This is a genomic window from Kiloniella sp. EL199, assembly GCF_900313065.1.
In the GTDB taxonomy this organism is placed as follows: Bacteria; Pseudomonadota; Alphaproteobacteria; order Kiloniellales; family Kiloniellaceae; genus Kiloniella.
The window spans coordinates 1-57,671 of sequence record NZ_OMPU01000011.1; the positions used below are offsets into that span (position 1 = coordinate 1).

The 57,671-nt window shown below is 45.5% G+C and carries 52 protein-coding genes, 1 tRNA gene and 1 riboswitch (1 of these 54 running past the window's edge); of the genes, 28 read left to right on the top strand and 25 right to left on the bottom strand.

What is annotated here, in order from left to right:
* Window positions 1–478 (top strand): IS3 family transposase (locus tag D9A03_RS13235; RefSeq protein WP_120497708.1); only part of this gene is annotated, 478 nt, incomplete at its 5' end.
* 16 nt (window positions 479–494) lie between these two features.
* On the opposite strand, the gene D9A03_RS13240 is transcribed toward D9A03_RS13235, so the two are convergent.
* Window positions 495–1,016: a LysR family transcriptional regulator gene (locus tag D9A03_RS13240; protein WP_120497709.1), complete on the bottom strand. Its 522-nt coding sequence runs from the start codon at window positions 1,014–1,016 to the stop codon at window positions 495–497.
* 125 nt (window positions 1,017–1,141) lie between these two features.
* Here D9A03_RS13240 and D9A03_RS13245 point away from each other — a divergent pair, with 125 nt between their 5' ends.
* Together D9A03_RS13245 and D9A03_RS13250 are read left to right on the top strand one after the other, a co-directional pair.
* Entirely contained in the window at window positions 1,142–1,852 is a 711-nt protein-coding gene (locus D9A03_RS13245; protein WP_120497710.1) for a pirin family protein, read from the top strand.
* A 44-nt stretch (window positions 1,853–1,896) separates the two neighbouring features.
* Window positions 1,897–2,871, top strand: a complete 975-nt coding sequence (locus tag D9A03_RS13250) for a glutathione S-transferase family protein (RefSeq protein ID WP_120497711.1) — start codon at window positions 1,897–1,899, stop codon at window positions 2,869–2,871.
* A 76-nt stretch (window positions 2,872–2,947) separates the two neighbouring features.
* Here D9A03_RS13250 and D9A03_RS13255 read toward each other — a convergent pair whose 3' ends face one another.
* Both D9A03_RS13255 and D9A03_RS13260 read right to left on the bottom strand, forming a co-directional pair.
* Complete coding sequence (locus D9A03_RS13255; protein WP_254055047.1) at window positions 2,948–3,487, bottom strand: DUF924 family protein; 540 nt, start codon at window positions 3,485–3,487, stop codon at window positions 2,948–2,950.
* Between the two features lie 105 nt (window positions 3,488–3,592).
* Entirely contained in the window at window positions 3,593–6,580 is a 2,988-nt protein-coding gene (locus D9A03_RS13260) for a phosphoenolpyruvate carboxylase (RefSeq protein ID WP_162938146.1), read from the bottom strand.
* 402 nt (window positions 6,581–6,982) lie between these two features.
* On the opposite strand from D9A03_RS13260, the gene D9A03_RS13265 reads away from it, so the two are divergent.
* The 3 genes from D9A03_RS13265 (at window position 6,983) to D9A03_RS13275 (ending at window position 8,479) form a co-directional block, all read left to right on the top strand.
* Window positions 6,983–7,252, top strand: a complete 270-nt coding sequence (locus tag D9A03_RS13265; protein WP_046503653.1) for a hypothetical protein — start codon at window positions 6,983–6,985, stop codon at window positions 7,250–7,252.
* Window positions 7,253–7,491: 239 nt separating this feature from the next.
* A complete protein-coding gene (locus D9A03_RS13270) occupies window positions 7,492–7,920 on the top strand; it encodes a hypothetical protein (RefSeq protein ID WP_120497713.1) in 429 nt (142 codons plus the stop codon).
* Window positions 7,921–7,999: 79 nt separating this feature from the next.
* Complete coding sequence (locus D9A03_RS13275) at window positions 8,000–8,479, top strand: copper chaperone PCu(A)C (protein WP_120497714.1); 480 nt, start codon at window positions 8,000–8,002, stop codon at window positions 8,477–8,479.
* A 73-nt stretch (window positions 8,480–8,552) separates the two neighbouring features.
* Here D9A03_RS13275 and D9A03_RS13280 read toward each other — a convergent pair whose 3' ends face one another.
* Window positions 8,553–9,692, bottom strand: a complete 1,140-nt coding sequence (locus D9A03_RS13280; protein WP_216825482.1) for a DNA alkylation repair protein — start codon at window positions 9,690–9,692, stop codon at window positions 8,553–8,555.
* A 177-nt stretch (window positions 9,693–9,869) separates the two neighbouring features.
* Between D9A03_RS13280 and D9A03_RS13285 the strand changes: the two genes are divergently transcribed.
* Window positions 9,870–10,526 carry a hypothetical protein gene (locus D9A03_RS13285; RefSeq protein ID WP_216825483.1) on the top strand — a complete coding sequence of 219 codons (657 nt, stop codon included), beginning with the start codon at window positions 9,870–9,872 and terminating at the stop codon, window positions 10,524–10,526.
* A gap of 96 nt (window positions 10,527–10,622) precedes the next feature.
* Here D9A03_RS13285 and D9A03_RS13290 read toward each other — a convergent pair whose 3' ends face one another.
* The 5 genes from D9A03_RS13290 to D9A03_RS13310 all read right to left on the bottom strand — a co-directional run bounded on the left by D9A03_RS13290 (window position 10,623) and on the right by D9A03_RS13310 (window position 17,385).
* Window positions 10,623–12,734, bottom strand: a complete 2,112-nt coding sequence (locus tag D9A03_RS13290; RefSeq protein WP_120497717.1) for a TRAP transporter permease — start codon at window positions 12,732–12,734, stop codon at window positions 10,623–10,625.
* Between the two features lie 90 nt (window positions 12,735–12,824).
* Window positions 12,825–13,850 carry a TAXI family TRAP transporter solute-binding subunit gene (locus D9A03_RS13295; RefSeq protein WP_120497718.1) on the bottom strand — a complete coding sequence of 342 codons (1,026 nt, stop codon included), beginning with the start codon at window positions 13,848–13,850 and terminating at the stop codon, window positions 12,825–12,827.
* Between the two features lie 248 nt (window positions 13,851–14,098).
* Window positions 14,099–15,916, bottom strand: a complete 1,818-nt coding sequence (locus D9A03_RS13300) for an ATP-binding protein (protein WP_120497719.1) — start codon at window positions 15,914–15,916, stop codon at window positions 14,099–14,101.
* 47 nt (window positions 15,917–15,963) lie between these two features.
* Window positions 15,964–16,404 carry a YaiI/YqxD family protein gene (locus D9A03_RS13305; RefSeq protein WP_216825484.1) on the bottom strand — a complete coding sequence of 147 codons (441 nt, stop codon included), beginning with the start codon at window positions 16,402–16,404 and terminating at the stop codon, window positions 15,964–15,966.
* 84 nt (window positions 16,405–16,488) lie between these two features.
* A complete protein-coding gene (locus D9A03_RS13310) occupies window positions 16,489–17,385 on the bottom strand; it encodes a fused MFS/spermidine synthase (RefSeq protein ID WP_120497720.1) in 897 nt (298 codons plus the stop codon).
* A 190-nt stretch (window positions 17,386–17,575) separates the two neighbouring features.
* On the opposite strand from D9A03_RS13310, the gene D9A03_RS13315 reads away from it, so the two are divergent.
* Window positions 17,576–18,301, top strand: coding sequence for a GNAT family N-acetyltransferase (locus D9A03_RS13315; RefSeq protein WP_120497721.1), 726 nt, complete (start codon window positions 17,576–17,578; stop codon window positions 18,299–18,301).
* Between the two features lie 15 nt (window positions 18,302–18,316).
* Here D9A03_RS13315 and D9A03_RS13320 read toward each other — a convergent pair whose 3' ends face one another.
* Complete coding sequence (locus D9A03_RS13320) at window positions 18,317–19,000, bottom strand: nitroreductase family protein (protein ID WP_120497722.1); 684 nt, start codon at window positions 18,998–19,000, stop codon at window positions 18,317–18,319.
* A gap of 282 nt (window positions 19,001–19,282) precedes the next feature.
* Window positions 19,283–19,357, bottom strand: a tRNA-Gln gene (locus D9A03_RS13325).
* A gap of 266 nt (window positions 19,358–19,623) precedes the next feature.
* Between D9A03_RS13325 and D9A03_RS13330 the strand changes: the two genes are divergently transcribed.
* Window positions 19,624–20,505: a peptidoglycan-binding protein gene (locus tag D9A03_RS13330; RefSeq protein WP_120497723.1), complete on the top strand. Its 882-nt coding sequence runs from the start codon at window positions 19,624–19,626 to the stop codon at window positions 20,503–20,505.
* A 61-nt stretch (window positions 20,506–20,566) separates the two neighbouring features.
* Here D9A03_RS13330 and D9A03_RS13335 read toward each other — a convergent pair whose 3' ends face one another.
* The 3 genes from D9A03_RS13335 to D9A03_RS13345 form a co-directional block, all read right to left on the bottom strand.
* The gene (locus D9A03_RS13335; RefSeq protein WP_120497724.1) at window positions 20,567–21,475 is read right to left on the bottom strand and encodes a 4-(cytidine 5'-diphospho)-2-C-methyl-D-erythritol kinase; all 909 of its coding nucleotides are present in this window, start codon (window positions 21,473–21,475) and stop codon (window positions 20,567–20,569) included.
* 18 nt (window positions 21,476–21,493) lie between these two features.
* A complete protein-coding gene (locus D9A03_RS13340; protein WP_162938147.1) occupies window positions 21,494–23,257 on the bottom strand; it encodes a tetratricopeptide repeat protein in 1,764 nt (587 codons plus the stop codon).
* 193 nt (window positions 23,258–23,450) lie between these two features.
* Window positions 23,451–25,103: an electron transfer flavoprotein-ubiquinone oxidoreductase gene (locus tag D9A03_RS13345; RefSeq protein ID WP_120497726.1), complete on the bottom strand. Its 1,653-nt coding sequence runs from the start codon at window positions 25,101–25,103 to the stop codon at window positions 23,451–23,453.
* Window positions 25,104–25,518: 415 nt separating this feature from the next.
* Here D9A03_RS13345 and D9A03_RS13350 point away from each other — a divergent pair, with 415 nt between their 5' ends.
* The 6 genes from D9A03_RS13350 (at window position 25,519) to D9A03_RS13375 (ending at window position 32,405) form a co-directional block, all read left to right on the top strand.
* Entirely contained in the window at window positions 25,519–26,364 is an 846-nt protein-coding gene (locus D9A03_RS13350; protein ID WP_120497727.1) for a uracil-DNA glycosylase, read from the top strand.
* Between the two features lie 265 nt (window positions 26,365–26,629).
* A complete protein-coding gene (locus D9A03_RS13355; RefSeq protein WP_120497728.1) occupies window positions 26,630–28,510 on the top strand; it encodes a lytic transglycosylase domain-containing protein in 1,881 nt (626 codons plus the stop codon).
* Window positions 28,494–29,039, top strand: coding sequence for a molybdenum cofactor biosynthesis protein B (moaB, locus tag D9A03_RS13360; protein WP_120497729.1), 546 nt, complete (start codon window positions 28,494–28,496; stop codon window positions 29,037–29,039). The genes D9A03_RS13355 and moaB overlap by 17 nt, the downstream gene beginning before the upstream one ends.
* Before the next feature lie 86 nt (window positions 29,040–29,125).
* On the top strand, window positions 29,126–30,574 hold the full coding sequence (locus D9A03_RS13365; RefSeq protein ID WP_254055048.1) for a cation:proton antiporter: 1,449 nt from the start codon (window positions 29,126–29,128) through the stop codon (window positions 30,572–30,574).
* Between the two features lie 12 nt (window positions 30,575–30,586).
* Complete coding sequence (locus D9A03_RS13370; RefSeq protein ID WP_120497730.1) at window positions 30,587–31,234, top strand: ribonuclease HII; 648 nt, start codon at window positions 30,587–30,589, stop codon at window positions 31,232–31,234.
* A 142-nt stretch (window positions 31,235–31,376) separates the two neighbouring features.
* Window positions 31,377–32,405 carry a site-specific DNA-methyltransferase gene (locus D9A03_RS13375; RefSeq protein ID WP_120497947.1) on the top strand — a complete coding sequence of 343 codons (1,029 nt, stop codon included), beginning with the start codon at window positions 31,377–31,379 and terminating at the stop codon, window positions 32,403–32,405.
* 120 nt (window positions 32,406–32,525) lie between these two features.
* On the opposite strand, the gene mutY is transcribed toward D9A03_RS13375, so the two are convergent.
* Entirely contained in the window at window positions 32,526–33,593 is a 1,068-nt protein-coding gene (mutY, locus tag D9A03_RS13380) for an A/G-specific adenine glycosylase (protein WP_120497731.1), read from the bottom strand.
* A gap of 207 nt (window positions 33,594–33,800) precedes the next feature.
* Between mutY and D9A03_RS13385 the strand changes: the two genes are divergently transcribed.
* The 8 genes from D9A03_RS13385 to D9A03_RS13420 all read left to right on the top strand — a co-directional run bounded on the left by D9A03_RS13385 (window position 33,801) and on the right by D9A03_RS13420 (window position 41,582).
* Window positions 33,801–34,358 (top strand): DUF721 domain-containing protein, encoded by a 558-nt coding sequence (locus D9A03_RS13385; protein ID WP_120497732.1) that lies wholly within the window; start codon window positions 33,801–33,803, stop codon window positions 34,356–34,358.
* Between the two features lie 112 nt (window positions 34,359–34,470).
* Complete coding sequence (locus D9A03_RS13390) at window positions 34,471–35,088, top strand: DsbA family protein (protein WP_120497733.1); 618 nt, start codon at window positions 34,471–34,473, stop codon at window positions 35,086–35,088.
* Window positions 35,089–35,309: 221 nt separating this feature from the next.
* On the top strand, window positions 35,310–38,783 hold the full coding sequence (gene smc, locus D9A03_RS13395) for a chromosome segregation protein SMC (protein ID WP_162938148.1): 3,474 nt from the start codon (window positions 35,310–35,312) through the stop codon (window positions 38,781–38,783).
* Between the two features lie 304 nt (window positions 38,784–39,087).
* Window positions 39,088–39,432, top strand: coding sequence for an AtpZ/AtpI family protein (locus D9A03_RS13400; protein WP_120497735.1), 345 nt, complete (start codon window positions 39,088–39,090; stop codon window positions 39,430–39,432).
* Window positions 39,433–39,474: 42 nt separating this feature from the next.
* Complete coding sequence (locus D9A03_RS13405) at window positions 39,475–40,185, top strand: F0F1 ATP synthase subunit A (protein WP_120497948.1); 711 nt, start codon at window positions 39,475–39,477, stop codon at window positions 40,183–40,185.
* A gap of 67 nt (window positions 40,186–40,252) precedes the next feature.
* Window positions 40,253–40,480, top strand: a complete 228-nt coding sequence (locus D9A03_RS13410; RefSeq protein WP_046503712.1) for a F0F1 ATP synthase subunit C — start codon at window positions 40,253–40,255, stop codon at window positions 40,478–40,480.
* 116 nt (window positions 40,481–40,596) lie between these two features.
* Window positions 40,597–41,091, top strand: a complete 495-nt coding sequence (locus D9A03_RS13415) for a F0F1 ATP synthase subunit B' (RefSeq protein ID WP_120497736.1) — start codon at window positions 40,597–40,599, stop codon at window positions 41,089–41,091.
* Window positions 41,092–41,093: 2 nt separating this feature from the next.
* The gene (locus tag D9A03_RS13420) at window positions 41,094–41,582 is read left to right on the top strand and encodes a F0F1 ATP synthase subunit B (protein WP_120497737.1); all 489 of its coding nucleotides are present in this window, start codon (window positions 41,094–41,096) and stop codon (window positions 41,580–41,582) included.
* A gap of 186 nt (window positions 41,583–41,768) precedes the next feature.
* Here the strand turns inward: D9A03_RS13420 and D9A03_RS13425 are convergent, their stop codons facing one another.
* The 5 genes from D9A03_RS13425 to D9A03_RS13445 all read right to left on the bottom strand — a co-directional run bounded on the left by D9A03_RS13425 (window position 41,769) and on the right by D9A03_RS13445 (window position 48,561).
* Complete coding sequence (locus tag D9A03_RS13425) at window positions 41,769–42,638, bottom strand: class II glutamine amidotransferase (RefSeq protein WP_254055049.1); 870 nt, start codon at window positions 42,636–42,638, stop codon at window positions 41,769–41,771.
* Between the two features lie 221 nt (window positions 42,639–42,859).
* Window positions 42,860–45,748 (bottom strand): aminomethyl-transferring glycine dehydrogenase, encoded by a 2,889-nt coding sequence (gene gcvP / locus D9A03_RS13430; RefSeq protein ID WP_120497738.1) that lies wholly within the window; start codon window positions 45,746–45,748, stop codon window positions 42,860–42,862.
* A gap of 102 nt (window positions 45,749–45,850) precedes the next feature.
* Window positions 45,851–46,228, bottom strand: coding sequence for a glycine cleavage system protein GcvH (gcvH, locus tag D9A03_RS13435; RefSeq protein ID WP_120497739.1), 378 nt, complete (start codon window positions 46,226–46,228; stop codon window positions 45,851–45,853).
* Window positions 46,229–46,341: 113 nt separating this feature from the next.
* Complete coding sequence (gcvT, locus tag D9A03_RS13440) at window positions 46,342–47,445, bottom strand: glycine cleavage system aminomethyltransferase GcvT (protein ID WP_120497740.1); 1,104 nt, start codon at window positions 47,443–47,445, stop codon at window positions 46,342–46,344.
* Between the two features lie 152 nt (window positions 47,446–47,597).
* A riboswitch (glycine riboswitch) is annotated at window positions 47,598–47,708 on the bottom strand.
* Between the two features lie 286 nt (window positions 47,709–47,994).
* Window positions 47,995–48,561 (bottom strand): hypothetical protein, encoded by a 567-nt coding sequence (locus tag D9A03_RS13445; protein WP_120497741.1) that lies wholly within the window; start codon window positions 48,559–48,561, stop codon window positions 47,995–47,997.
* A gap of 249 nt (window positions 48,562–48,810) precedes the next feature.
* On the opposite strand from D9A03_RS13445, the gene ispH reads away from it, so the two are divergent.
* Genes ispH through rnhA form a run of 3 tightly spaced genes read left to right on the top strand, consistent with a single transcriptional unit; the run spans window position 48,811 to window position 51,224 of the window.
* A complete protein-coding gene (ispH, locus tag D9A03_RS13450; RefSeq protein ID WP_120497742.1) occupies window positions 48,811–49,779 on the top strand; it encodes a 4-hydroxy-3-methylbut-2-enyl diphosphate reductase in 969 nt (322 codons plus the stop codon).
* Between the two features lie 39 nt (window positions 49,780–49,818).
* On the top strand, window positions 49,819–50,784 hold the full coding sequence (locus D9A03_RS13455) for a homoserine kinase (RefSeq protein WP_120497743.1): 966 nt from the start codon (window positions 49,819–49,821) through the stop codon (window positions 50,782–50,784).
* Window positions 50,781–51,224: a ribonuclease HI gene (rnhA, locus tag D9A03_RS13460; protein ID WP_120497744.1), complete on the top strand. Its 444-nt coding sequence runs from the start codon at window positions 50,781–50,783 to the stop codon at window positions 51,222–51,224. Before D9A03_RS13455 ends, rnhA begins: the two co-directional genes overlap by 4 nt.
* 39 nt (window positions 51,225–51,263) lie before the next feature.
* On the opposite strand, the gene D9A03_RS13465 is transcribed toward rnhA, so the two are convergent.
* Complete coding sequence (locus tag D9A03_RS13465) at window positions 51,264–52,067, bottom strand: flagellin (RefSeq protein ID WP_120497745.1); 804 nt, start codon at window positions 52,065–52,067, stop codon at window positions 51,264–51,266.
* 393 nt (window positions 52,068–52,460) lie between these two features.
* On the opposite strand from D9A03_RS13465, the gene D9A03_RS13470 reads away from it, so the two are divergent.
* On the top strand, window positions 52,461–53,141 hold the full coding sequence (locus D9A03_RS13470) for a DUF1194 domain-containing protein (protein ID WP_162938149.1): 681 nt from the start codon (window positions 52,461–52,463) through the stop codon (window positions 53,139–53,141).
* Here the strand turns inward: D9A03_RS13470 and D9A03_RS13475 are convergent.
* Window positions 53,138–53,620, bottom strand: coding sequence for a peroxiredoxin (locus tag D9A03_RS13475; protein WP_120497747.1), 483 nt, complete (start codon window positions 53,618–53,620; stop codon window positions 53,138–53,140). The genes D9A03_RS13470 and D9A03_RS13475 overlap by 4 nt on opposite strands.
* A 25-nt stretch (window positions 53,621–53,645) precedes the next feature.
* On the bottom strand, window positions 53,646–55,757 hold the full coding sequence (locus D9A03_RS13480; RefSeq protein WP_120497748.1) for a protein-disulfide reductase DsbD: 2,112 nt from the start codon (window positions 55,755–55,757) through the stop codon (window positions 53,646–53,648).
* A 213-nt stretch (window positions 55,758–55,970) separates the two neighbouring features.
* On the opposite strand from D9A03_RS13480, the gene D9A03_RS13485 reads away from it, so the two are divergent.
* A complete protein-coding gene (locus tag D9A03_RS13485; RefSeq protein ID WP_120497749.1) occupies window positions 55,971–56,543 on the top strand; it encodes a YqgE/AlgH family protein in 573 nt (190 codons plus the stop codon).
* 9 nt (window positions 56,544–56,552) lie between these two features.
* Here D9A03_RS13485 and D9A03_RS13490 read toward each other — a convergent pair whose 3' ends face one another.
* Window positions 56,553–57,188 (bottom strand): GNAT family N-acetyltransferase, encoded by a 636-nt coding sequence (locus D9A03_RS13490; protein ID WP_120497750.1) that lies wholly within the window; start codon window positions 57,186–57,188, stop codon window positions 56,553–56,555.
* Window positions 57,188–57,671, bottom strand: the final stretch of a protein-coding gene (locus D9A03_RS13495; RefSeq protein ID WP_120497751.1) for a pitrilysin family protein. 776 nt of this gene lie beyond the right edge of the window; 484 of the gene's 1,260 nt are visible here — the last part of the coding sequence; its start codon lies off the right edge, out of view — the gene reads right to left on this strand; it ends in the stop codon at window positions 57,188–57,190. Before D9A03_RS13495 ends, D9A03_RS13490 begins: the two co-directional genes overlap by 1 nt.

Here is a 57,671-nt window from a genome sequence, read left to right on the forward strand (position 1 = left end):
CATCACCTATCTCCAGAGTGATGAGGGAACACATTATCTGTCTCTGGTCACCGATGCCTATTCTCGAAAGATCATGGGCTATGAAGTCAGTAATGAAATGAAGACAAGCGATGTGATCAAGGCGTTGAAGATGGCAATGACACAGAGAAGAACAGATAAACCTGCTATTCATCATTCTGATCGCGGACTGCAATATTGTTCTGGTGAGTATCAAAAACTCCTAGCCCAACAAAAGATATCACCCTCTATGACAGATGGATATGATTGCTATCAGAATGCAATGGCTGAGAGAGTGAACGGGATCCTCAAACAAGAGTTCCTGCTCTATAAATGCAAAACCTTGGCTGAACTGAAGAAGCTGGTTGCTCAGTCCATTACAATATACAATCAACTCAGACCGCACTTGAGCCTGGGTATGAAAACACCTGAACAGGTGCACAAAAAAGCCAGCTGCAATACACAGCTGGCTATAACTTAAAAACCGTCAACATATTTCAGGACGGGTCATAGGACGGGGCGGCGACTATACTCATGCCACAATCAGATATTTTTTTCGCAATAAGTCTTGAGTCTATCAAGCGCCCAATACGAATACCAACATCAAAACCATCTTCAACCAGATCAACCATTTGATCATTAAGAACCAGATCTATTTCGATTTCCGGGAATTCTGCTCTAAAGGCCGCAAGCATTGGGGACATGCATTTAATTCCAAATGACATCGGCGCATTTATTTTCAGTAACCCGCGGGGCGTCGAAGATAATCGTGAAACCGCATGTTCGGCCTGATCTGCAACATCCATTACAGCTTGGCATTTCTCAAAAAACAAACGCCCCGCCTCTGTCAACGAAAGTCTGCGTGTTGTTCTGTTAAGCAAACGTATTCCCAAACGATCCTCAAGACGGCTTACCTGCTTTGACACAGCGGATTTACTTATACCCAAGACCTTGGCTGCAGCAGTAAAGCTTTCGTGTTCAACCACTGAAGCAAAAACAGCCATTTCATTCAAATTCATTTGCCGCACTTACGCTCATTGTTTCCCCAAAGAAACAATCTTGTTCTAAAATCACATATTATAATCTTAATGTGACATAACTATCTTAAGCTGAACAGCCACTTCTAAGAGTACAGGAAATCCTGATGATTGATATCAGACCTTTTGACAGCTTGGGCAGATTTCAAAATGAATGGTTAAATGCCCGTTATCATTTCAGCTTTGCAAACTATATGAATCCGGATCGAACAGGCATTGGTCCTTTGCTGGTTTGGAATGATGATGAAATCCAGCCTGGTGGTGGCTTTCCCATGCATGGCCATCGAAATATGGAGATCATCACCTATGTAAGGTACGGCGCAATTTCTCATGAAGACCACCTATCCAACAAAGGGAAAACACCTGCAGGTGATATACAGGTCATGACAGCCGGTAAAGGCATCCTTCATAGTGAATACAACCACGAAGCAGAGATAACTGGCCTTTACCAAATCTGGATTCAGCCATCCGAAACCTATCTCAATCCTCATTGGGATCAGAAAACCTTTTCCCAAGCCGATTACGCGGGCAGATTTTTACCACTGGCTTCCGGAGAGAAAAAGCATCCCGACGCACTGCCTATAAATCAAAATGCCACTCTTTACGGCACCCACTTGCAGGAAAATAAAGAGATCAATCAGGCAATAGAAAAAGATCGATTAGGTTATCTTGTGGTTTCAAAAGGATCGATCGAACTCAATGGTCACCGATTGAATGAGCGGGATGGTGTGATGATCGCGAATGAAGAAAACTTGAACATCAAAGCCCTCGGTAACGCAGAGCTCATTTTTGCAGACCTGCCAGATACAATTCAATAAGCCAGATACAACGCAATAAATTGCAGCCAAAAAAGGAACAGATAATGGGAAAGCTCGTCGATGGTCAATGGCATGATGTCTGGTACGATACCAAAAGCAGCAATGGCAAATTTCAACGCAAAGACGCGCAGTTCAGAAACTGGGTAACTACGGATGGATCACAAGGCCCCAATGGAGAAAAAGGCTACCCTGCTGAAAGCGGACGCTACCATCTCTATGTAAACCTCGCCTGCCCTTGGGCACACAGAGCCCTGATTTTCAGAACCCTAAAAGGGTTGGAAGAGATTATCTCCGTCTCTGTGGTTCATTGGGAAATGAAAGAAAACGGCTGGGAATTCAACCCCGGAGATCTCGGCTCAACCGAAGATCATCTCTATGGATCTGATTATCTCTATCAAATCTATACAAAAGCTGATCCCAATTATACTGGCCGCGTTACCGTTCCTGTACTGTGGGATAAAAAAGAAGGGACAATTATTTCAAATGAATCCTCTGAAATCATCAGGATGTTCAATAGTTCCTTTGATGGTTTTGCAACAAAGGACGTTCCTGATCTTTACCCGGAAGATATGCGAGAAGCCATCGATAGTGTTAACGAGCTGGTTTATCACAATATTAATAACGGCGTTTACAAAAGTGGCTTTGCAACAACCCAACAAGCCTATGAAGAAGCATACCACGCGCTTTTCAATGTTATGGATAGTCTGGAAGAACGACTGAATTCACAAAAATACTTGGCCGGGGATCGCTTGTCAGAAGCTGACTGGCGGCTTTTCACCACCCTGTTACGCTTTGATTCCGTTTATTACGGTCATTTCAAATGTAACAAAAAACGGCTTGTTGACTATCCCAACCTGTGGGCCTTAACACGCGAGCTTTACCAGTACGAAGGGGTAGCAGAAACCGTCAATATTCCCCACATAAAAGCCCACTATTACGGCAGCCACGGCACAATCAATCCAACCGGAATTATTCCTGTCGGACCTGATATTGATTTTAATCAGCCCCATAATCGCTAAAAATCTCATGGCCACACGCTATCGGCTTAATCCAGAGCCGATAGCGATCCTAATTTTTGGTTTTTAACTCTTTGGATTAAAAAGAAGATCCCGGTTGTTTCAGAAACTCGGTTTCTTCTGGTGTACTTTCCCGCCCCAACACTTCATTGCGATGAGGAAAACGGCCAAACCGACGAATGATCACTTCATGCTTTTGCGCATAACTCAACCAATCAGGATTTTCGTCCATATCCTGATAAAGCTCCAGAGATTTTTCCTGCACTGCAAGGTCTTCGCTATGCTCAAAAGGCAAAAGGATAAAATTCCGCTCTCGTTGCGGAAGCTCTGTGTGCCATTCTTTATCGACAACCATTTGAGCAATACCCAATGCCTTTTCATCCGTTGCAAAGGTTTTGGGATCATTCCGGAACAAATTACGCGGTGCTTGGTCGAGCAAAATACAAAGTGCCAAGCAGCCTTTTACTGTCTCAGCCCAGTGATCTAGCTCACCTGCACTTGCTTGCTCATAGAGAGAACCAAGTTTTTCAGCAACTTCACGATCAAATTTCGGATCTTTAAAAAACCACTTCCGGTCCATACCGTCAGCTAACCAAAAATCCAAAACATCACTAATCACGGTGTATTCTCCTCAAAGATCGGCACTCATTATCAAGGTTCAGAGCCTGTAGTTTACATCAAAACCATAGATGATCACAGGTTCTGAACCTTTTATATCAATGCTTTACCCGTGTGCGCCAATACTATTTGAAATACCGACAGAGATTCTGCGACAAAGGTCATACAGCTCTTCAATCGGTTCAAAGATATTGGTATGTTCATCAGAGTAATCGCGAGTTTCATCATCGCTATAATCGCTAGGCTCCCCATACTCTTTAGCGGTAAAAATCGTTTTCCCTTCATGAACAGGGAAAGTTGCTTTCAGTTCCTCCAGAGCCGCCGGAATTTCCATCGCGATAATATCCTGAATCAAATCCTCAAGTGTTAAATCATCACGATTGGCAAAGGCAGGAATACGCATTGCCAACAGGAAGATTTCCTGAATGAGACACAATCGAACCACATGCAGAATAATCAGATTGATTCGCCGACGGGTATCAAAAGGAAAGACCTTCTCTTGCCCATCCGCAGCCAGCGCATCCAACCCGCGATGGAGATGAATTGCATCCTGACGAAAAATCTGCAACATCCTGTTCATACCGTCATAACGCTGGGTATCACCAACCAGATTGGAAAGACGAAGCTGATCACGGGCCCGCTCAGTATGCTTAACCGCATAGGCCTTCGCCAACCAGTATCTGGGATTGAAAAGCGCTGCATAAGCTTCCGGCGTATTTAAACTACTCAGGCCTTTTGCATAGGACACCATATCCATAAAACGTCGAACTCGGTCTGATTCTCCATGCAATTTCACAAAAGCATCCAGATCTCTCGATATAGCAGTCCCAAAACCACCCGCAGTATTGGCCAGATAACCCAGTTGCTGAAGGATCGCATTATGCGGGATTGCCCTGATCTGTGACGGATGCCCCCGATCAATCCCGTGATGTTTATCGTGTTGACGCTTACTCTTTCTGGATCCTGTCTGATACAACAGATTTGTGCTGAAAGAGCCTAAAAGGGCTGCATAATCTTTATTCTCCAACGTGTTTTCATGAAAATCTTTCAGGGTCAAAAAGAAATCCAGTGAGTAGTCTGTGTTGGTATAAAATGCATCCTTGCCATCTACAGTCGGTTTACCCAAAGCATGCTCAAGCAGGCGAGTGACTGTAGTCAAGGCAAGCTTGGGGGTCCCGAAATAAAGGTAGCCGTCACCGCCCTGAAAGCTGACTTCCTGTTTCAGAGGAATATTATTCGCGGCAAACAATGAGCGAGTCATAGGAGAAGACACATATTTAAGACGATCATTGAAACTCAGTGGATGCGCCCCGCGGCCCATTGATTCGCCATGAGTATCAAAAATAACAACCTCGACACCTTTGACATTATAATCAGCAAGTAATCTTGCTAACTTCATATGCAGACGTTCGATCGCAAGCGATGCAGAAACCTGGCCCAAATAACGCCCGGCATCAGAGAAACCGGTTTGAATGCACAAACGTCCACGCTTTTCAACATAGGCGCGATAGTGCTCGTTCTCCAGAAGTTCAGCAATGACTTCACTTCCGCGTTCCAGTGCCGTTCCCGTTTCAAACAGTGGAGAGATATCCAGTAAATCATCAACACCGAACAGCTTTGCATAATAAAGCGCTGTCAGAATGGTAAAAGGCGTGTCGCATTCGGCAATCAAAAAGCGGATCGGACGCGACGCATCAACATACTTGATCATCTGGGCAATCAGCATGAACATGCGTTTTGCGGTTGTATGTTCAGCAGATAGCGAGCCAAAATTGATGCGAATTGGCTGTACTTCATCCAACAGTCCAGAAAGAGCCCTGAAATTCCCTCTGCGGCGCCCGGGATCATCCGGCTCCCCTTCCATAGCAATATTCTTGCGAATAGCATTATGGAGTTGCGCAGAATTGAGCCTGACGTGCATATGAGATGTTGCCAAACCATAGTTTGCGATTTCAGACCTCAGAATAATGAGAGAACGTTTCAGATCGGCTTTATCGGTTAAGCTCAGCGCGCGATTAATCGCTTCAATTAATTCCGCTGTGTGCACCAAACGTGCACCATCATCAGCAACGATAGAGCGGGATACCTCCTTTAATGCCTCTTCTGATGCACTGTTATCACTGAAAAATTCTGTTTCCTTTTCAGCCACGTGCAAGGCAAGTGTCACCCGGCTCTTAATCAAGGCAAGCGTGGTTTCCAATTCATCCTTCTGGCCCTTATGAGCCGCAATGATCTCGTTCAATTTGGAGATATAGTAACCAAGTTGAACGACCTGAACCTTCATACGGGTGTGAAGCGTATTTGCCCATGTAATGTCCGTCCGGCCATCCAGATCATATCCAACCCAACTCGCCACCGACAGGACACGCGGAGAAAGTTCGGTCCATTTTTCAGGATACAGTTCTTCCGCAACGGCCAGAGCAACGTCGTACACCTCGCGTAAGGCTTGCTGTATAGAGGCGATTGCTTCCATCGCCTGACCATGTTCGGCCAAGAGATCAATCGCCTGATCTGGCTCATGAGAATTACCAATGACAAGCTGATTTAGTGCCTCAATCGCCTTGGTATCAAGTGCCTGCCCATCAGCGTTTTCATTGGCTGTAAATTGGGCCAAAGCCTGATACAGTTCTTTTGATAAACCAAAGGTCGGATGCGCGGTGATAACAATTCCGAATGCTTCACGTTCCAGCTTGTCTTTAAAAGCTTCGAACGATAACTGGGTGTTGGCATCATCAAAAGCCAGCGCCTTGAAAAGCTCTGACAGTCTGGATTTGTTATCTGCAATGCTTTCGACACCAACATAATCAGAAACGCGCTTGGCTCTGTCCCCAAAAGCTTCAACAGAAAGGTATTGCACCAGTTGAGAAAGCAAATCTACAGACAGATTACCCGCCGCCAGTCGTTCAGAAAGATCATGTGCAAGCTCCAGAACCGGATTCCCCAACGGATGGCTGGTTGTCTGTTGCCTCATTGTAATCAGACGAGTTTCCAGTTCATCACGTAATGCGCAAGCTTCCGTAAAACGCTTCTCACCTTTGACTTGAGAAAACAATACGTCCAAAGCGAGCCCTTTAGAGGTTTTAGATTTTGCCATTAATTTTGACCTTCCCATTCACGACACAATTGCAGGTACCCAGACGCAAATATGTCTTCCATACCTTCTAGTTCATAGTCACTTTTATATGTTTATTTCCCGATTTTTCGGGTCTGTCGTGCTGGAGGCTTTTATGTGACCAATTTTAATTTTCTGTGCTTATAAGAGAAAGTTACAAAACTGGCAAAGAGAATTATTCGATCAACTCATAATCAAAACCTGCATATTCTATTTTTTTCAAATAATTAAGCCCCAATTTATCCATCAAAATAAAAAGACTTTTGAATAATTGTCTTCAATTCGCTGATTATTATGGTTAATTTTCAGTAGGTCACAGAAAAGCCACTGGAATCACTAGAAAAAATCGTTGCATCAAGATTCATAAAGGAATAAAACTAAGTTATGAGCGATTTTTTTGAAAATGACGATGAACTCGTCTTGCAACTAGGCGACCTTCTTCCTGATGACGCAGGGGAAGTGGTTTTGTTCGCGCGCGATGAACCGCTCAAAATTGAAGCCGATACACCTTTGATTGAAACAGGCGTTGTGGAAGATTCACACATCACAGCTTCCGGAACAGATGTTGGCGGGCTGACATATAGTCAGTTTGCAAACGGAATGACCCTGTATCACGACAATGATCATATCCTGATTATTGCACCAGACGTATAAAATCCCCACTAAAAGATATTAAATATCTCTCCTGCTCGTTTATGCAAACGATTAGATACTTACCTCTACGATATCTAGATCAACTGTCCCCAGATAGCTGCGACAAATACGCACGAAATGCCTATTCCTTATAGTTTCTCTGGGCTCTGATCTTGCCAAGTCCGTTCCAAGGAGGTAAGGATCAAGTATGAAAGCCCTACCGATATAAGGGCCGCATTTGGAACATACTTGAGCATCCTATGCCCCGGCACAACAGACAGATCGCACGACAGGATAAGCAAAGCATCGCTGCGCTTTCTATCTTTGCGCTTTGTCTCAAAATGCTACTGCCGATTGCTGCAAGTTTTTTTATTTCCCATCAGGCAACGGCCTCGGTTAGCAACACCGCCTTCGACAAGCAAACAAGTCTGGAAAAATCTCTGAGCTTTATTTGCACACCCGGCGGCATTTTTGTGGATCAGGACAGTAAATCAAGTTCGATGGATCTCGCTGATCACTGCGACTTTTGCCTGACAAGTGCATTTGTCACGATTCACAGAGATACCAATAATTTAGAGACATACACGTTGCTCGAAAGTTCTCTGTCCTGGCAAATTATTGGCTCAAAACAGACAAGATTGCTTTTCGACGGACACCGTCATTCTTCAAGAGCACCACCTCGCGCTTGATAAGCGTAATAATTATCCCGATTTTCACACATATTTCTTTTTTCAGACTCTCTGTAGCTGAAAACAACATGAGGTTATCATGAAAAAACTTCTCGTCACACTAACCGCTCTCCTTGCCCTTACCTTTTCTGGCTTGGCCGTAGCAAAAGATTACAAAGCCGGCGATGTCATGGTTAAGCAACCTTGGGCACGCGCAACTCTCGGTCAGGTTAAAAATGGAGCTTCCTTCCTGACACTTCACAACATGGGTGCCGAAGATGACAAACTTGTGGCTGCCGCAGGTACTGCTGCCAAACGCATAGAACTACACTCTCACACAATGGTCGATGGTGTTATGAAAATGCGTGAAGTCGAGGGCGGCATTCCTGTTGCTGCCGGCTCAATGGTCGAGCTGAAACCCGGTGGATTTCATATCATGCTAATGGGCCTTGAAGCTCCATTGAAAGAAGGGGAGATGTTCCCGCTGACCCTGACTTTTGAAAAAGCCGGCAATGTTGATGTGATGGTTCACGTAGCAAAAGGTGGCGCCATGAAAATGGAAGACCACAGCAATCATTAGGCCATATCTGGTTTAGCTACTCAAAAAGCCGAGCTTTCATAGCTCGGCTTTTTCTTTGTCCGCAGGCTAGACCCTATGCACAGATTTTCTCCATAACCAACTCAAAGTCTTTGATCCCCAATGATTTCCCATTTGCGATGATCTCTACCTGATGAAGACCTGGATAATACTTGCGGGTGGTGATCGGTTTAATGTTATGCCTCTTGCGTGCATTGTGTCGCTCTCTAGCAGCAAGATTAAACGTTTTCCATTTAAAGACTTTAGGAGATGTTTCGCCATTCGCTTTTCGATGATGAACAACAAAATCAAGAATTAACGCCTGATCTTCATCGCTTTCAGATGCCATTGTGACCTCAAACTCTAGCTCCTTGCCGAAGATTACAGATGGCGTCAACACATTAAAATCAACAAGCTCCACTTGAGCATCTTTATAACCCAGAGCTTCCAAACACTTCTTATGTCCTGACTTGATGAGAGTACGACAAGCATGACGTACAAGTTTCTGCCGCTCTCTGGATGCTCCCTTCATCCATTTTCTGGCAATCTCAGCTACAAGATCTGGATGATCTTTTGCAATATCATTTAAATTATTGGCAACCGAGCGTCGTACATACTCTTCAGGATCATCGCGAAGCTTTTCCAACAGCGGGAGTAGAGGGCTTGGATCTTTGACAAAATCAGGCAGTTGCATTGCCCAAGGCAGCCGGGGGCGAGACCCTTCCGAGGCCAATCGACGAACATGATAGTTCTCATCATCAGCCCAGGTCAGGATCTCAGCCATCGTTTCCTCTGGTGCGGAAAGTAAAAAATATCGAATGGCAAATTCAGAGCTTGATCGCTTTGTCATTTCTTTGAGCAATTCCATCGACAAATGAAAATGATCTTTACCATAGAGCGCAACATAGTGGCACATTGGCATGACAAGCCAACCAGACACACCTTTATCAGACATCCCCTGATCACTGATTGATATATTCTCTTCCGGATTTAAAATTGCCAGCAAGATTTCAGCAGCCCGGCAAAAATCATCTGGCAAATATTCATACAGAGCCTCTGTAATCCTGTCTGATCGTTGTTTCAGCTCCAATTCACTCAAGTCTCTTGTTGCAAAGACAATAAACCCCTTTTGGTCAAAATCACATTGCCGTACATTCAAATGTTCAGCCATTTTAGAAATGGATTTCAAATTAAAAACTTCTTTAAACGGCTCCATAATAATCCTGCTTAATTAAGAAAATTTATTCGTTGTTTTCTTTTTAAAGCCCCCCTACTGACAGCATTGTGTCAGTAGGAATTACCAGAACCAATTCACAACAAGTTGAGTATTGTTTTCTCGCCATCTCCCGCCTTCCCTATAAGCTGTTTTGCAGACATGAATATCTGGAAAACAATGATGTTTAAAACCTCACAATTACGTTCAACTATGTTTATGGCCACCCTTATTCTGACTGGATCGATCAGCTTGCCTGCGACAGCAAACGAAGCCCTGGAGCATGTTGGACATGTTATGACTCACTGGACAGATACACCTCAAGAACAAGGGCTATTACCAGTTGCCACAGCAGAAGCGGAAGTCGCCAAAACACATGCTGGCTTTGCCGCATCAGATCTGAGCGATCTGGATTCCATGCAACTTCATACGCGTCACGTTTTGCACGCGCTTGATCCTGCACAAGAAACAAAGGGTCCAGGACTTGGGTATGGTCTGATAAAAGCAGCTGAAGGTGTTGCAACGCATGCAGAGTTAGCTTCAGATTCAGAAGACGCAAGTGATATTGTCCGCGTTTCCGGTGTCATGGTTGCATCGGTTGGGCGAAACACAACACGCCGGGCAGAAGAAGCACTAAAACTTACACAATTGATACTCACCAGCAAAACCAGCGAAACCGCAGCTCCTCATGTATTGCAGTTACAGGAACTAACCAAAGCATTCTTTATCGGACAGGACCTGGATAAAGACGGACGCATTGTCTGGTATCATCATGAAGGAGGTCTTGAAATCGCTACTGAGCAGATGGATGTAATCATGAACAGTACAAAACAGTAAAAAATACTTTTTTCAGAAAGTACTTGATACAAGAAAAGCCGGCATTGATACCGGCCTTTCTCATCTCTGCATTATGATAGTTTGCCTATCCCCAGACTATACTCGAGCAACACCGCCGCTTTTCTTGTTCCAAAAGAAAAAGAGAACAAAGACAGCTAAAACCGCGAGATGTATCTCCCACCCCAAAGGCCAGAGCAGACCGGCACCAAGCGCGAATACCACAACCCGTTCAAGCCAACTTAGCTTCTCTTCCAGATATCCTTGCAATGCCCCTGTAAAGGCATAAAGACCAACCAAAGAGAACCCAAAGATCGTAAGGACTTCGTGCCACTCGCCACCCAAGAATGGTGTGTAGGCAAAAAGCAGCGGAACGATATAAAGACCTTTGGCAACTTTCCATGATTGCAATCCTGTTGCCATCGGCGGTGTTTTCGCAATTGCTGCTGCCGTAAAGGCCGTCAAACAGACCGGTGGGGTCACGTTACTGTCCTGTGATAGCCAGAAAATAATCATATGAGCCGATAGCAAAGCATAGATCTGAGTATCTTTATCCAACACCATTTGACGCAAGGTATCCGCCATATCCGGCGGAACCAAAGCCAGAATCTCCTTTGCTGCCTCTGTGGACATTGGTAAGCCAATTTCAGCAAGACGTTCGGGCGCAGCCAACATAAAGATTGCTTTAGCATCGTCGGCCAAATTTCCAGCTGCGATGGCCTCAACAAGTAAGCCATCTGCGATAAGGGAATAGAGAGCAGGCGCAGAAAGTGTTCCCAACACAATGTAAGACGCTGTAACAGGCAATCCCATGCCCAACACAAGTGACGCAAGCCCGATAAGCACCATGGCAATGATCAGGCTATCTCCCGCCCAGTTGGTAATCATCAAGGAAAAGGTATTCCCTATTCCAGCTGTGGCAATAACATTGACAATCAAGCCAACAGCACACAGCAAAATCCCTGTCATGACCATATTCCGCGCACCAAGCGCCAAAGCATCAAGAATGGCACGCAACCCCATTTTATTCGGTGTCGACCACGAGGCAACAACAACTCCGATAATAGAAAAACCCGCGGCATATGTTGGGGTAAAACCGTAAATCAACAAGCCAATCAAGACCGTGATTGGGACCAGAAACGGCAATCCACCCCTTTTCAGAACTTCAAAAGCACTTTCTGTTTCAACTTCGACCACATGCACATTACTGCGTTTGGCTTCCATACGCACAAAGAAAGCGACCGTAGCGAAGTAAAGAATTGCAGGCAAGAAAGAGACAGCAATAATCGTTGTATAGGGAATTTGCGTGTAACTCGCCATCACAAAGGCCCCTGCCCCCATGATCGGTGGCATTAACTGCCCCCCTGTCGACGCAGCAGCTTCAACGCCACCTGCAAAACGGGCCGGGAAACCCGCCTTTTTCATCAAAGGAATGGTAATCACACCTGTCGAAGCAGTGTTGGCTACAGCAGACCCGGAAATTGTACCTGTCAGCCCCGATGCAAACACGGCCACCAGACCGGGTCCGCCAACGGTTCGCCCAGCAACAACCCGCGCAAGATCGATGATAAACTCGCCAGCGCCAGAGCGCACAAGAAAAGCTCCGAAAAGGATGAACATGAAGACAAAAGTGGATGAAATACGGGCGATATTCCCAAAGAGCCCATCATCACCATAAATACTTCTGAAAAGAATGGTCTCTGTGCTTAAGCCCTTGAATTTGAAAACACCATCGATCAAAGCACCCCACCAACCGATGTAAGTAAGAGCCAGCACAATCAGAAACGGAATAATCCATCCCGTCGTACGACGAGTGAATTCAATCGCCACAAGAATCAGTATCGTGCCAAATATCCACTCAGGCTCTTCCAGACGAACACCACGTTCATAAATGGCATCTTCCATAGAGATCATGTAAAGCGCAGCAAAAGCACCTAATAATCCCAAAGACAGATCAAAAACAAGCAACCCCTTGCTCTTGCCTTTTCCGACCATGGGGTAGATTAAGGCCCCCATCAGAACGAAACCGGCAAAGTGCAGGGCATTTTGCCAAAGCCCCGGTATCACGGCAAAGACGTTAAAATAGATGTGCATCAGGGAAATAAGCACCCCTAGCCCAAAAACGGCCTTGCCAATCCATCCCCCTTCACCGCGAACAATAGCTTCGTGTTCGCCCAACTCAACTTCTGGTGCGTTTGTTTCCTGTGACATGACTTCCCCGAAAGAAAAGCGTACTTACAAGACGGGCGCCCGAAATCTCGAGCGCCCGATAAAGCATTGAAATATTACAATTTCAGCTGATTATTTCGCAATCAGGTTTGCGGGAATATCAATGCCGATTTCCTTGTAGTACTTCGCAGCACCTGGGTGCAGTGGCACAGGCAAACCAGCCAGAGCAGCATCTGTGCTCATCGCTTTGGTCGCCTTGTGGATCGCGTTAAGGAAAGGCAGGTTTTCGTAGATAGTTTTTGTGATTTGATACACAGCATCTTCATCTACGTCATCGCGTACAGCAAGGAAGTTTGGCTGAGCAATAGTCGTGATATCTTTTTCCTGACCAGGGTAAGTACCAGCGGCAATTGTATATGGTGTCCAAAGACCAAGACCACCATCAGCTTGTTTCGCCTGCTCAGCAGTAAAGCCAAGAAGGGTAATTTTATCGCCCATTGCAGCCATTGCTTTGGTTACAGCGCCTGTTGGAGGGCCAGAAGGCGTCCCCATACCGGCAACCTGACCATTCTGAAGTGCATCAGCAGATGGGCCATACCCAACATGAACAAGGCTATAATCAGCTTCCGCGTCAATGCCCAGGTTTTTCAGTAAAACAGTGTTTGAACCGATGGTACCTGAGTTCTTTTTACCCAGCGCCATGCTCTGGCCCTTCATGCCAGCAAGATCAGCAACGGTACCCGTCTTTGCATGTTCAGCAAGAACAGTAAATTGCTCAACATTTTGCCATAGCATGGAAACAGAGCGCATTTTTGTTTGCGGACCGTCTTTTTCTACAGGGCCTTTGCCATTCCAGGCATAATACCCATAAAGCCCCTGAAGAATAGCAAACTGTGCTTCATCTTCACGTAACAGCTTTACATTTTCGCCTGACCCAGCAGAGTTAATTGCTGAAAGGCCAATTTTCTGTTTTGGCTGCAACTTGACTTTCACGAGCGTCGAAATCGCAACACCCACCGGATAATATGTTCCGCCAGTACTTGCCGTTGCCAAAAGATAGTCACGCGCTTCAGCAGCTTGGGCAACTGCGCCCGCAGACAAGGCACTGCAGATCGTCACGGCTGCAGCAACACCCTTGATTGCTTTCATCATTTTCATAAGAGCCTCCCTAAGACATTTATTGTTTTTCAATTTAACTTTACCTGTTCGGGCATATTTGAAACTACGTTACTCATTTCACGGAAACAAAACCAGTGTCCATTAAAACAAGAGCGCAAGATCAAAATACATTTACCAACATATGGCAAAGAGCATGCCATTGAACAAACCATCTAAAATATTGAAAAATAACGAATTTAAAAATAAAAGAAAATCAACAGAGCAAAATTTCGCCGACAACTGAATTATCAATAGGCAACTTTCCGCGCACCTGCGCCCAAAACATCACAGTTCAAGACAGAAGAAAACTCGACAATAAATCTGGTCCCTGCCTTTTCTCTATTTTCAACACGAATGTTCCCGCCAAAGTCTTTGACGATGCCATAACTGATCGACAGTCCTAAACCAACGCCTTCACCAACCTCTTTTGTCGTAAAGAACGGATCAAAAATCTGATCCAGATTCTGAGGGTCAATACCCGTTCCATTATCCTCAATAATAGCGATAGCAAGCTGATCAATCTGTCTGAGATAAACTGAAATTTTCTTTTCATTTTGCCCGCCCATGGCATCCGCAGCATTACGTAACAAGTTCACAAAAACCTGTTCCAAACGGATAAGGTCACCTTTGACAAAAACAGAGATCCCCAAATCCTGGAAATTCAGATCAATCTCACCCGGCTTCCAAACTTTTCCCATCAGGTTAATTGAATTGATTAAAGCCTCTCTCAAATCAACCTTGCTATACTCAACGGGTGTTTTTTGCGCAAAGCTGTTCAACTCTCCTGTGATATTGCTCATACGTTTGGTCAATGATGAAATCTCGATCAAAGACTCTTTGACACTATCCTTTTTCCCTTTGGCAAGAAGTAAACGGGCACTGGCTGCAAAAGTCCTTATTGCGGCCATCGGCTGATTAATCTCATGCGCAATCGCCGTTGACATTTGCCCCAAAGCAGCAAGTTTGCCCGTCTGAACCAAATCTTCCTGGGTTTTGAGAAGCTGCATTTCCGTTCGCTTTCTTTCATCAATTTCCAACTGCAGCTTTTTATTAATAACCTGAAAACGATCAGCCAGCTGCGCCCGTTGGGCCGATCTTAATTTTTGTCGACGCTCTCGCAAGAAAAGGCTTCCGATAAAAACCAGTGTCAATAAAACAGCCCCGCTAACCCATGCCGTTCGTTGCTTTTCCAGAACCAGATTCAAAGGCGTTAAAAAATGCATGACCCACCCAGGTTTCCCGATCTCGCGTTTCAGAGCAAGATACTTATGGCCATCAACTTCAAAAACGTCACGATCAAAAACTTCATGGAAGCGAAGATCAAGGGGTAATAATTTCGCCCCCCCAAACTGACGATTACTCCTGATATTGGCTAAAGCATCAGTATTGATTGGAGAAATAGTTTGATATCTCCAGTCATCACGACTGGAAAGAAAAATAACCCCGTTTGCATCTGTCACAAAAACATGCTCTCCCCCGTCATGCCATTGTTTTTGCAATGGTCTCATGTCAACCTTTGCAACAATAACGCCTCTGACTCCGGTCTGATCGTGAACAGCATGAGACATGAAATAGCCCGGCACCCCTGTTGTAGCCCCAACAGCAAAGAAACCTGATTCTCGTCCTTCAATCGCGTCTTTGTAATAAGGGCGAAACGCATAATTGTGCCCTACAAAGGATCGATCTTCGAGCCAGTTCGAGGCCGCCAAGGTCGTACCTTTGCTATTCAAAACATAAAGGACATCTGATTCAGCTTTTTGATTAGTTGCTCTCAATGAACGGTTAACGGCTATTGCGACACCTTCTCGCCCTTCATTTTCACTCAGTAACTTTTTAATACCTTCATCGCGTGAAAGAACAAACGGAAGGTAGCGATGTTTTTCCAATGCAGATCGTAATGTCCCCTGATACAACGACAATCTTTCTTGCCCGATTCCGGACAAATCCCGCGCAGCACTAAAGCCAACCCAATAGCCAGCCCCATAAACCAAAACAATCCCGAACCACAGCCCTCCAAGCCAGAGTGAAAATATTTTCCATGAGATTTTTCTCGGTATCAAAGACATGTCATTTCAAATGGATTACAGTTGGATGACCCTAGATCCCTGCTTTGTCAGGATTTTTTATGAATAAGTTGGTCAAGAGACGACAGAAATCGTGATCGATCCTGTTTTGTGAAAGCAGGTGAATAGCTTTTCACTTCACCGCTTTCACGTAAATTTGTCATTAAATCCCTGACAGCCAAAGTCATCCCCATAGCATCTTCGGTAAAGATTTTCCCCTTGGGGTCCAATACCTTTGCGCCCTCTGCCACACAACGAGACGCTAGCGGGATATCTGCTGTGATAGCAATATCCCCCTGTTTAATGTTTTCCGCAATCCAGATATCTGCCGCATCGGGCTCTTCGGGAACAACGACAGAAGTGACCAAGGGGTGACGACCATATCTAAGCCAAGTATTGCTAACCATGTGCACTTTCAGGTTATGCCGTTCAGCAACCTTCACGATCTCATCCTTCACCGGACAGGCATCGCCATCTACGTAAATTTCCACCAAGGTCTCCACCTAAACATCTATACTGAATCTTCTTTCTAAAACTTCATCGAGAGCAACCATATTATTCAGCACGCAAGATAACTAATCTTTTTTGCCAAAACCCAATTCGTTCTTCCACCAATTCGGCAAGGCAAAAGCTCCCTTGTGAACAGCAGCATTGTAATGTTTGCCATCATACTCGGTGTAAGGGTTCGAATAATCATGTCCGTCCTTACTATAAAGGAAAAAGCCGAATTCTGCCCCGGGATACATTGGGACAATAGAGCGATAAACATCCAAATGAGGGAAAAAACGACCACTGCGCATAATCTCAAGGAGACTTTGATCTTCTTCACTGGCAGCTTCCTGAAAGAATCTGACACGATCTTTTCCGATAAAAACACTGTCAGAATCGATACAAACGCCGTCACTCTTGAGAATGGCAACCAGATTATCCAGAAACTCCTCGGTAAAGAGACTGGCAGACGGTCCAACAGGCTCAGTAATATCCATGAAAATCAGATCAAACTGTTCTTTTCTGTCCAGTGCCTCGATAACATAGCGTGCCGCATCATCACATATCAGGTCAACCCGCGGATCATCATAGTTCCCATTAATTGCGAGGTATTCATTACTGAGTTCAATAACACGACGATCAATCTCGGCCATGACCACCTTCTCAACATTGTCATGAACCAGGAGTTCTCGAAGAAGCCCGCCATCGCCTCCACCAACAATTAATGCCCGTATGTTCTCTCGCTTACGCCCAAGAACAGATATATGGACAGCCATTTCATGATAAATAAACTCATCGGCTTCAGAAGCCTGAATTAAATCATCTAGAACCAGAACTCGCCCAAAATCCTTGTGCTCATAAATCTCAATCTTTTGAAACAGGCTTTGCTCACTATGTAAAAGCTCCATCTTCATGGCATGTGTAAAGCCAATCGCCCCCGGATCTTCATGCCACCATGTGCTAAAATCAATCTTGTCTGCCACTAATCAACCCCCGTTCAAAAATATCAACGAGATATAGTAAAGCACGACCTGCTTCACAATCATAGAGAATGTATCGGGTAATATTGATTTCCAGCCCAAAGCGGCTCTGTCATTAACAAACAAATGGCCCTACCTTCCAGATCCGTTTCATGGCTAGCTATGGGCACTTCTACCTTACGGATGATAAAAAATGAGTAAAAACTCTCTCGGACAGCCAATTGGTCCGATTGTACAAAACTGGACAGAACCTCAACGCCCAACTTTCATGATGATTGCGGGCCGTTACTGCAAAATTGAGAGACTGGATCCTCTCCGCCATACAGAAGATCTCTTTGAGGCAAATTCCCTGTGCAAAGAAGATCAGATATGGACCTATCTAGCCTATGGTCCTTTTGACAAACTCGAAACTTACCGGGAGTGGATAACAGATATGTCAGCAAAGGATGATCCACTTTTTTACGCAATCGTTGATAAAAAAACGAACAAGGCCCTTGGCGTGGCAAGCTACCTTCGCATCACACCAACAGCAGGCTCAATTGAAGTTGGTCATATTAACTTTTCACCTGCGTTACAAAAAACTGTAATGGCAACAGAAGCAATGTACTTAATGATGCATCATGTTTTTGTGGAACTTGGTTACCGACGTTATGAGTGGAAATGCAATGCACTAAACGAAGGCTCAAAAGTTGCAGCAAAACGTTTGGGTTTTACCTATGAAGGTACCTTCAGACAATCAGATATAGTAAAGGGGAGAAATAGAGATACAGCCTGGTTCTCCATCCTTGATTCTGAATGGCCCATCATGGAGCAAGCATTCACTCGCTGGTTAATTGAAGACAACTTTACAGTTGGCGGCAAACAAATCACCAGCCTGTCAGATTTTGCGCAAGAGATATGGCAAGAACAGGCCACATAGATAACTTATTAGCTCTTAATCAAACCAGCTCACAATAACATCAAGGCTCTTTTTGTTCAGGGCCTCCTCGGGTACAGTTGCTGTATCAGACGGATATCCTGCAACAATAATCATAACTGGCTTTTCATGCTTGGGTCGCCCTAATAGTTCTCTCAAGAACCCCATTGGGCTTGGCGTATGGGTCAGAGTAGCCAGCCCAGCATTATGCAACGCGGTAATTAGAAATCCACACGCCAGGCCCACTGACTCCTGTATATAATAGTGCTTAATTTTTTCGCCAGTACTGGAATCAATGTCATAGTTCTGTTGAAAAACAACAATCAAATAGGGTGCGATTTCCAAAAAAGGTTTCTTTGGGTCTGTCCCAAGCGGTGCCAAATCTTTTAACCAGGCTTCTCCTGCCTTCCCCGCATAAAACTCTTCTTCTTCAATCTCTGCAGCTTTGCGGATTTTCCTTTTCATTTCTGGATTACTGACAACAGCAAAATGCCACGGTTGTTTGTTCGCACCCGAAGGAGCCAGGCCTGCTGCCCGCACAGCATTTTTAATAATATCCCGATGCACTGGCTTTGATGAAAAATCACGAATTGTTCTCCGCCCCTGCATCAGCCGAAGAAACTCACGAGAACATTGCAACCTTTCTTCTTCTGAATAATCAGGTAACCCGGCAAAGGGTACGACTCGAAACTCTGCAGACATGATAGCTTATCCCTGATTTTTTTTATTTTTGAAACGCTGGAAACAATTTCAACCATACCTAATATTCGGAAAGATGCCGCGAATCATTTCCCCAAACAAGACACTTTTAAGAAGGCTAACATAGTTAGGGAAAATGACCATATACCCTCGGTTAAAGTTTATGAATGACAAAACCAAAAGCAATGCAGATGAGAGGATAGACACTTAATAGCAAAAAGAGGTATATGTGATTTTTCATCAGCGCCAAAAAGAAAAGATCCCTAAAAAGAGATCTTTTCTTTTTGGCTGGGACGGCAGGATTCGAACCTGCGAATGCCGCTACCAAAAAGCGGTGCCTTACCACTTGGCGACGTCCCATCTAGATGTGGGAGAGAAAATAGCGTTACTTCTGAGGAAGTCAATGGGCGAAAGGTATTTTTATCACATTTTATAATTATTTTTTTCACCTTTCTTTACGGATATTTACCTCTTTTAAACCTGAATGCTTTACCCCTTACCCTGATATTGATTATTCTTGTTTGAAATAATGAGGGGCGATCAGATAAAACATGCCAATTAAGGCACCCACCCGGAGCAATTCTTGCTCTTGAAACGTCGAATCTAAAACACAGGGACTGCAATTGATGAGCGACGATAAGCTTAAGTCTGAAGACGAAAAGCCAACTAGCCGCAAATCGCGCCAACAGACGACACGCAAGACCATCGCGAAGAAGTCTTCTGTCAAGGCGAAGCTTCAAAAGAAAAGTACGCCAACGTCAACCAAGAAACCTGCCGCAAAAAAAGCGCCAATGCCGAGGAAAGCAGCGCCCCAGGCAAGTATTTCTGTGTCATCTGCAGCGCAAAAAGACGCGACTGACAGCCCGAAAAAAACAGGCCCTGTAGTCAAAACTGTTACTGCAAAAGCAAAAAGAGTTACAACAAGAAGTAAATCTGCGTCCGCGAGCAGTGCCTCAAAAGGTGCAACAAAAATAACTGTCGGTCCTGCGTCTGGCTCGGCAAAAACGACTAAAGATCAAAAAACGGAAAAGAAAGAAGTATCCTCCAACTCTGAAAAAGATACAGACAAAGTAAAAGAAAGCACCAAGTCTCTGGCAACCGGTACAGCAAATGCGAGTCCGCGCCCAAAGAAAGGTTACTCACTTGCCAAAATGATTACGGTCGCAGCAGTGCTCTTTCTTGGGGTATTAGTCGTATTCCTGATTGGAAATGATTCGTTTTTCACAGAACATACTGACGATACTCCACCTCCGGTTACACAAGCCAACGATGAACCAAATCCAAATGCCAGCTCTCCTTATGGAATGCGTGTTGAACAGCTAAAAGAGATTGAAGGATTGCTGGCAAACCTGAACTTTGATCCCGGTCGTATTGATGGTGACATTGACCACGAAGCCGTCGCAGCTATCAGCCTGTTTCAAGAAATTTCAGGACTTCAAGTGGATGGAAAACCAACACCGGATTTGCTTGCTGAATTAAAAGCTGTCGATGAAATGCTTAGTAACTAAGCAACAAATAACGAACCATTCTATAGAAAACAAGGTGTGCTTCTCGTCTAAAGAGGCCACCTTATCTGTCTTGATTCAATATCGTAGGTTTCACCCACCAGCTATTGTTGAGCAGTTTGAGCTCTGTAGCCGCCTTCTGGGCCGAAACACTATCTTCATAAACACCAAAGCAAGTTGCACCGCTACCAGACATACCAGCAAACAGGCAGTTCGGTTGCTGCTGCAAAGCCTTGATACTCTCAGAAATCAGTGGTTTCAGGCGTTCTGCAGGTTTAGACAAGTCATTACCTGCCGCATTCAAATAACATAGCAACTCAGGCAAATTACAGACCTTGTCTGGCTCAGGTACGGCATCTGAAAACTGACCATTCAATTCTCTAAAAATTTGTGGTGTAGATACCGGACATCCCGGATTAATCAGCACACAACAAATATCGGGCAATTGGGGACCCGCTTTTAAAGCCTCACCAACGCCCTCCATCCAAGAACATGTTCCCTTTAAACAAACAGGAACATCGGCCCCAAGTTCCAACGCAAGATTATTCAAGCTATCAAGCTTTTCAGGGCCAATGTCCCATAACCTCACAAGCCCCCTGATAACTGCCGCCGCATCTGCTGACCCGCCGCCGATACCGGAAGAAACAGGCAGGTTCTTCTCCAGCGTAATAGCAGCACCTTTATCTACGCCTAAAAATTTCTGGAGCTTACGTGCAGCTTTGATAACAAGATTATCTTCGTAGTTATTTGTGTTAAAATTATTAGCTGTATCACCGCCTGTTGCGGACAAATAATTCTTGAAAGGTCCTGTAATTTTCAGAGAAAAGTCAGAGGACGGTTCTAAAAAAACCTGATCCCCAATGCTCGCAAAAACCACCAAGCTCTTCAAAAGATGATAACCATCATCTCGCCGTCCCGTGACCTGCAAAGACAGGTTTATCTTTGCAGGTGCAAATTCGACAATCTGTTTCATCGAAACTGATCTATCCCATTAACTTTCAGATTTATCAGCAACAATACCTTTATCGATCTTGGTTCGAATTAGCTCCACCTGTTCTTCTTCAGGTTCGAAACTAAGAGCACGCCGCCACTGGAACCGCGCCTCATGCTTGCGACCAACCCGCCAATAAGCATCCCCCAGGTGATCATTAATCACGGGATCCTCTGCCTTGAGTTCAATGGCTTTTTCCAGGTATTTAACGGCTTCATCAAATTTGCCAAGGCGGTAATACACCCACCCCAGACTGTCCACAATGTATCCATCATCAGGGCGAAGTTCCACCGCCTTGATGAGCATCTTTTCTGCCTCTTCCAGATTTTTTTCCAATTCAACCCAGGAATAGGCCAGATAATTCAACACATGTGGTTGATCAGGAGATAGATCCAATGCCTTTAGGAAATCAGCTTCAGCTCTAGACCATCTTTTAACGCGCTCGTACGCAATGCCACGGAAATAGAACAAAGACCAATAACGGCTGTTGTTTTCATCAACACGGCGAATGGCTTCACCATAAGCATCAGCTGCTTCTGCATATTTTTCTGATGCGCGTAGCATATTACCTTTACGAAGATGTGGCTCGAAACGTTCCGGGCGAAGATCTTCCAGTTGCGCCAGAGCAACCAGTGTCTCTTCCTCCAGCCCTAAAGCATCCAGTTCATCCGCAATTCTCAGCCCGATCGTCCATGCATAAGGTGAATCCAGCGGAATTGTTTTATACAGATCAATCGCCGCACGGCTACGACCTTGTGTTTGCATGATCTCGCCCACAAGAATCTTTGCTTCTTCATAGTTCGGGCGTAATTTCAAAGCCTGATTGGCATAGACAAGACCCGTATCATAGGCTTTTTCCTGCGCATGTAAGCTGGCAAACCCAAAGAGAATTTCAGCAAAAGCATCACCGGGCTTGGAAATAATCCTCTGCAATTCCTCGTCAGAATCCAGACGGTTTAATGCATGATTGGCAATCGCATTTTCAGGATCTTGCTCCAGATAGGTTGTGATTAATCCACGCGCGGCTTCTTTATCACCCTGCCGACTCAGGAAATCAGCGACTATATTGACTTGCCGCAGTGTTGGCTGCTCTGATGCCCCCAACAAGGCAAGATAATCTTTGCGTGCATCATCAGGACGCCCGCCCAAATCTTTCAAAAGCGCGATTTGAATCCCGTAAAGAGACTGGAAACCCTCTTTCTTTGAAAGCGGTTCCAGATTTTCCAATGCCTTGTCCAGATCGTTTTGCGCAAGATCAGTCCAAGCTGAGAACATTGGCTCCAGAATCGTATTAACACCAATATCTGGCGTTGCTTCAATTCGCTCTCTCGCCGCGTCCCAATCTTCTCGTTCCACGGCATCAATCACGAGAACAAGGTGCGCAAGGGATTGTTGAGGAGACACGTCGAGCAATCTCTTTGCCAGATCCAATGCTTCATCATCACGTCCTGTACTCGCCGTCAACAAAAAGGAACGCGCCAAAAGACGAGGATCTTCCGGCGACGCTTCCAATGCATGAAGCATAAGCTCAGTCGCAATCTCATAATCGCGATTATGACCAGCAACTATTCCAGCAAGATAGGTTCCCGATGCAGAGCTGTTATCTCTGACAACAGGATAGTCGGCACCAAGATCGGCATAAACTTGTTTACCGTCGGTATCACTCTGGGCAGATGTACAGGCACCAAGAATAAGCGCCGCTCCCGCAGAGAAAATAAAGCGTTGTAAATATTGTTTTACAAACATAGAGCCATGGCGAGGCAAATCATCCTCCTCTTCGCCAGACAAGAAATGACAGCAGTCTACCCCTCTATCTGTCTAACGCCAAGCATCTGCTGCACAATATAAAGTGACTAAATAAAAAATTGACCACCTTACCTGTGAAAATGGTCAATTTTTTGCTTAGTTTGACAAAATGTATAACAGAAAGAATCCGGCACACTTTGTACATTTGCCTCTACATGTTGGGATAGTTCGGTCCACCCGCTCCTTCTGGCGTTACCCAATTGATATTCTGGGTCGGATCTTTGATGTCACAGGTTTTACAATGCACACAGTTTTGCGCATTGATTTGTAACTGTGGATTATTGCCATCATCATCCCTGACAATTTCATATACACCCGCCGGGCAGAATCTTTGTTCCGGGGCATCATAGATTGCCAGATTGTGCGAAATCGGCACGGAAGTATCTGTTAATGTCAGATGGACAGGCTGATCTTCTTCGTGGTTTGTTCCGGAAATAAAGACAGAAGAAAGTCTATCGAACGAGAGTTTTCCATCCGGTTTCGGGTACTCAATCTTTGGCATATCAGCCGCAGGTTTCAGGCATTCATGATCATGGTGTTTGTGACTGAATGTCCACGGTAACTTGCCGCCAAAAACCTTGAGATCAACACCAGAATAAAGCATGGATCCCCAGAGACCAAATTTGCTGAAAGCTGGTCGAAAGTTACGGGATGCATAAAGCTCTTCGTACACCCACGATTTTTTGTAGGCATTCGGATAAGCCGAAAGAACAGGTGGTGTTTCCTCGCCAGCAGTCACCGCATCAAAAGCAGCTTCAGCAGCAAGCATACCTGTTTTCATTGCATTATGACTTCCCTTGATTTTGGCAACGTTCAGGAAACCGGCCGAACAACCAATCAAGGCGCCTCCCGGGAAAGCAAGATCTGGCACAGATTGCAGGCCACCTTCATTCAATGCCCGTGCACCGTATGAGATGCGCTTCCCGCCCTCAAGCATCTCGGCAATAGCCGGGTGCATTTTGAAACGTTGAAATTCGCCAAACGGGAACAAATGTGGATTGTCGTAATCCAGACCAACCACATACCCCACATAGGCTTGTCCATTTTCAAGATGATAAATGAACGATCCGCCCCAGGTATCACTTTTCATCGGCCATCCGGCGGTATGCACAACCGTTCCGGGCTTATGTTTCGCCGGGTCCAATTCCCAAAGCTCTTTCATACCGATGCCGTAGGTCTGAGGATCGCAGTTTTCCCTCAGGCCAAATTTTTCCATCAAGCCTTTGCTGAGAGAACCACGACATCCTTCGGCAAAAAAGGTGTATTTGCCATGAAGCTCCATCCCAGGCATGTAGGAATCTTTTTGCTCACCAGCTTTGCTGATGCCCATGTCACCAGTCGCAACGCCCTTTACGCGGCCATCCTCGTGATAGACAACTTCTGCAGCAGCAAATCCGGGGTAGATTTCCACACCTAGCTCTTCTGCCCGTTCGCCAAGCCAGCGACACAGATTTCCCAAGGAAATAACATAGTTACCATCGTTATGCATTTGGCTTGGAAGCAAGGCTACGGGAAGATTTACAGAACCTTTTTCACTTAGAAGCATAAACTTCTCGTCAGAAACAGGCGCATTAAGTGGCGCGCCCTTATCTTTCCAGTCGGGAATCAGTTCATCCAAAGCCCGTGGCTCAAATACTGCCCCTGAGAAAATATGCGCCCCGACTTCCGAACCTTTTTCCAAAACACAGACGGAGACTTCTTTTCCCTGTTCAGCTGACAACTGACGAAGTTTAATTGCTGCGGACAAACCAGCAGGTCCAGCCCCGACAATAACAACGTCGTATTCCATAAATTCGCGTTCCATAGCCCTCTCTCCAATTCGAGCCGTGAGCTTTGCGGCTTATCTCGCCGCTTCCCCTCAAATTACAACGAACCACATGATTCAATAAAAATCCACAAATGGTCACATTTTTTTATTGTCTTAGCGCCGAAATATCACTCGTGCACAGTTTTCAAGATCAATTTATAGATATTATCGCGCTGCAGCAATTTAACAATAACGACACAGAACAATCAAAAACCACGAAAAGGATTTGCAAAAATCCATAGTCATTCACAAAAGACAACCTGAGCAGGAAACTATTATCAAAAGAAAAGTCATTCATTTTGCAAACACTCATGGATCAATAGCAATCTTTGCTTTAAATAAAATCAATATGCGCTTGTTGGGTGCCATCCACTGGCTAAAGAAGTTTAATTGGGACATTTAATAGAGAAACATGACTGCTGAAGACTGGACGCGTGACGAATTGTTAGCAGCACTAGCTTGGCAACTTGATGCCGGGATTGATGAGGCTATTGGTGATGTCGCTATCAACGGTTATGAACTCAGTCAAGAACAAATACAGTCTGCCGCCAAATCCTCAACACCGAGATCATCACATCAGACATCAAACCCCGGTGCCCAGGCCGCACCACCTCCTCCTCCAAAAGCTAGCGCTGCCAAACGTGTTCTTCGGTCATTTCAAAAAACTCTGATCGAAGCGCAAAAACTTGCGAATAGTGCAGATAACTTGCCCGACCTGGCAACAGCACTCGACTCTTTTGATGGTTGCTCTCTGAAGAAAACAGCAATCAACACAGTCTTCGATCAAACACCATCGACAGCAGACATTATGATTATCATGGGCGCCCCCCGCGCCGACGAAGATCGTGAAGGCAAAACCGTTGCCGGATCAAACCGCAAACTGATGATCAATATGCTCAAGTCAATCGGCCTAAACATAGAGGACGTTTATCTGAGCACCTGTGTTTTCTGGCGCCCACCGGGTGACAAAAAACCAACCGCAAATGATCTTGCCTGTTGCAAACCTTTTATTGACCGACAGATAGAACTCGTTGCTCCCAAGGCACTCGTCCTTATGGGGGAAAGCACTTTGAGAGGCTTCATTGATCCAGATGCCAGCTTACTGCGTCAAAGAGGAAAATGGATCGAATACAGCAAACCAACAGGTGATACCATCCCTGCCATTGCGACCTTTGCACCTCACATGCTGCTCAACACTCCCCGACAAAAAGCTCTGGCATGGCAGGATTTGCGCGAAATCAAATCCAGGCTTGCATAAATTGCGCTAACTCCTTCTATAAAGAGTAAAATCAAGCACCTTTTCTTCACTCTTTCGTAAGGAGAACAGGTGTAATTAAAATTCTAGACAAATTTTTGACGTATTTAAGAACTATTGCCCCAGAAGCCACAATTAACTATTTTCTATTATGGTTAATGGGAACATCAATAGAAATTAAAAAAAGTACTTCTAAAGACTGCAATTTATCAGTCTTAGACGGAGCACTGGTCTTAATTAAGGTTTACCGGGGGAATTTCATTTCGTTATGACGACATCCATGCGCTTACTTTTCAAGGCGGCAAATCACTCAATAAAAGCGGTTATCGTTTTTAGCTTACTTTTATCATTGCCCGTCACGGCCTTTGCCAAGACCAAGGTTGACGATGAAGCGCCCAATTCCCAAACCCAGACCTTGCAAAACTTTGTGGTTCCGGAAATCCTCAACAACGAAGATATAAAGCTCTACACCAGAATATTTGCCCGACAGAAACAAGGCCGCTGGAAAGATGCTGATAAACTCATCCCCAGGTTAAACAACAAAATACTACTTGGACATGTTCAGGCACAAAGATATCTGCACCCCACAGCTTATCGTTCAAAATACAAAGAACTTAAAACATGGTTGGCCCAGTATGCCGACCACCCGCAAGCAGACATTATTTATAAACTGGCCTTACAAAGGCGCCCCAAGAATCACAATTACCCTCAAAGACCTGTCCGCTTTAAAAGTGCGCCTTATCGCGCTTATGGAAAAAACTACACCTACCGCTCAAGCAAAAAACTATCCAAAGCTGATAGGACCAAAGCCAATCGCCTAAAAAGACAACTTCGCCGAAACATACTAAATACACGCCTGTCTATTACCGAAGATGTTCTCAAATCGGCAAAGGCCAAACAGTTACTTGATCCCATAGAAATGAATGAAACCTATGCAAGACTGGCCGCTGCCTGGTACTATTACGGCAAGGATAAAAAAGCCTATCAACTCGCAGTAAAAGCAACTCAATCCAGAAAGTATGTGCCATCGGCCGATTGGATTGCCGGCCTTGCTGCCTGGCGCCTGAACAAAACAAAAGAAGCACGCGACCATTTCGCTCATCTAGCCAAAGCCTCACGAAGCAATAGCTGGATGCGCTCTTCCGGTGCCTACTGGGCCGCTCGCGCTAATCTAAAGCTAAAAGAACCGCAGAACGTTAGTAAATACTTATATCAAGCGGCAGAATATCCACGAACATTCTACGGTATCCTTGCTCGCCGTTCTCTCGGATTGGATCTCGCATTTAACTATCAGCCACAACAGCTCAACGACATCGCCACAAAAACACTGCGTAGTCATGCACCCAGCAAAAGAGCACTGGCTTTAATTCAGTTAGGAAAAACAAATGAAGCCAAGGCAGAATTAAGTCCCCTTATTGGTAGTATCAAAGGCAATGAAGTTTCTGCCTTTCTACAGCTCACTGAACACACCGGCATGCCGGAACTTGCTTTTCGGCTTGGCGCCAGATTGGCTGCAGAAGAAAAACAGGAAAAACAAAACCCCGCCCAGAACAGAGGCGTAATAGATGCCGCCCTGTACCCAATTCCCAAATGGGAGCCAGAAGGTGGTTTTGAAATTGATCGTGCTCTGGTTTTTGCCTTCATGCGTCAGGAATCATCATTTAACCCAAATGCAAAAAGTCCTGATGGAGCCCGTGGCTTGTTGCAATTAATGCCTCAAACAGCGAGTTACATATCCCGGGATCAAAGCTTTCGTGGCAAAACACGGAATCAACTATTTGACCCTTCGCTAAACTTGGCTCTGGGGCAAAAGTACTTAGGTTATCTGTTAAATCATAACTATGTTGAAGGCGACCTCTTTAAACTAGCCACAGCCTATAACGGCGGCCCTGGCAATTTGGGTAAATGGGAACGCAAGATCACCTATAACGATGACCCCTTGCTTTTTATTGAAAGCCTCCCCTCTCACGAAACTCGGCTATTTATCGAACGCGTCCTGACAAACCTCTGGATTTATCGCGCGAGACTGGATCAATATTCCCCTTCACTGGATACCCTCGCCGCAGGTCGATGGCCCAGATATGAGGCACAGGATCAATATAACAAAAATTCTGAATCGGATATCGCAGAGAATGCCAAAACTAGATGAAACCCGCCCGTTCCTTCCTGTTAACATTGCAGTCATGACCATCTCGGATTCCAGAACCGAAGCTGACGACAGATCAGGTGATGTTCTGGAGAAAATGATCAAAGAAGACGGACACAACATTTCTGCGCGATCCATCATCAAGGATGATATAGAAGCAATTACAGCACAGCTTCGAAATCATATTAACAATCTCGAAATTGATGTCATCATCACAACAGGTGGCACCGGCGTAACAGGCAGAGACACCACCCCGGAAGCCTTCAAAGCAGTCATGGAAAAAGAAATAGAAGGTTTTGGCGAGCTGTTCCGATGGATCAGCTATCGCAAAATAGGTACATCGACCATGCAAAGCAGAGCAATCGGGGGTGTTGCAAAAGGCACCTATCTTTTTGCTCTGCCAGGCTCCCCTTCAGCCTGCAAAGATGGATGGGGCGAAATTCTGCGTTCACAACTGGATAATCGTCACCGTCCCTGTAATTTGGTTGAACTAATGCCTCGTCTGCAAGAGCATTTACCCTCAAACAACTAATCAACACTGGCCTAAAAGATAAAACACTCTGTGCTAAACTAAGGCCACACCTCAACCGCTAAAAACAAAGAGTATGTCAGAGGATAATGGAACATCACAGCGGTAGTTTAACAGGTCTGGCGATCGTTGTTGTCGCAGCACTTGCCTGCGGCATTGCCATGAGAAAATTCAAGCAACCGCCTGTGCTCGGATATATCCTTGCCGGTGTCTTTCTTGGCCCTTCTGGTCTGGCGCTTGTAGAAAACAGAGACAACATCTCAACCCTTGCAGAGCTTGGCGTATTGATGCTGCTTTTTGTCATCGGTATGAACCTGTCTCTGCGCGGGATCAAAGAGGTATGGCAAGTCGCCGTTATAACCACCGCGGCACAGATTGGTGTCGGCGTCGGCGGCATGTGGCTACTTGGACAATTCATGGGATGGAATTTTGAGTTAATTCTTTTCTTCGGATTTGTCTTTGCCCTCTCAAGTACAGCCGTCGCTGTCAAGATGCTTCAAGAGATCAATGAATACGGAACCCGGATTGGTCAGGTAACCATCGGCATTCTGATTGCACAGGATCTCGCCGTGGTTCCCATGATGCTTTTTGTCAGCTCTTTTGGCTCAGAAGGCGGTATTGGAACATCTGCCTTTATCAAAGTAGGGGTCTCCATAGGTATCCTCATTCTCCTGTTTATCTTCTTAAGCAAAAAACGAGGATTACAGATCCCTTTTGCCCGCTCAATCGGTGATAACGAAGACCTCACTCCATTGGCAGGGATGGCCTTCTGCTTTGGCGTTTCAGCCTTTTCTGGACTGATTGGACTATCGGCTGCTTATGGGGCGTTTCTAGCCGGACTGATATTAGGAAATTCGGCCAGTCATAAAGTCATGTCCCGGCAAGTCGCCCCGATTCAAAGCATCTTACTGATGGTGTTCTTCCTGTCCATCGGCATGCTTTTGGACGCCAGATACATATGGGATAATCTAGGCCTTGTATTCTTCCTCGTCCTTTTTGTTGCGCTCTTTAAAACTGCCCTCAACATTACTTTAATCAGGTTCCTGGGAGAGACTTGGCCACGTGCCTTCCTGTCTGGATCAATCCTTGCCCAACTTGGTGAGTTTTCGTTCATCCTCGCCGCACTTGGTGTTGGCGCAGGTGTTCTTGACGATGAAAACTATCGACTGGTTGTTTCTGTTACAGTGATATCTCTCTTCACCAGCCCCTTTTGGCTTTTCACAGCCAGAAGACTGCATCAGATTACCCAGCTTGGCATTACCTCTGGTGCCGAGACCATGCGCCTGACTTACGGTCCGGAAGTTGGTGCTCTCATACGTACATCCACTCTAGCGGAAAAAATACTGACAAGATTCGGGCAAAGTATCTTGTTAAAATGGTTTCCAAAGCTTCAGGAACACTTGCTTCACGCCCAAACTAAAGCTGATAAAAAAAATTCACCCTCTGTTTCAGATTCGGAAAGCACTTCCGACACAACAAAAAACGAAGTAAAAACAGGAAGCGACGAGAAACCACCAAAAACTGAAACAAAAAGCTAAAACAAAAAGCAAATGCCTGACTTTTCAAAAGAGCAAAAACTTGATCAAGAACTCGGTATTAACAACGCCATAATTGCCGGTGTTGACGAAGTCGGACGTGGACCATGGGCTGGACCAGTTGTTGCCGGTGCCGCATGGCTGGATCGCGAAAAATTACCACAAGATTTAATCGCAAAACTCGACGATTCCAAAAAGCTTTCAGCAAGAAAGCGGGAAGATATAAACGATCAGCTTTATGATTTACATCAGCAGGGAATCATCAACTTGGCTTTAGGCGAAGCCAGTTGCGAAGAAATCGACAAGTTGAACATCCTTCAAGCATCCATGATGGCAATGCAAAGGGCTGTATCGAACCTGTCTCTAACGCCACAAGCTATTTTGGTTGACGGTAACAAGATCCCCAAACTGCCCTGCCCTGCAAAGGCTGTGATCAAAGGAGACAGCATCAGCTTGTCCATCGCAGCTGCATCTGTCATCGCAAAGGTGAATCGGGATCATCAGATGTTTGAACTATCGATTCAATATCCGGGTTACGGCTGGGAAAAAAATCAGGGCTATGGAACCGCTCAACACAGGGCCGCACTACTAGATCTTGGGGTTACTCCGGCACACCGCCGCACATTTCGTCCAATAAGAGAGCGACTCGAGCTAAACGACTGACTCCAATGACTCTTTACTTGACTCTTCACGTAAAAAATACTTGACCGCGACTCCACAGTGACTCAAGATAGGGGACTCGAGTCAAGAGGAGTCTGCTTTAGTGAAGAAGAATGTTGTCCATCTCGGTGAATGCGTCGAGATCATGAACAGTCTACCTGAAAAGTCTGTTGATGTGATCTTTGCGGATCCACCGTATAATCTGCAATTGGCGGGTGAACTTACACGTCCGGACAACTCCAAAGTTGATGCCGTCAACAATGACTGGGACAAGTTCGACAGCTTTCGAGCCTATGACGAATTCACTTGGAATTGGCTCAAGGCAGCACGCCGTGTTCTCAAAGAAAACGGAACGCTCTGGGTTATTGGCAGCTACCACAATATATACCGTGTCGGCGCCCTCCTCCAGAATCTTGATTATTGGATGTTGAACGATGTGATCTGGCGCAAGTCAAATCCAATGCCAAACTTTCGTGGCAGACGCTTTACCAATGCACACGAAACAATGATCTGGGTCGCCAAGTCCAAGAGTTCAAAATACACCTTCAACTATGAATCCATGAAGGCCCTGAACGACGACATTCAAATGCGCAGCGACTGGCTACTCCCCATTTGTAACGGTGGCGAGCGTTTAAAAAATAGCGAAGGTGACAAAGCACACCCGACTCAGAAACCTGAATCTCTGCTACATCGCGTCATTCTTTCTTCCACTAAACCCGGTGATGTAATCCTTGATCCTTTTTTCGGCACTGGCACGACAGGTGCTGTCGCAAAGAAACTAGGCAGGCACTTCTTGGGGATCGAACAAGATCCAGAGTACGTAAAAATTGCCAAGAAACGTATTTCCCAAGTCAAACAACTGGATGACATTAACCTTGTTTCCATCGAACAGAAACGCGAACAGCCCCGTATTCCTTTTGGAACCCTTATTGAGCGCGGCTTGCTTGAGCCTGGCACAACGCTTTACGGCCCCAAAAAGAAATACTCGGCAAAAGTACGCGCTGACGGCAGCCTGATATCAAACGAATTTCAGGGCTCCATCCACAAAGTAGGGGCTATGGTACAGGGCGCATCAGCCTGTAACGGCTGGACCTATTGGCACATGGACGCCGAAGGCCGGGAAGTTTGTATCGACGTTCTCCGTCAGCAAGTACGTGCAGAGATGACAAACTAAAAATACTCTCAATCTAATCGCAAAAGCCCGTTTCTGCGGGCTTTTGTTTTTTTAGAGAAAGACCATTCGCTTATTGTCTCTCCAATCCTCGCTCCATCTCATAAATACTGTTTCCTAGAGTTACATATAATCCGCATGGCGAAGAATTTTGTTCATGACTGTTGGCAGTGCCAGCCCAGAAGATTCTGACTTGTGCACCCATTTCCCCTGTACAGCCTCAGCCACATCATCAAGATCTTGTGAAAGCTTTGCAGTCAAAACTGTAATCTCGAAATGAAAATGCGTGAAGGTATGTTTCACAATACCATCTAGCTTTGTCCATTGTGCCAACTGATCGAACTCGGGATTACGCTCTGCGTCCCCTTGCTCGATCCAATCTCCTGTTGGCACCTCAGTCATTCCCCCGAGCAATCCTTTCTCTGGGCGACGCCTTAATAGCGCCCCTCTCTCCTCTGACAAAAAGAGATAAGCATAGGCTCGCCGAACAGGTTTCTCTTTTTTCGGCGCTTTCTTTGGCAAACTTTCAGCAATCCCTGACTTTCTGGCAAGACACGCGGTTTGAATTGGACAAATCACACAACCGGGAGATCTCGGTGTACATATGGTTGCCCCCAAGTCCATCATTGCCTGAGCATAGTCCCCTGCACGCTCACTCGGTGTTTGCTCTTGAGCCCATCTTTTCATCTCGGACTTAACACCCGGCAAGGGATCTTCAAGCGCATAGTACCGGGCAATCACTCGCTCGACATTACCGTCAACGACTGTCGCCGGGCGATCAAAGGCAATCGCTGCAATTGCAGCCGCAGTATAAGGGCCAACGCCAGGGAGTTTTAATAATTCCTCTTCTGTATTGGGGAAAACGCCACCCAATTCCTCTGCAACAACCTTGGCACACTTGTGCAAATTGCGCGCTCTTGCGTAGTACCCAAGACCAGCCCAGGCGCTAAGCACATTGTCCAACTCTTCTCTGGCCAAATCCTGAACCGTCGGCCAGGAAGTCAGAAACTTTTCATAATACCCCTTAACAGTCGCAACCGTTGTCTGTTGGAGCATTATTTCACTCAGCCACACACGATAGGGATCTGCAAAAAGTATTTCAGGATTGTCACGTTTCTGTCGTGGTGACAGACGCCACGGTAACTCACGGGCATGTCTATCGTACCAAGGCAAAATTTCTTCTGCGATCATTTGAACCAAAACAGTAACCTGTATTCACTTATCTCAACTCAAGCAAACATGCCCAAGTCACTTTTAAGCCTTGAACTTACGAATCGGTTCTGTTTTTCCCCGACCTCTGGGCTATACTCCTTCCCATACGCTATTAGATCAACTAAAGAAGAACACAATCACAACAGAAAACCTAAAAACAACGTGATCAAGGCATCCTGACCTGCAATGGTAAAAACGACCAAGCCTAAAAAAACAAAAAGTACGCAAAAAAAAGAAACCAACGTTCCAGAGGTTTCAAGTCGCCGGCGCAAATCCATGCAGCCAATCGCTGCCACTCTGCCCATGCTCACCAAAAGAATTACCGGGAAACGTGGCTTTGCAGAAGCAGGCCTTATCGAAGACTGGGGCATGATTCTCGGGAATGAATTGGCGAACCAATGTCTGCCCGTGAAATTACGCTATCCCAGCCAGGGCATCAGAAACGATGGCACCCTGCTCATTAAGGCTGATCCGGCTTTTGCTCTGACAATCCAACAGCAAACGGCTCAGATCATCGAACGCGTCAACAGCCACTTTGGCTACCGTGCAATTGCACGCATATCCCTGCAACAGGGGCCATTATACAAACCAGAAACAAAGAAAGCACCAGAACTCCCCAAGCTATCAATCAAAGAACAACAGGATATCAAAAACGAGTTTTCCAATATTGAAAATAAAGCCTTGAGGACATCTTTGGAACGACTGGCCGCAACAACCCGTGCCAAAAACAAGATCAACAAATAGTGAAGAAGGCACATTGCCCTATTGCCGCCACAGTTGTCTCTAGACTAGATTTCAGAATAACTTTATCAAATTTCGTAAAATTATACTTCGCACTTCAGGAACATTTAAAACAATGAACAGACGGCTTTTTATCCGCAACGCAGCGGCTTTTGCATTCAGCTTTCCGCTCGTCGCCTCTCTTACCAATATTTCTTCAGCCCAAGCAGCTGGCGAAGTAACCGAAAACGATCGTATCCTTGGCGACAAGAATGCGCCCGTTACCCTGATTGAATACGCGTCACTGACTTGTCCACACTGTGCAAACTTCCACACAGATGTAATGCCTGATATCAAGAAGAACTGGATAGACACGGGCAAAGCGCGTTTGGTTTATCGTCACATGCCACTGGATGGCGTCGCCCTTCGTGGTGCAGCAGTTGCCGAATGTCTGGAGGGTGATCGCTATTTCTCTTTCCTTGATTTACTGTTTCAACAACAACAGACTTGGGCTTTTGGAGGAGCAGCAAAAGAAGAGCTTCAGAAGATGGCTCTTCTCGCAGGTATGAGTAAAGACCGTTTTGAAGAATGCTTTAATAACGAAGCAACATTGCGTCGCATTGTGACACAGGCACAAGAAGGCAAAACCACTTTTGGTATCAACTCAACGCCTAGCTTTGTCATCAATGGTGAAGTTTTCCCTGGTGGGCGTGATTACGATGCCATGAACGACCTTTTGGAAGATGCTTCTTAATAGATAGACTTAGCATTTCTAATGCCCAAAGGCCTCATGTTCACCATGGGGCTTTTTCCGTATCCCGAACCTGAGACTGTTGCAGAAGATCTTTGATAGAGTTACAGTTTTCAGCATGACAACCGAAAAAATGGTGCTTACTCAAGGCTTCAGGGTATATATCTCAAAGACGAACCTGACCTTGCGGGGGGGCAATAAACCATATCAGGGATTCGCAATCGTTGGTTCAGTTTAACAAACTACGACTTAGCGGATTTAAATCCTTTGTTGATCAGACCGAGCTTCTGATCTCGTCCGGCATGACCGGAATTGTTGGTCCCAACGGGTGTGGAAAATCCAACCTCGTCGAAGCCCTGCGCTGGGTTATGGGCGAAACATCAGCCAAACGCATGCGCGGCAGCGAAATGGATGATGTTATCTTCGCTGGGTCAGCCACACGCCCCGCAAGAAATATCGCCGAAGTATCATTAATACTCGACAATCGCGACAGAACAGCCCCGGCCGCTTTTAATGAATACGATGATATCGAAGTGGTTCGCCGAATATCCCGGGGAAGCGGTTCCAATTACAAGGTAAACGGCAAGGACGTCCGCGCCCGTGATGTTCAGCTTTTGTTTGCCGATGCCGCTAGCGGATCCCAATCAACAGCTTTGGTCAGCCAAGGTCGCATTGGTGAAATCATTAACGCCAAGCCCACCAGTAGACGCGGACTACTGGAAGAAGCCGCCGGCATAACCGGATTACATTCCCGTCGGCACGAGGCCGAACTGCGACTAAGGGCAGCAGAAACAAACCTTGAACGCCTTGAAGATGTTATCACGACACTGGACACACAGCTTCAGGGCTTAAAAAAACAGGCGCGACAAGCAAATCGCTATCGAAACCTTGCCCAACTAATTCGACAGCATGAAGCAATCCTTTTGCATTACGAATCAGTTGATGCAAAAAAAGCGCAAAGCGATGCCATTGATATATTAAAATCAGCACAGAAAGATGTTTCTGAAAAAACAACAATTACCGCACAAAAATCCCGTATCCAGGTCGATATCACTGCCAGCTTGCCCGCCCTGCGAGAGGCAGAAACATCGCAATCTTCAAAACATCAAAGATTATTGATTAATCAGGAAACTTTGCAACGAGAAGAAGAGCAAGCGATTAACGCCCTCAACAAATCGACCGAACTCTTAGTTCAACTAAAAAAAGATAGAGAACGGGCAACAAATATCAACGCGGATGCACTGGAAGCTGAAGAACGGCTAAAACAAGAAAAAATTGCCATTGAAGACAAAAACAAGTCTGTACATACAGATCAGCAGGATCTGGAAGCTGAATGCAAAAAACATGCACAGACTATTTCTAAAATTGATAATTCGATTTCAGAGATCAACAGCCAAATCGCAGCCAACGAAGCACAGTCAACAGCCCTTAGACGGCGTCAAAACGAACTGAAAGAACTGATTAACCGTCAATCATCACAACTGCGCCAACAAGAAGCCCAACACAAACATCTTGCCTCACAGCAAGAAAGCCGCGCAAGTCTCATCGAAGCAGAACGAGATTTGGAAGCAGCCGAACAAAGACTTAATCAGGCCAAAGAAGCTTCGGACAAACAGGAAAAGGATGTTCAAGATAAGCGTCAGGCTGAAGAGCAAGCTCGTGATTCCAATCAGGAAACCCAAAATCAGCTCAATGAGATTTCTGCCGAGATTCGTGCACTAAATGAACTCTTGCGAGGCACATCATCCTCCATCACTCACCCAATCCTTGACGAACTCTCTGTTAAAACAGGATATGAAAAAGCGTTGGGAGCTGCACTTGGCGAAGACCTGAATGCAGGTTCCGAAGAAGAAGCTGTCGCCCACTGGCACGATATACCGATGCGAACAGATCTTCCCACCCTACCAGAAGGGATCATTTCCCTTCTCAATTTTGTGCAATCGCCTGATCGACTTCATGCCCGTCTATCGCAAATAGGCCTTGTTGAAACACCCAGTATCGACGAAGAGCTCTATAGCCAGCTAGCTCCTGGTCAACGATTGGTATCAAAAGAAGGAACACTGTGGCGGTGGGATGGACTAACCGTCAGAGACGATGCCCCATCCACAACAGCGGTCAGGCTGGAATATAAAAATCGCCTGAAAGGTTTGGAAAAAGAAAAAGTAAAAATCGAGTCACACAATATAAAAGCAAAAGAACATTTTATCGCAGCAAAACAAGCACTAGATAAAAGCCTCGAAAATGAAAAGCTTGCCCGACAAACCCTGAACAATGCCCATAACGAAGTTTCAACAACCAACAATCAACATACAAAGCTGGCGCAAAAACACGCAAAGCTCGTATCTCAATTGTCCGCTGTCGAAGAAAATTTACAGCGCCTCATTCGTGAAAATCTGGAAACCACTGAACAGCAAAAAGCAACAACTGCTGAAATTGACGCATTACCAGATCAAAAACAGGAAAAAGAACAGCTCGTCGAATTACAAAGAAAGCTTTCTACAGAAAGAAGCCTTCTGGGGTCCCAGCGTGGCAAGCTTGAGCAGATCAAACGCGATGTCACAACCCGGCGCGAGCGGCTTGTCAGTATTGCGAACGAACTGAGTTCCTGGTCACGCCGCACAAAAGAAGCCAAGCAGTATCTTGGTGAAATTGATATCCGGATAAAGCGCACTGAAGCCGAAATCGAAATCTGGAAAACCAAACCAGAAGAAATTAACAAACAGACAGAAGCTCTAGCAACTGTTATCGCGCAATCAGAAACAGAGAAAAACAAGGCATCAGAAACATTACGTTCTGCCGAACTGGAACAAGCCGAAGCAGACAGACAACTGAGAGAATCCGAACAGCTTCTCGCACAGGCACGAGAAGCAATGATACGTGCAGAATCTACGGTTGAACAAAACAAGCAAGCCATGGCGATTCTAATTGATCGCGTAAGAGAGCGTTTAGGGTGCTCTTTGGAAAAAGCACTTTCCATTGCAGACATTCAAATTGGGGAAGATCTTCCGCCGCGGGATGAAGTCACCCGAAAACATGACCGATTAACAAACGAACGTAACAACATGGGCCCCGTCAATCTGCGCGCTGAACAGGAAGCAGAGGAACTGGATCAGCAAATTAAAAGCATGTTAAACGACAAGGAAGACCTTTTACTTGCAATAGGAAAATTAAGACAAGGTATTGCCAATCTAAACAAAGAAGGGCGCGAACGACTTCTGAAGGCCTTTGATCGGGTGAACGCCCATTTTTCAGATCTTTTTGTCCGACTTTTTGGCGGTGGGCGGGCGCACCTAACACTCACAGAAGCCGAAGATCCTCTGCAGGCTGGCCTTGAGATTATGGCCAGCCCCCCCGGAAAACGCCTGCAGGTCATGTCACTTTTGTCAGGCGGCGAACAGGCTTTGACAGCACTGTCTCTTCTGTTTGCTGTTTTCCTCACCAACCCGGCCCCCATTTGCGTTCTGGATGAAGTTGATGCCCCGCTTGATGATGCCAACGTCGATCGTTTCTGCAAATTAGTAGAGGAACTGGTTCATAGTACATCAACACGTTTCTTGATTATCTCGCATCACCGCATGACCATGGCGCGTGTGCGCCGACTTTTTGGCGTCACAATGAGCGAGCGGGGTATTAGTCAACTTGTGTCAGTCAATTTGGAAGCAGCAGATGATTTGATGGAAAAGAAACGACAAAGCTAACTCATACTTTCATGATCTTGTCACTTTATAACCAGTTTATTTAAGAGCCCCTTATTTAAGGACCTGAGTTCTTCGCTCTTGCACAATAAAGTCATTCTCTTTCAAAACTTTATGGCAGGCTGATCGGGAACAAAAACCTTGATCTATTTAGCTCTGAGAGGATATGAAGAAGGACCCCTAGGAATTAGGTCAAAATCATGACTGATTCTTTCTTGACATAACTATGATGCTCCACGTATGTTGCGCCCGCGTTTAACAGGTGCTACTTCAGCTCAAATGGTAGCTATCAGGAAGGCTTAGTTACATGCCGGAACCTGAAGATCGTTCGTCGTTGACGGACCTGGATAAAAGACTGCGCGCGGCTCGCGAGCGTCAAAATCAGGTAAACAAGCCTGAATCCAGTAACCGAGCTGATGCGGCAAGCGGTATGGCGGTAGGTTTCCGCATATCGGTTGAAATAGTTGCAGCCCTGATAATGGGGTTCGGGATAGGCTACTATCTTGACCAATTATTTGGGACAAAACCTTGGTTGATGATTATTTTCTTCTTCCTCGGTATCGGGGCGGCCTTTGCCAATGTGGTCAGGGTTGCTAGACAGTTAGAAAACAAAAAGCGTTTTCGTGAAGATCGCGAAAATCGCACAGAGTAAAGTTAGAGGGGAAGGCTCGTGGCATCAGGTTCAATCGACCCAATGCACCAGTTTGAGGTAACAACTCTTTTACCAATCCAACTAGGTAATTACGATATCTCCTTTACCAACTCAGCACTATTTATGTCGCTGAGTGTTCTGCTTGTAACAGTTTTTCTAGTAGGATCAACACGCGGTCGTGCACTCGTTCCTGGCCGCTGGCAAAGCATGGCAGAGATGAGCTACGAGATGGTTGCGAATCTTCTCCGGGACAACGTCGGTTCAGCCGGGCGTAAATATTTCCCGTTTGTCTTTACGCTGTTCATGTTCATCCTCTTTGGAAATGTAATCGGTCTTGTACCGGGTAGCTTTACATTCACCAGCCACATTGTCGTTACTTTTGCGATGGCGATTATTATTTTTCTGGCTGTGACTGTAATCGGGTTCGTTCGCCACGGAGCAGGCTTCCTTCGCCTTTTCTTCCCACATGGCGCGCCACTGTGGACAGCTGTGATCCTTATCCCGATCGAACTGGTTTCTTACCTTTCACGGCCCATCAGCCTTTCTGTTCGTTTGTTTGCGAACATGGTTGTTGGCCACGTTCTTTTGAAGGTCATCGCTGGCTTTGTCATCATGCTCGGTGTGTTTGGGTTTATCCCGCTCGGCGTGCTTGTTGGTATTACAGCGCTGGAATTCCTGGTGGCGGCTTTACAAGCGTATGTCTTCACCATTCTGACTTGTATCTACCTGCATGATGCGATCCATCTGCACTAAGATCTTTTTGGAAATCGTAACTTTTTTATCTATCTAACGCACAAGCGTTATAAGGAGCTCGAGAATTATGGAAGCAGAAGCTGCAAAACTGATTGGTGCTGGTCTTGCTACTCTAGGTATGATTGGTGCAGGTGTTGGTGTTGGTAACGTATGGGCTAGCTACTTCCAGTCCATCGCTCGCAACCCAGCGTCTAAAGACGAAATTGGTGCGAACATCTGGATTGGCTTTGCTGTTACTGAAGCGATCGCACTGTTCTCTCTACTAGTTGCTCTGATCCTTCTGTTCGTAGCTTAATTGGAACAGATTGTTAGGCCGATATTCTCGGATACCTTTTAGGTGTTTGACGATATGTCGGCCTATCAGACTTTTATCTGATCCGATTTTGATAACTGAACAAGGCGTGTAGCACGATGCCACAATTTGAACAAATCGATACGTTCGTAGGCCAGATCTTTTGGCTTATCGTTACCTTCGGTGTGCTCTACTTCCTGATGGCCAAGGTTGCTTTGCCACGTCTGGCCTCGATTTTGGAAGAGCGCGAAAATAGAGTTTCTGGGGATCTGGAAAAAGCAGAACGCTTGAAGCAAGAAGCGGAAGAAGTCCTCTCGGACTATCAGAAAGCTATTGCCGATGCACGCGCTTCTGCTGTTGCCGCTCTGAAAGAATCTGCGGATGAAATCGCAGCCACAAGCGCCAAGCGCCAGGCTGAGTTTGACACCCAGCTTTCGGAAAAAGTTCAGATTGCCGAAGACAAAATTAATGCTGCTCGTAGCGAAGCTATGGGACACATTAAAGATGTTGCCAAAGACGTTGCCGCTGCCGCGACAAGTAAATTGCTTGGTACTGATGTAACCGACGCTAAACTCAGCAAAGCTGTTGACGAAGCACTAGGGGAGCAGAACTAATCATGGAATTACTTCAAAATCCTACACTTTGGGTTGGCGTTGCTTTTGCGATCTTTGTACTTCTTGTCATTACCAAAGGCGGGAAAAGCATTGTTGCAGGACTGGACGCACGTGGGGAAGCCATTCGCAAGACACTCGAAGAAGCTCAAAATCTTCGGGAAGAAGCGCAAAAAACACTGGCTGAATACAAGCGTAAACAACGTGATGCTCTAAAAGAAGCTGAAGAAATCATTGAACACGCAAAGCAAGAAGCCACGCGTCTTCAAGAAGAAGCTGCTGCTGATCTAGAAGAATCACTGAAACGTCGGGAACAGCAAGCAATGGACAAGATTGCTCAGGCAGAAACGGCCGCACTGAACGAAGTTCGTGATCAGGCCGTTGATGTTGCGATCACTGCTACCAGAAATATTCTGGCTGGCAGCATGACCAAAGCTAAAGCCAAAGCCCTGATGGATGATTCTATCAGTTCACTTGGTGAAAAGTTTCATTGATCCCCAGTTGATCAAACAAATAAAAAATCGGCTCAAATGAGCCGGTTTTTTTTATGTCTAGAATTCCTGCCTGGCAAACTATCCACCTGGAGCATTTCTCAGCTAGTCCTGTACAGTAAAATGCTTTGGTTAACTGGTATTTTATGCCCTTATCTCTTGCTCTGAACAGTATGAAATCTAGAATCGTTAGGCTTTAAGCGAAACAATCTCTTTCACATCGGATTTTTCCGCGACAAGCACGTGAGATTCAGGAACTTTATTCCATCCCTCCTGATCATCAGTTAACGGCTCGGAAACGACTACCAGATTACCATCTTTGTATCTCCAGTATAATGACGGTGCAAAGCGGTCATTTGAATGTCTCAGGCAATAAAGTTTATTTCCATCTGTTATTGCCATTGTACAGCGAAATGGTTCAGTAATATTTCTTTCTGCCTGTAGTGTTTCAACAGTCTCAACCATTTTGCGGATTGCATTAACCGGACCTGATTCCAAACCGAAATTAAACAGCATATAGAATAATGCCTCACTATCTGTTGTCCCCATACGTTTTGTATAGTGCTCATCAGTGATAAAAGCCTCTAATGGTCGCCTGAACTGTTCATAGCCGCCAACCTGGCCATTATGCATACCCATCCAGCGATTGTAGGAAAAAGGATGACAATTCGCTCGCGAAGTTGCCGTACCTGTAGATGCCCTTACATGAGCAAAAAAATGCGATGATCTGATTTGAGATGCCAGATGCTGAAGATTACAGTCATTCCATGCTGGCATTATCTCTCTGTATAAACCCGGCTCTTCCTTTTGTCCGTACCACCCAACACCAAAGCCATCCCCGTTTGTCGCAACCTTTGCTTCTGTTGCATGTTGAGATTGTTCAACAAGTGAATGCTGTGGTTTGAAAAGTAACTCTTCCAAGAAAATCTCTTGCCCGGAATAGGCGAGCCAGCGGCACATAAAATCGCTCCAAATTGCAAGTTCTGTGAAAACAAATCTTTTGATATCTATATCAAGTAAACCAGATGCATCAAAAGATGGACGGTATGTTACTCTCATTCATCATATCAGCAATAGACATCCTGCATTTTATAAAATAAAAAAAGGAGTTCGTGTTTACACACGAACTCCAGTCCCAGCAATGGGCGGGAACAGGGTGCGGCCCTATCCCAAGTATGTTAAGCCGTCCCTTGCCTAACATACACGCCCTATGAGGACGGAGAGATCAGATAAATGAGACACCCAGCAATGGTCCCATCTGGCCTCTCCGCTTCAGCGGCCTATTCAGCCGCGTCTCGGTAGCTCTCGATTGAAGGGCAAGAGCAAATCAAATTACGATCACCATAGACGTTGTCAACACGCCCAACAGGTGCCCAGTACTTACCATCGCGAAGATTTTCAACAGGATAGGCTGCTTCCTCGCGGGTATATGGATGGTTCCAGCTTTCAGATAACATTGATGCTGCCGTATGTGGTGCATTACAGAGCATATTGTCTTCAAGAGGCAACTCACCAGAAGCAACACGACCGATTTCTTTACGAATTGAAATCATTGCGTCCACAAGACGATCAATCTCGTACTTTGATTCTGATTCAGTTGGCTCAATCATCAAGGTACCTGGCACCGGGAAAGACATAGTTGGCGCATGGAAACCATAATCAATCAAACGCTTCGCGATATCATCAACAGTAATACCTATGTCATCTTTAAGTGGACGGACATCAATGATGCATTCATGCGCAACCATACCGTTCTTTGATGCGTAAAGAACCGGATAGTAGTCAGAAAGGCGCTTTGCCAAGTAGTTTGCATTCAAGATCGCCATCTGTGTTGCTTTTTTCAGACCAGAAGCTCCCATCAGCTTCAGGTAAGTCCACGTAATCGGCAAAATGCTTGCTGATCCCCATGGCGCAGATGTCACAGCACCCTGCCCGGTCTCCGGACCAGCCTCAGCAACGAGAGAGTGATTTGGCAAGAAAGGCGCCAGGTGTTCACCAACGCCGATAGGCCCAACACCAGGCCCACCACCACCGTGTGGAATACAGAATGTTTTGTGCAAGTTAAGATGCGAAACATCACCGCCGAACTTGCCCGGCTTAGCCAGACCAACCATCGCATTCATGTTGGCACCATCGACGTAAACCTGTCCGCCAAAGTCGTGAACAATGCCACAGGTTTTACGAACCTCTTCTTCAAACACGCCGTGTGTTGAAGGATAGGTAATCATAATTGCAGCCAGATTTTCCTGATACTTTTCAGCTTTGGCATAGAGATCATCGTTGTCGATATAACCTTTGTCATCACAGTTAATGACAACAACCTTCATACCAGCCAAGGCAGCAGAAGCAGGGTTTGTTCCGTGTGCAGATGCCGGGATCAAGCAGATATCACGCTGCGTATCACCACGGCTCTCGTGATACTTGCGAATAGCCAGAAGACCGGCATATTCACCCTGAGACCCAGAATTAGGCTGTAGTGACACAGCATCATAACCGGTCACCTCAACGAGCATCTCTTCCAGATCTTTGATCAACTCCAGATAGCCCTCGGCTTGATCCAGAGGAACAAAGGGATGGATCTCGCCAAATTCAGGCCATGTAACCGGAATCATCTCCGTGGCAGCATTCAGCTTCATTGTACAGGATCCCAATGGAATCATTGCACGATCAAGACCAATATCCTTGTCACAAAGCTTACGTAGATAGCGCATCATTTCTGTTTCAGAATGATAGCTATTGAAAGTTGGATGTGTCAGGAAATCAGTGCAGCGGGCAAGAACCTCCGGAAGGTTATTCGGTGCAAATTTATCAAGATCATCTACGCTTTGACCATCAACCCCAAAGACGGTCCAAAGAGTTTCGATATCACCGCGTGTCGTTGTTTCGTCAAGAGAAACACCGAGAGTATCAGCGTCAATCACACGAAGATTCATTTTATTCTCACGTGCTTTGGCAGCAATTGCTTCTGCTTTCCCCTTTACACTGAGAGATAGCGTATCAAAGAAAGCATCGTGAATAACCTCTACGCCACCAGCTTTCAAGCCCGCGGCAAGAATAGACGCAAGTCGGGATACCCTGCGCGCAATTGTCTTCAGGCCTTCTGGACCGTGGTAGGTTGCATAAAAGCCTGCCATATTTGCCAACAAAGCCTGTGCCGTACAAATATTACTGGTCGCTTTTTCACGACGGATATGCTGTTCACGCGTTTGAAGCGCCATACGCAGAGCTGGCTCGCCATGTGAATCAACGGACATACCAACAAGACGTGCGGGAATAGAGCGCTTGTATTTATCGTGCGTTGCAAAATAACCAGCGTGTGGACCACCAAAGCCCATAGGAACACCAAAGCGCTGTGCAGAACCGATAGCAAAATCGGCACCGAGTTCGCCAGGGCTTTTGATAAGTGTCAGCGCCAGAATATCAGCAGCAATCCCGGCAAGGCCTTTGTTCGCTTGAACTGCTGCAATCAAATCACTGTAATCTTCGATACGCCCGGAAGTACCAGGGTACTGGAACAACGCGCCGTACACAGACGCAGGATCCAGATCTTTACGCGGATCACCAATAACAACTTCATACCCCAGAGCTTCCGCACGCGTTTTAATAACGGCGATGCTCTGTGGCAAAAGATCCTGATCAACGAAGAAAGCTTCTGCTTTGCTTTTGGCAACGCGGCGACAGAAAGTCATCGCCTCGGCAACGGCAGTCCCTTCGTCAAGCATAGAGGAATTCGCCAGTTCCATGCCTGTAAGATCACTGATCATTGTCTGATAGTTCAGGATTGCCTCTAAACGCCCCTGGGAAATCTCTGCCTGATAAGGCGTATAAGATGTATACCAGCCCGGATTTTCCAGAACGTTTCTCAGGATGACTTTGGGAACATGTGTTCCATAGTACCCCATACCAATAAAGGATTTGAAAACTTTGTTCTTCATTGCTAGCGAACGGGCATGAGCAAGAACATCAACTTCTGTCTGACTCTCTGCCATATCAAGTTGAGAAGTCTCGCGAATAGCTTCTGGTACAGTTTTATCAGAAAGCTCTTGCAAAGAATCAAGCCCCAGCAGGGCAAGCATTTCAGTCTGCTCTGCCTCAGTTGGTCCAATATGGCGACGAACAAAATCTGTTTTTTGCTCTAGCTCTTTCAGAGGCACATTAATGTCAGACATGCGAATTCCTTAATAATAAGATCTGCCGCCAGCTGCAATAAGCTGGCGCAAATCAAGCTTACCTATTCTTATTTTCTTTAGCTCAGGTATTAACCCTGCCACCTATCCTTGGGCGTCGATGAAGGCTTTATAACCAGCTTCATCCATTAACTCTTCAAGTTGGGAAGCATCTGTGATTTTCACTTTGTAGAACCAGCCTTCGCCCATAGGTGCAGAGTTAACAAGGCTTGGCTCATCAACAAGAGCTTCGTTGCCTTCAATCACTTCACCGTCACAGATAGCAAGAACTTCACTAGCGGCCTTTACTGACTCAACTACAGCAGCTTCATCGCCCTGCTCAAGATCTTTGCCTTCTTCTGGTACTTCAACAAAAACAACATCACCCAGCTGTTCCTGAGCAAATTCTGTGATCCCAACGGTACCAATGTCGCCGTCAACAACAATCCATTCATGGTCTTCACTGAATTTAATTCCGCTCATAATCCTGATCCTCTAACAAATGTTTTTATTTCAGAGCTTCGCAATAGGGACGTTGCTCTGCATTATTGTGGATTTCCACTTTGAATATTCCTCAAACGTTCCGTTTTCCGGAACTATCCTCGGAAATAACTCTTCTGTTCAAACGGCATTTTCACAACTTTACACGGCATCTCTTTGCCACGTACTAGCGCGTTCAATGCAGTGTCCGGTGTCTTGTAATCGGATGCCACATAGGCAATCGCAATTGGTCCGCCAACGGAAGGACCAAACCCACCACTGGTAACTTTACCAACAACGGCACCCTCAGAATTGGTAATTTCGACGCCCGGACGCAATGGGGCGCGTCCTTCGGGTAGGATACCAACCAAACGTCTCGGGGCACCGTCGGTAATTTGTTTCAAGATAATATCATCACCCGGGAAACCACCATCAGCCCGGCGACGCTTTTGAATAGCCCACAACAAGCCTGCTTCGACAGGCGTGGTTGTTGTATCAATGTCGTTTCCGTAAAGACAAAGACCTGCTTCCATGCGCAGCGAATCACGTGCGCCCAATCCAGCGACTTCAACTTCTGTTTCATCAAGAAAGCGACGGACAATGGCAACTGCTTTATCCGCAGGAATTGCAATCTCATAACCATCTTCACCCGTATAGCCAGAACGGCTAACCTGACAACTCACACCGTCGATTTCCAGGGTCATAAAGGTCATGAACTTCATATCAGCGCAACGAGCATCAAAGCGAGCAAGAACATCAGCAGATTTTGGCCCCTGTAGTGCAATCAAAGCATTGTCATATTCGGCTTCGACTTTAACCTGATCACCAATTTTGGACTCGATGTGCGCAATATCGGCATCTTTACAGGCTGCGTTGATCACCAAGCTCAATCCGCCCGGCACCTTTGTGATCATCAAATCATCAAGGATGCCGCCATCGTCGTTTGTGAAGAAGCTGTAACGAATAGAATTTTCCGCCAGATTTGCCAAATCAGCAGGAAGAAGGCTTTCCAATGCAGGGATCGCATTTTCACCCATCAGACGAACAATTCCCATATGGGATACATCAAAAATTGCCGCAGATGCACGTGTATGCTTGTGCTCTGTCATAATACCAGCCGGATATTGCACAGGCATGGAATAACCTGCGAAAGGAACCATCTTGGCACCAAGTTCCACATGCAGATCATAAAGAGGTGTTTTTTTAAGATCTTCCGACATAACCAAGCTCCAGAACACAAAAGGTAAACACAACAGCGACTTAACCATTGCATCCCCCTCTGTCTTCGAACCTGAGAGATTCACAAAAGATGTCTATCACCCTTTGCTTACTCCGTCGGTGTCTCGCAGTACGCAAAACTTTCCAGAGTTGCCTGCCTCTTGCGGTCCATGTGCCTGAGAGTTTCCGGGGCGGTTGCTCCTTCGGCGCTGCTCGTATTGTTTCTGTTAAGAAACTTTACAACAATCTCTCCCGCGAGAGGTATTTCAGCAATAGCTAGATTGTATCACAACAACCTAACTTGGCTAGAGATTTACGCTCTTCTGAAAAAAAGTCAACCACAGACGACACAAATTCTAGTGAACACGACTAATCTCAAGCAAATACAATCGCTTATTTCCTATAGGAAATTTCCATCCACAAAGAATCACAATAAAACATTATCAGAAACACAGGCGTTTTATCATAACCTATGCACTCAATACCCTGCTTTTCTCGTTAAAACGACCTCACGAAGAGATTGCTTTAATGAGTTAGATAACTTGGGCTAATTATATTTTCGTACGATTATAATAAAGCTCGCTTCGCGTAAGCTCAAACCCGATAAAGATAATGTAATCGGCCCCGGTTTTGCCATTCCGCAACGGTATTGTCGGGAAGACGTTATCAACCAAGGCAATGGTCGTCCTGTTACCTTCAAACGGCGCGACCAAATCAAAGGATTCCCGACTTAAAATCTTACGATCATGAGTGGCCACGGCAACAAAGTAGTTAAATTTGGCACCACCATCATTGGCTGGTCCCTGCGTAAGTTCAAAACGGACAACCACCTGATTATTCAGGTTATTTGTTTCCTCATCGAGAACACAAACATTCGCAAAATTATTAATAGACGCTTCAAATGCCACATCTGTTAGGTCACGCCCCTGTCCCTTAAAGCGGGTCATTTCCTCAGCTTCTTTAAGAACAATAATTTCAGGACAAGCAGGAGGTGCTTCTTCTGGCTCAATCAAACCGCAACCGGAAAGAACCAGACCAGAAAAAACTAGGGGGGCAAACACAACAGCGCCTGACGGGAAGGAAATGCGCGATAAGACTTTGGAGAACAGGCGATCCATAAAATGCTTTATCCCTTAATCTACCAAGGATTAAAATGACTTAAACAACAAAACTACGATATCATAGTTCAGCTATTGATGAATATCTTTCATACAGTTAACTCCTAAATACAAATATACTAGGACAGAAGCAAGCTGTACCATGTTTAAGATCATGCTGATTAACTCTTTTCTCAACATCCGCACTGTATTAGTTTCGCCAGAATGACAGATGGGTTATTCTCATCAATAGCTGTATGGACGAAAATTATGAACAAAAGCGATCTCACGATACTACTTGCCAGCCCAAGGGGATTCTGTGCCGGGGTAGATCGTGCCATTGAGATTGTAGAACGAGCCCTCGTAAAACATGGTGCGCCCGTTTATGTTCGTCATGAAATTGTTCACAACAGATACGTTGTCGAATCTCTGGAACAAAAGGGTGCTGTTTTTGTAAAGGAACTGGACCAGGTCCCCGAAGGGCTTCCAGTCATATTCTCAGCACATGGTGTGCCAAAATCTGTGCCAGCAGCGGCACAGGCACGTGAACTCTTGTACTTTGATGCAACATGTCCTTTGGTGAGCAAAGTCCATAGAGAAGCAGAACGTCACGAAAAAGATGGGCGTCAGGTCATCCTCATTGGGCACGCTGGACACCCTGAAGTTATTGGTACAATGGGTCAGCTCAGTGATGGATCCATTGTCCTTGTGGAAACCGAAGATGACGCCGAAAACCTTATTGTCGAAGATCCAGATAATCTCGCGTTTGTCACCCAGACAACTTTATCGGTGGATGATACGGCCTCTATCGTGAGAATATTGATGCGTAGATTTCCCAATATGCTAGAGCCAAAAAAAGAAGATATCTGTTACGCAACGACCAACAGACAAGAAGCTGTCAAAGCAATCGCCACAAGATGCGATGCCATGTTGGTAATCGGTGCACCCAACTCCTCAAATTCAAAACGCCTTGTGGAAGTTGCCTATAAACAAGGTTGTGAAAAAGCTGCACTTGTACAGCGAGCTACCGATATTAAGTGGGATGCATTAAATGGTGTAAAAACCTTGGGAATTACAGCTGGCGCATCAGCCCCGGAAATCCTTGTTGAAGAAGTCATCAACGCCTTTAAAGAACATTACAACGTCTCAATCGAAGAAATCAATATACGCGACGAAAATGTTGTTTTCAAAGCTCCTAAGACATTGCTTGATACGCCTGCAGCAAAAGATATTCGCTAAAGTGAGCTATACCCAAACACTACTTTCATTGAGACACTAATGGCCGTTTATACAGAAGTCCCTGATGATGAAGTTGAAAACTTCCTCACTGAATATGATCTTGGTAGTGTGCTTTCCTTGAAAGGTATCGCGGAAGGTGTAGAGAACTCAAACTACATTCTCCACACAACCAAAGGGCACTATATCCTCACACTCTATGAAAAGCGTGTTGAGAAAGCTGATCTTCCTTTTTTCCTTGGCTATATGCAACACTTGGCAGACAAAGGAATTTCCTGTCCAGTTCCCATAGCGGGTAAAGACGGCAACAACCTGAGAGAACTTTGTGGACGACCCGCCGCAATCACAGCCTTTCTGGATGGAATGTGGCCAAGACGGATTCAACCATTTCATTGCCGCGCCTTGGGAAAAACCATAGCAGAGATGCATCTCGCAGGGCAGGATTTTCCCCTCAGCAGGCCCAATGCATTATCTGTTCAGGGATGGAAAGAGGTTCTTGATGCTTGTGGCGATAAAAGCGAACAGGTGAAAACGGGTCTGACAGGCGTTCTCAACAAAGAATACGAATATTTGGAAAAACATTGGCCAAGGGATCTGCCTCAAGGCGTTATCCATGCTGATATGTTCCAGGATAATGTTTTCTTCATTCACGAGAAACTCTCTGGAGTTATTGATTTTTATTTCGCCTGTAACGATCTCTTGGCATATGAACTTGCTATCTGCCTGAATGCATGGTGTTTCGAATTGGATAGTTCTTTTAATATTACCAAGGCACAGCTCATGCTCCGGACTTATCAGGATGTACGCCCACTTTCTGAAGATGAACTTCACGCCCTCCCCCTTCTTGCTCGCGGGGCATCACTGCGCTTCTTGTTAACAAGACTCTACGACTGGATAAATCATCCAGAAGGCGCCTTTGTGAAACCCAAAGATCCGATCGAATACCTGAACAAGTTAAAATTCCACCAGTCCGTCAAAAGCATTTCTGATTATGGAATAATTTTATGAATCAAAGAACACCTGTAGAAATTTTCACGGATGGCGCCTGTTCCGGCAACCCTGGGCCGGGAGGATGGGGTGCATTACTAAGGTATAAGGATACAGAAAAAGAACTTTGCGGTGGTGAAGCAGAAACAACCAATAATCGCATGGAACTGCAAGGGGCAATATCAGCTCTCAACGCCTTAAAAAAGCCATCCTACATCGTCCTGACGACCGATAGCGTGTATGTGAAAGACGGGATTACAAAATGGATTTTTAACTGGCAAAAGAATGGTTGGAAAACCGCGAATAAAAAACCAGTCAAAAACGCAGAACTTTGGCAGGATTTAATTGCAGCTCTGAAGCCCCACGACGTGGAGTGGCGTTGGGTCAAGGGACACGCGGGGCACCCTGAAAACGAACGTGCTGATGAACTCGCTCGTAAAGGCATGGCCGAATACAAATAAAGTCATGCCTTTACATAAATCCAGAAGAGAAAACTAAAACTAATTTTCTAAAATTTTCAGCAAAGCCTGTGGATTTTTATTGGCTTGCGCTTGCATTGCCAGCTCAGCTTCATTCAATACTTTTGAAGTGACCAAACTTGTAACCTGAGCAGCAATATCTGCATCGGCCAAAGCCGAATTAGCTGCAGATACATTTTCAATCTGGCTGGCAATGTTTTCACCCGCGACTTCAAATCGGGAAACCGTTGCACCAATTTCTGCTCTGGCATTACTTACCTGATTGAGAGCACCATCAATCGCCCCAATTGCAGTAGTTGCATTCGCAGCACTATCGACTGTTAAACCTGAAATCCCAAGAGAAACGCCCGTAACATCGACACCATCAAGAGAAATAGTGTCTCCGACATCGGTTCCAACAAGAAAGTCAGAGCTATCGGTGTTATCCAGGAGGCCACGACCATTAAAGGTGGTCTGATTGGCAATTTCCGAGACTTCATCCCTGATTTGGACAAACTCAGCATTAATCGCCTGAAGGCTAGCAGGATCTTGTGTTCCTCCCAAAGCTTGCGCTGCAAGCTCCTTCATTCGCATCAAACCATCAGATATTCTTGCTAGCCCACCATCCGCAATCTGCCCAATACTGGCCCCTTGCGCTGCAGTGGCTGCATTTTGATTAAGAACAACAGTGTCTGATTGCAAAACAGTAGAAATAGCCAAAGAAGCCGCTGCATCAGAAGCTCTTGGGATATTCGATCCACTAGCAAGTTTGTTGATACTATTTTCCTGCAAACGTGAGTTTTGCAGAGACGCCGCATTAAACGACGCGCCATTAACGGTAGGCATTTGACCGTCTCCAATACTTAGAGAATGTTACGCGCATACCTGCGCAATGCACCAATATCGTTTCCGTTATTCTGAGCCTATTAGGAAAAAAAATCAATAATTTACGTATCCAAATCATCTCAGTTTTTAATAAAATTTTAGCTAATTTATAAATTACACTCAAAAAAAACTGTTTTTCAATTACTTGGCCGATTCTGCAAATCTATTTCAATCACGGCTCATTTGGATAAAGAATTCATTTTGTTAGAGTCGAAAACCAGATCATATACTCAGGATAAAAAGAAACCCTAAGCCCCATTTTGATGTAAACTTATAAATGTGCTTACATCAGAGGGTCATATAAACTTGAAAAAAGCTTGCACAAAGCTCCTCTGCTTAAAAGAAATGCTGCTGATGATTTTTATAGTAGCGACAGGTATGACAAGTACCAGCAAAGCAGAGGGCCTGACCGTTGATATGGAGCTGATACTGGCGGTTGATTGCTCTTATAGTGTCAGCGATGCGGAATACTTGTTACAAATGAACGGTTTGGCACGTGCACTGCGCTCACCAGCCATCTATGCAGCAATACAGGCAGGACATTATAAAAGAATATCAATTGCTTTAATTCAGTGGTCAGGAACAAATAACCAAATCGTCTCAATTCCCTGGACTGCTATAGGTTCCCCTAACTCCATCACTAATCTTTCAGAGAGAATTCGTCGGCTGCCCAGACATGTTGCTCTTGGACCGACATCGATCACGGCCGTTATTGCCAAATCACTCCATATGTTCAGTAACAGCCCTTATAGATCATATAGAAAAGTACTGGATATATCCGGTGATGGGCGAAACAACGACGGCGTGCCTGCGCATTTCTTACGGGATGTCGCGATAAAAAAGGGTGTAACGGTCAATGGCCTTGCAATTATCAATGAAACACCAACACTACATCATTACTTTCGAAATGCTGTAATCGGCGGGCAGGGAAGCTTTGTTATAAAAGCAAATTCCTACGAAGCATATGAATATGCCATCCAGAAAAAGCTCGTACGAGAAATAGCCCCCCTGCCAATCGTGCAAAATACTTTTTAGAGATCTTTGAGTAGGACCCCTGCCGCGGATGCTTCATAGGCGCCAGCTTCTTCGACATGAAGCGATGCGACAACACCGTCTTTAATCAGCATGGAAAATCTGGCGGCACGCTGCCCCAACCCAACACCAGAAGCATCAATCGTTAATCCAACACCATTTGCTAGCTCTCCCAATCCATCAGCCAACATCATGATATCTCCCTCAGGGTCAAGCAAATCTCCCCAGGCTTTCATTACAAAGGGATCGTTGACGGACATACAGGCAATAACATCAACCCCTTTATCTCTTAATTTCTGCGCATTTTCCTTATAGCTTGGGAAATGTTGCTCCTGGCAAGTCGGCGTAAAGGCGCCTGGAACAGCAAAAAAAGCAACCGTTTTATCTGCACAGAACTCAGCAAAATCAATCTTGTCTATACCATCGGCATTCTTGTTCCACACAGAAGCCGATGGGACCTTATCTCCAACTGAAATCGTCATGTTATTTCCAATCAATAGGTTGGGTTCATTTTTTTGATGCCTGTTCAAAAGAACTTAAAACGTCATCAATGGTCAAAAGTTCTGACAACACTATCCCCTCAGGTGCCCCGGGACCATAGATAATATTAAAAGGAATTCCATACCGATTATAGCTTTCCAGATAAGCCGTGATCGTATCACTTGGCAGTGTCCAATCAGCCTGCATTGGCAGAACATTTTCTCTTTGTAACAGGGATTTTACTTCGTCTTGTTCCAGAACAAGTTTCTTGTTCACCTGACAGGTAATACACCAGTCAGCAGTGACATCGACAAAAACAATCTTACCGTTACTGACCTCAGCAGCTATTTGCTTCTGAGCGAATGGTATCCAGTAATCCGAAACGGGTACCTTCTCGGAAGAGGTAGAAAACTTGTACGGAACGACCAAAGAGCAAACTGCCAAAAAGGCAACAGCAAGCGCTCGCTTTCCAATTGTAAGAGATTTAACTGCGAGAATAACCATTCCAAGGGTTAAAAGAAGTGTGACAAGAATTGTTGCCAACCAACCGACTTGAACAAGAAGAACAGATAAAAGCCAAATGACCGTTCCCAGCAAGAGTAATCCAAGAAAAGTTTTGAGCCAGATCATCCATGTTCCAGGTTTGGGAAGAAAAGTGGCCAGCTTGGGCTTTGCTGCGACAACCAAATAAGGCAACGACATACCGACACCCAAAAAGGTAAAGATTGCAAAAATCTCCCATGTGCCTCGTGCTAAAGCAAACCCCACAGCGGTTCCCAAGAATGGTGCGGAACAGGGTGTTGCCAAAAGTGTGGCAAACATTCCTTTGAGAAAATCGCCACTAATCCCCTGTTTTTCACTCGCGTTTACAGCACGGTTCATCACTCCATCCGGAGCCAAAAATTCAAACCATCCAAAAAGGTTGGCAGCAAACAGGGAAACAATGCCACTCATCGCGATTAGAAAAAGCGGTTGTTGAAACTGTATGCCCCACCCCACAGAAAAACCTGCAACTTTCAATAACGATGCCGCCGCAGCCAAAATCCAGAAGGAAGTTAAAATGCCAAAACTTGTTGCAACAAAGCTTTTACGAACACTGTGGTGATCGCCTTTTTCATGCCTGATCACCGACATTAATTTCAAAGACAAGACAGGCAGAACACATGGCATCAGGTTCAGAATAAAACCACCTAAAAGGGCCAACCCCAGGATTGGTATAAACGCCAGAAGTCCAGAATTTGTGTTGACGGGAACATCTTTGTATCTGGAAACAGTTTTAAGTTCTGCCCCTTTTGTACCATCAACAAGAGAGAGTGTGATCTGCTTGCCTTCCAGAACGCCCTTGGTCTCCTTATAGGTTGAAACCGGAATTGTAAATTCTGCCTTGGAACCACCATCAAGAAGAACAACTTCTGGTGCAGAAAACGAAAAACCGGGTGGCCCTTCGACAATAACATCCGGTTTTTGGAAAACGTATTCCTTGGCTGATCCATAAACTTGAAGGACAAGATTTTCTCCCTCACCCTCAAGAAAAATGTCCGTAACAGTTATACCAGTTTCAGCACCAAGCCCCGGGACCTGACGGATATATGTATCGACAATACCTGCTTCCAAAGAAGGAAACGCTTCTCCTGACGGAATGCGTATAGTTACTTCTGCATCAAAGGGAATACATATTTCCTTACAAAGCAAATAGCTTGCCGTGCCCCGCAAGGTAACATCCTGCTGCGGGTTTTCTGCCTCTACTGAAAATGGAAAAACAACTTCTTTGCTGTAACCAAATGTCTGTAAACCAAAGAGCGTAAAGCGATGGGGAACCGGCCAGTAAAATTGCCAGGATTTCAGATTATCACTTCCGGCCAAATCAAGAGAAACGGGAAAGCCAGCATCTCCCGGCGACCGCCAATAGGTCTTCCAGCCTTCTTTCAACTCAAACTGGAGACCCAGCATTACCTTTCCCGCCTCGCCAAGCGTTTCCTGTCCGGTTACCAAACGCACACGGGAAAACTCTTCCTCAATCCACGGGGAAGAAGCTCCTTGGGCCGTATAGGGCAAAGAAAATAATGCAAAGAAAACAAAAATAATGCCCTGCAGAACTCTGCACAGATGGTTGTTTATCTTTTCCCGAAAAAACCGCATGCGTTCCTAATTTCCGATCAGAGACAACATCACACGCTGATGTTGTATTTTCCTCTTTTGATTTGCTCTTTCATAAATATTAAGATGTAAATCTATATAGTATATAAGAATTATGACGATGTGGCGGAATGCCTCGGCTTATAATTATTATACGATCTTGGGGCAACGCAACAATCAACATCTCAATATCTGCTCAGAAAGGGTGAAATTTCAATGACAAGCTTTCAGAGTAACGGTTATTTGACCGGCAAGTTACTCATAGCCATGCCACAGATGACAGATTCACGCTTTGTAAAGTCAGTCATATATATATGCGCTCATAACAAAGATGGCGCGATGGGCCTTGTTGTTAACCAACTCATTGAACGCTTTTCTTTCATAGATCTCCTTGAACAGTTGGAAATACCCCCAACAGCATCTTCTTCACAGATTAAGGTGCACTTTGGTGGCCCCGTCGAATCTGGTCGTGGTTTTGTTTTACACAGTAATGATTACCGACAAGACGGTACAATGGTTGTCGCTGAGACAATTTCAATGACAGCAACGATTGATATACTTAACGATATTGCCAATAACAAAGGTCCGAAAAAAAGCCTTCTAGCTCTCGGATATGCAGGATGGGGCCCGGGGCAACTTAACGACGAACTGCACCAGAATGGATGGTTGGTTGCCGATCAGGATGATGAGATACTTTTTGGATCAAACATGATGGATAAATGGAATCTCGCCATGTCCAAAATCGGGATCGACCCGGCTCTGTTGTCCAGCGATGCAGGGCATGCATAAAATAAAGAATTAGGCTTTGACTTGCGTTACGGGCGGTACATTAATCCAGCCACGACGTGATAAACGTGGATCATTCTGTAAAAGAGCAAAGGTAATGTGGTCCTGCCACATTGCGTTGATTTTCAAATACCCTCGGGCTTTCCCCTCTTCCTGAAAACCAACCTTTTTCAGCACCGACTGGCTGGGACCATTATGTTCCAGACAGGCCGCTTCCAAACGGTGAAGCCCCAGATCATCGAAAGCATAATCAATCAGAGCCGACAGGATTTCGCTCATATACCCTTTACCCGCATGGGCTTCACCCATCCAGTAACCGATCGTTCCCATGTAGGCCGCTCCCCGACGAATATTCCCAAGGGTAATACCACCAAGCATAGTATTATCTTCACGTGAAAAGGCATAAAAGGTGTAAGCGACATCATTACGCCAATCCAACTTATAGGCCCGAAGCTTGTCCCGAAAAGACGATTTGGTCAGATTATCACTCGCCCAGGCAGGTTCCCACGGCGCAAGGAAATCACGGCTGGATCGACGTAGGTTGGCCCATTCCTTCCAGTCACCAGACTGGGGGGCACGCAGGTAAATTCGCTCGTTCATCAAGCGTAATTTCCGCATATCCCAATGGCTCATCCCACTTAGAAACATTAAGCAACAAACCTCTTTTGAAGTTGATCTTTGTTTTCCAGATTACCAAGAGGTCCCATTGCAGCAAGCGTCACAGGATTTTTCAAAAGCTGTTGCGCAAAGCCCTGAACCATCTTCACATCAACAGCATCAATTTTTGCAACGGTTTCTTCAACAGGAATGGCCCGATCAAAAATCAGGAGCTGCTGCGCAAGCTGTTCACAGCGAACACCAGTGCTTTCACGCCCCATCAAGATTGACGCTTTTAGCTGTGTTCTTGCTCTGACGATTTCTTCTTCAGTAACAGTTGAAGAAAGTTCCATCAGCATATCCGAAACAACCGGAACAAGTTCGCTTACTTCCTGTTCGCCAGTACCTGCATAGATACCAAAAAGACCATTATCCATGAAACTGGAAGCAAAAGAATAGATCGTATAAACAAGGCCGCGCTTTTCCCGGATTTCCTGGAACAGTCGCGAGGACATCCCACCACCAAACAGGGTC

What these genes read in the sequence shown, in the direction of transcription:
- D9A03_RS13265 (WP_046503653.1), top strand. Translation starts at nt 6,983, where the DNA reads ATGAGCGATTTTTTTGAAAATGACGATGAACTCGTCTTGCAACTAGGC.
- D9A03_RS13335 (WP_120497724.1), bottom strand. Translation starts at nt 21,475, where the DNA reads ATGAAACAGATTGTCGAATTTGCACCTGCAAAGATAAACCTGTCTTTG.
- gcvP (WP_120497738.1), bottom strand. Translation starts at nt 45,748, where the DNA reads ATGTCTGACATTAATGTGCCTCTGAAAGAGCTAGAGCAAAAAACAGAT.
- D9A03_RS13345 (WP_120497726.1), bottom strand. Translation starts at nt 25,103, where the DNA reads ATGGAACGCGAATTTATGGAATACGACGTTGTTATTGTCGGGGCTGGA.
- D9A03_RS13470 (WP_162938149.1), top strand. Translation starts at nt 52,461, where the DNA reads ATGATTTTTATAGTAGCGACAGGTATGACAAGTACCAGCAAAGCAGAG.
- D9A03_RS13425 (WP_254055049.1), bottom strand. Translation starts at nt 42,638, where the DNA reads ATGAGAGTAACATACCGTCCATCTTTTGATGCATCTGGTTTACTTGAT.
- D9A03_RS13355 (WP_120497728.1), top strand. Translation starts at nt 26,630, where the DNA reads ATGACGACATCCATGCGCTTACTTTTCAAGGCGGCAAATCACTCAATA.
- D9A03_RS13300 (WP_120497719.1), bottom strand. Translation starts at nt 15,916, where the DNA reads ATGTCTTTGATACCGAGAAAAATCTCATGGAAAATATTTTCACTCTGG.
- D9A03_RS13290 (WP_120497717.1), bottom strand. Translation starts at nt 12,734, where the DNA reads ATGTCACAGGAAACAAACGCACCAGAAGTTGAGTTGGGCGAACACGAA.
- D9A03_RS13295 (WP_120497718.1), bottom strand. Translation starts at nt 13,850, where the DNA reads ATGAAAATGATGAAAGCAATCAAGGGTGTTGCTGCAGCCGTGACGATC.
- D9A03_RS13415 (WP_120497736.1), top strand. Translation starts at nt 40,597, where the DNA reads ATGCCACAATTTGAACAAATCGATACGTTCGTAGGCCAGATCTTTTGG.
- D9A03_RS13260 (WP_162938146.1), bottom strand. Translation starts at nt 6,580, where the DNA reads ATGGCAAAATCTAAAACCTCTAAAGGGCTCGCTTTGGACGTATTGTTT.
- D9A03_RS13245 (WP_120497710.1), top strand. Translation starts at nt 1,142, where the DNA reads ATGATTGATATCAGACCTTTTGACAGCTTGGGCAGATTTCAAAATGAA.
- D9A03_RS13280 (WP_216825482.1), bottom strand. Translation starts at nt 9,692, where the DNA reads ATGGAGCCGTTTAAAGAAGTTTTTAATTTGAAATCCATTTCTAAAATG.
- D9A03_RS13480 (WP_120497748.1), bottom strand. Translation starts at nt 55,757, where the DNA reads ATGCGGTTTTTTCGGGAAAAGATAAACAACCATCTGTGCAGAGTTCTG.
- D9A03_RS13315 (WP_120497721.1), top strand. Translation starts at nt 17,576, where the DNA reads ATGAGTAAAAACTCTCTCGGACAGCCAATTGGTCCGATTGTACAAAAC.
- gcvH (WP_120497739.1), bottom strand. Translation starts at nt 46,228, where the DNA reads ATGAGCGGAATTAAATTCAGTGAAGACCATGAATGGATTGTTGTTGAC.
- D9A03_RS13240 (WP_120497709.1), bottom strand. Translation starts at nt 1,016, where the DNA reads ATGAATTTGAATGAAATGGCTGTTTTTGCTTCAGTGGTTGAACACGAA.
- D9A03_RS13270 (WP_120497713.1), top strand. Translation starts at nt 7,492, where the DNA reads ATGCCCCGGCACAACAGACAGATCGCACGACAGGATAAGCAAAGCATC.
- D9A03_RS13475 (WP_120497747.1), bottom strand. Translation starts at nt 53,620, where the DNA reads ATGACGATTTCAGTTGGAGATAAGGTCCCATCGGCTTCTGTGTGGAAC.
- D9A03_RS13365 (WP_254055048.1), top strand. Translation starts at nt 29,126, where the DNA reads ATGGAACATCACAGCGGTAGTTTAACAGGTCTGGCGATCGTTGTTGTC.
- gcvT (WP_120497740.1), bottom strand. Translation starts at nt 47,445, where the DNA reads ATGTCGGAAGATCTTAAAAAAACACCTCTTTATGATCTGCATGTGGAA.
- D9A03_RS13445 (WP_120497741.1), bottom strand. Translation starts at nt 48,561, where the DNA reads ATGGATCGCCTGTTCTCCAAAGTCTTATCGCGCATTTCCTTCCCGTCA.
- D9A03_RS13375 (WP_120497947.1), top strand. Translation starts at nt 31,377, where the DNA reads ATGAACAGTCTACCTGAAAAGTCTGTTGATGTGATCTTTGCGGATCCA.
- D9A03_RS13485 (WP_120497749.1), top strand. Translation starts at nt 55,971, where the DNA reads ATGACAAGCTTTCAGAGTAACGGTTATTTGACCGGCAAGTTACTCATA.
- moaB (WP_120497729.1), top strand. Translation starts at nt 28,494, where the DNA reads ATGCCAAAACTAGATGAAACCCGCCCGTTCCTTCCTGTTAACATTGCA.
- D9A03_RS13285 (WP_216825483.1), top strand. Translation starts at nt 9,870, where the DNA reads ATGATGTTTAAAACCTCACAATTACGTTCAACTATGTTTATGGCCACC.
- D9A03_RS13350 (WP_120497727.1), top strand. Translation starts at nt 25,519, where the DNA reads ATGACTGCTGAAGACTGGACGCGTGACGAATTGTTAGCAGCACTAGCT.
- D9A03_RS13370 (WP_120497730.1), top strand. Translation starts at nt 30,587, where the DNA reads ATGCCTGACTTTTCAAAAGAGCAAAAACTTGATCAAGAACTCGGTATT.
- mutY (WP_120497731.1), bottom strand. Translation starts at nt 33,593, where the DNA reads ATGATCGCAGAAGAAATTTTGCCTTGGTACGATAGACATGCCCGTGAG.
- D9A03_RS13410 (WP_046503712.1), top strand. Translation starts at nt 40,253, where the DNA reads ATGGAAGCAGAAGCTGCAAAACTGATTGGTGCTGGTCTTGCTACTCTA.
- D9A03_RS13400 (WP_120497735.1), top strand. Translation starts at nt 39,088, where the DNA reads ATGCCGGAACCTGAAGATCGTTCGTCGTTGACGGACCTGGATAAAAGA.
- D9A03_RS13275 (WP_120497714.1), top strand. Translation starts at nt 8,000, where the DNA reads ATGAAAAAACTTCTCGTCACACTAACCGCTCTCCTTGCCCTTACCTTT.
- D9A03_RS13320 (WP_120497722.1), bottom strand. Translation starts at nt 19,000, where the DNA reads ATGTCTGCAGAGTTTCGAGTCGTACCCTTTGCCGGGTTACCTGATTAT.
- D9A03_RS13250 (WP_120497711.1), top strand. Translation starts at nt 1,897, where the DNA reads ATGGGAAAGCTCGTCGATGGTCAATGGCATGATGTCTGGTACGATACC.
- D9A03_RS13465 (WP_120497745.1), bottom strand. Translation starts at nt 52,067, where the DNA reads ATGCCTACCGTTAATGGCGCGTCGTTTAATGCGGCGTCTCTGCAAAAC.
- D9A03_RS13490 (WP_120497750.1), bottom strand. Translation starts at nt 57,188, where the DNA reads ATGTTTCTAAGTGGGATGAGCCATTGGGATATGCGGAAATTACGCTTG.
- D9A03_RS13390 (WP_120497733.1), top strand. Translation starts at nt 34,471, where the DNA reads ATGAACAGACGGCTTTTTATCCGCAACGCAGCGGCTTTTGCATTCAGC.
- D9A03_RS13455 (WP_120497743.1), top strand. Translation starts at nt 49,819, where the DNA reads ATGGCCGTTTATACAGAAGTCCCTGATGATGAAGTTGAAAACTTCCTC.
- D9A03_RS13405 (WP_120497948.1), top strand. Translation starts at nt 39,475, where the DNA reads ATGCACCAGTTTGAGGTAACAACTCTTTTACCAATCCAACTAGGTAAT.
- ispH (WP_120497742.1), top strand. Translation starts at nt 48,811, where the DNA reads ATGAACAAAAGCGATCTCACGATACTACTTGCCAGCCCAAGGGGATTC.
- rnhA (WP_120497744.1), top strand. Translation starts at nt 50,781, where the DNA reads ATGAATCAAAGAACACCTGTAGAAATTTTCACGGATGGCGCCTGTTCC.
- D9A03_RS13420 (WP_120497737.1), top strand. Translation starts at nt 41,094, where the DNA reads ATGGAATTACTTCAAAATCCTACACTTTGGGTTGGCGTTGCTTTTGCG.
- D9A03_RS13385 (WP_120497732.1), top strand. Translation starts at nt 33,801, where the DNA reads ATGGTAAAAACGACCAAGCCTAAAAAAACAAAAAGTACGCAAAAAAAA.
- D9A03_RS13330 (WP_120497723.1), top strand. Translation starts at nt 19,624, where the DNA reads ATGAGCGACGATAAGCTTAAGTCTGAAGACGAAAAGCCAACTAGCCGC.